The sequence below is a fragment of the Marinobacterium zhoushanense genome (genome assembly GCF_014641945.1).
In the GTDB taxonomy this organism is placed as follows: domain Bacteria; phylum Pseudomonadota; class Gammaproteobacteria; order Pseudomonadales; family Balneatricaceae; genus Marinobacterium_D; species Marinobacterium_D zhoushanense.
On record NZ_BMIJ01000001.1, the window covers coordinates 401579 to 453129 of the forward strand.

Here is a 51551-nt window from a genome sequence, read left to right on the forward strand (position 1 = left end):
AGGCGATATCGAAAAAGCTCCCCTGATAGGGGGTTTCCAAAGCCTGGAACGAATGCCCCCCATCAACAGAACGCATCACCAGACCAAATTCACCGGCGATAAAAACGGTTGCCCCCCGAGCATCCACCGCGTACAGGTGCGATTCCATCGGGTTGGGAAGAGCGTAGGAGAGGGGTTTCCAGGTCGTACCAGCGTCATCAGTGGCAAATGCGAGGTTGAACGCCCCCACGGCAATCAGGCGTTTACCTTCCGTTATGGCGATATCGAAAAAGGGTTTATCCGCACCGTCCTGCAAAGACAGTCGGGCCATCGTCAAACGCAGATCATCCAGTTCACCCTTGTCGGCCAACTGTTCGGCTTCGATCAGCAGCAGCTGCGCAGCGCTAACACCATCCAAGACCTGGTGCCAACTGGCGCCGCCATCTTCTGTCGACAGCACCACCCCTGCATGCCCGACCGCCCAGCCGTTTACTGCGTCCTGCATCGCGATCGCATTCAACCCGACCGATACCGGCACGTCAGCCTGCTGCCAATGAGCACCCCGGTCATCGCTCCAGACGATCGCCCCATACTCGCCCACGCCGATCAGGCGCCCGCCAACCAGGTCGATATCCTGCAGGATCAGCCGGGGCATGACGGATGGTGCAATGTCGGTCGCAGGGCGTGACATGGGCGGCGCTATCTCGCCGTGAGCAGCGACAGTCAATGTCAATAACAGCCCACTCAATGCAGACACGCCATAGCGCATCCCTGTGCGACTGAGATTAGTTTTTTTTCGCATAAATCGAGCCACTAGATGGAACCCCGGTGACAGCCGGACAAGCCGGGATTTTATTGTTCGATGAGTACCAGCCCTGTATGGGCCGGTACTCTCTATGCCGCATCCCATCGATTAGCGCAGGCTCGCTCCGATCAAACCCGCAGGTGTGAAGATGCCGTCCTTATGCTTCTCAACAACACGGATCTGCGACGGGCTTTCATTCATCAGACGGTTGATGAACGCGGTGCCGGAGGTCAGATCGTAGACACCCCAGACCAGGCCTACGCTGGCGGGCACTTCAGGCAGTGTGATCGGTACCATGAACGGCACCCTCCAAAGCGCACCGCTGGAATCCCAGCGGTCGGCCAGCGCCGCACGCCAGGTATCCTCATCCAGGTAGTAGCGGGTACGCGGCGAGGTGTGTCGCTCGCCCTCTTTCAAGGTTGCTTCCACCACCCACACACGGTGCAACTCCCAACGCACATAATCGGGATTGAGATAGTGATCGCCCAGTACTTCGTCGTCACTTGCCGGGGTCAGAATCCTGTTGCCGTTGTACGGAATGTACATCTCCTGCTTACCCACCAGCTTCCAGTCAAACCGATCCTTGCGCGAGCTGAATACATTGACCTCATCGAAGCTCACGTTACCCGCTGAAAACGGCGTGGGAGTATCGCAGCAGGAGTTCGGCAATTTGCGAACGCGACGCTGGCCGGTCAGATAAACCCAGGTGCCGGTTTTACTCTCATCCAGGTTAAGACGTCCGATGATCCCCTCACCTGCCCGGATCGGCGGCCCCGAGTTGATCGAACGCACCAGCCAGTACTCCGAGTCGAAGTCGGCACGTTCGTTCTGTTCGTAGTAAGGAGCCTGCTCTTCGTTGCTTGACTCCAACACCATCACCTTCTGGCCATCACTGGTCAGCGTGTAGCCATGAAAACGGTCTATATTCAGCGCTGCCGGACGCCAGCGCAGTTCATGGTTCCACACTGCTTCGATCCCGTTCTCGGGAATGGGGAAAGGGATACCACCGTAGGCGAGTTCGGGCTGAGCGCCTGCTCCACCCTCTGCCAGCTTGGCAACGGTGGCATTAGTGAAAGTGTTGTCGTAGACCCACTGAGGCGCCGCTGCAGTACGCCGAGTGGGATACACATCCATGCGGAAGTCTGGGTATTTCTGCAGCATCGCCTTCATACCGTCCGAAAGCTTATCGGCGTACTCAGCCATATTGGCGCCAGTAATCGAGAACAGCGGTTTGTCAGCGGCGAACGGATCGATCCGTCGACCGTCGGCACCAAGCCCCTCGTCCTGATTCTGATAGCCGCCATCCCAGGCGGGAATACTTCCGTCTGCATTTCCGGCACGCTCGGCACCAAAGGGAGTCAGTTCACCCTTGAGACGTTCCGCCTGTTCAGCGGTAGCGGCACCGGCGATCGTCGGCACGCCAAGCAGCATGGCGGCAAGCAGGGACAGGGTTCGAAAATGGGCCGTTATTATAGTTTTCATTGCAGCATCTCCTTAGAAGGTGCGATTGATCGAGAAGCTCACAAAGTCACGATCTTTCATGTATTGCTGGTAGCTGTAGTTACTGCTTGAGGTCAGGAATTCGTCACTATCACCGAAGTAGTGGGTGTAGTTCACGCCCAGGCGCCAACTGTCGAGGTAGACGGCATTCAATCCGACGGAGATATCGCCGCCACCGTCAGCAGGGAAGGCTCCCGGCCCAAGCGCCATGGAACGAGACCCCTTAGGCGCCCAGCCAACCACCACTGGCACACTCAGATCCAGACCCGAGGTTACCTGGCGGTATTTCGGCTCCACCTTGAAGCGCAGCGCCACCGCGTCGCGCGTGGCGTTGGGATCAAGCGCTCCCTCATTCTTGGTTACGTTCAGCACGCGGTTCCAGGCGATTTCACCGACGAAGTCACCTTCCCTGAACAGGGCGTTGGGGGGCAGAGACCAGAGTGCAGAAAGGTTGATATGCGCCGTGTTGCCGACGGCGTACGCGGGGTTGTCGCTATTATCGGTTGCCGGACCGCCCAAGCCGCTCAGATCGAGCGCATTGGTGCTTGCCAGATCCTGATTGTGGCGATAGGACACCTCGGCTGCCAGGTTCACGTCACCAAAGGTTCGGCTCGCGCTGGCACCCACAGCCGTGATCCCCTCGTGGTAGACCTGGCGATAGGAGACCGGTGCCGGCCCGACAAACGGCACAACCCCCAGGTTAACTACCTGCTGGAAGTTCTTGCTATGGAAACGGATCAGATAGAGGCCGTAGTCGGTCTCCTCGCCCATGATGCGCAGCTGAATACCACCCTGCCCCGAGTTTTTCGCTTCATCATGTGACAGCTGGTTCGCAGTCAACCCCGGTCCGAGTATGATCGACTCGCCATCCGGCACCGTATCGGAACCGCCAAAATAGCTTCCCGCCACCGGCAGCCGGTTACCCTCCCACTCGAACTGGTAGTAGGCGGACATCGAAATTTCCGGGGTCAGCAGAACCTGGCCAGAGAGCTGCTTAACAGGCCGAATCGCCTCCTTGAACTGCGTACCGGGAACCGAAGCGAGTTTGACCACGTCCACTGGCGCCATACCGCCGGCAATGGCGTTGGCGCCAAAGAACAGACTTTCACCCCACACCTGTCCAAATTGACCGAGGCGCACCAAACCCAGCGCATCCCCAGCTTCAAAGCGGGTGGACAGGAATGCGTCGAGCAGCTCGACATCGCCACCGTGAATCTTTTTCGCTTCATCACTGAATTCGTTGTAGTCAACGGAAGAGAGGTTTGATGTCCCGTCATTGGGATGATCGTTACTGCCCTGATAGACATCGTCATACCAACCTGCCGCACTGAGTCGCATGCCGAAATCGCCATATTGCAGGTCCAGCTCGGACAGCAGATCGGCACGATTCGAGATCAGACCGCGATCGAAGTTCAGGTTCGCATCGTTGGCGTTTACCTGATCCGTCAGGTTGTCGTCGCGTTCGCCGACACGCCAGGCCGAGCTGTACTTGAGGGTATTATCCCAGCGAATGTTCAGGTCTGGATTGGAGGTATCGATCTGGAAGGCGCACGCCGTTCCTGCCGTCAATATTCCTGAAATTACGCCACCAACCATCAGACTGAGTTTCGAGCGTCGGAAGCGCTTTGATGCAGTTTTCGTTACAGCACCTTTCATGTTTTACCTCGCTTGAGCTTCACGGATCCTTTCCGCTACCGCCAATTTATTGTTATTTGTGCGAGCCATCCGGGGGCCACACCAAGTTACAAGCCAGTTGAACCACTATCCGGTGGTGTTCTCTGCAGGCGAATCACTATTTTTATCGATAAATTCACCTAAAGACAATATTACTCGATTTTAGTCGCTTTTCAAGCAAACAATAGACAGAGAAACAGCGTTATTTCACTGTTTTTGACAAAAAACGGCTTGAATGAACCCGATAATGGACCATTAAGACGGGACCAATAGGCAGATAATGACCGATGTTCTAGTTTTATCGATATTTATTTAGAATGGAGATCGACAGGTGATGCGATCGGCATCACGCATGCGGGCATCAAGACCTGCATGCGTGTGCCTCTCGGTTAATGCTTGGGTAGTAGGGTCAAAGATCAGATCGGGAAGTGACCGGGTTCGGTTTCGACGGTGATCCAACGCAGTTCAGTAAAAGCGTCGATCCCCGCCCGGCCGCCGAATCGTCCGTAGCCGGACGCTTTCATACCGCCGAATGGCATCTGTGCCTCGTCATGTACAGTGGGACCGTTAACATGACAGATACCCGACTGGATCTGTCGCGCCACCCTGAGCCCACGTGCCGTGTCTAGGGTGAAGACAGCGGCAGACAAACCATATTCAGTGTCGTTGGCCAGCTCGATCGCGTGCGCCTCGTCGCGAGCGCGAACGATGCCGACAACTGGGCCGAAGCTCTCGTCACGAAACAGCTTCATCTCCGGCGTGACCCTGTCGACAACATGGGCCGGCATCAGCACGCTCTGGGAGGTCTCGCCGCCAGTGAGCAGCTGCGCCCCCTTGGCCAGGGCGTCGTCGATCAGACCAAGACAATGGGCGACCGTTTTGGCATCCACCACCGCACCCAGGGGCGTATTGCCCTCACGCGGATCGCCTACCGGCATGCCCGCAACCTTTTCGGCAAACTTTGCCGCGAAGGCATCGGCGACGGATTCAACCACAATGAGCCGCTCCGTCGACATGCAGATCTGCCCCTGGTTCATGAAGGCACCGAACGCCGCCGCTTTCACTGCTTCGTCAAGATCGGCATCTTCCAGCACCAGCATCGGTGCCTTTCCGCCCAACTCCAGCAACACCGGCTTCAGGTGTTCGGCCGCGCGCTTGGCGATGATCTTGCCGACTGCGGTCGAACCGGTGAAGTTGATCCGCTTGACCTCGGGTGCGTCGATTAGCGCACCGACCACCTCGCCCGCATCCTCGGGCGCATTAGTGACAACATTGACCACGCCTTCGGGGAACCCCGCCTCGGCAAACGCCTCGACGATCAGCGCATGGGTGCGCGGACACTGCTCGCTCGCTTTGAGGATGACGCTGTTGCCGCACGCCAGCGCCACGGCGATGGCACGCACACCCAGGATGATCGGCGCATTCCAGGGAGCAATGCCCAGGATCACGCCCACCGGCTCGCGCAACGCCATGGCCAGACAGCCCGGCTTGTCGGACGGGATCACATCGCCGGTGATCTGAGTGGTCATGGCCGCCGCCTCACGCACGACGCCGGCCGCCAGGCTTAGATTGAACATCGCCCAGCCGGCTGTGGCGCCGATCTCGCTCATCATTGCGGCAACGAAGTCGTCCCGCCGTGCTTCCAGCGCATCGGCGGCCCTCATCAGCACCGCGCGTCGGGCATTGGGGCCCTGCTTCGACCACTCGACAAAGCCTGCCTGTGCCTTGGCTGCAATCGCCGGGATATCCGACGCCTGCATCGCCTCGGCGCTCGAGGCGACCTCTCCGGTCATTGGATTGATGCGTTCAAATTTCATCGCCACTTCCTCTATAAAACGTGCTTAGGCCGGCTCTACGACCCGCATCGTGTTGGTGGAGATCGCGATACCGGGACCGGAGAAGCTGACCAGTTCAGCTTCTACCACCTCGAGGATGTCGAGATCGGCGATGGTATTCACGAACGGGAACTGCAGCGGCAGCTGCTCGAAGGTCGCCTTGTTCCACTGCACAGCACCTTTGCCGCTCCAGCGGCGATAGTCGAAATCGTCCATGACGATATTGGCTGTCGATGCGCCCTTGGGCGCACCGCAGCAGACATACTCTACATCGGCACCGTCGCGTCCGAACGGGCTGGTGCGCGGCATATATTTGTAATAGAGCTGCGGACCGCCATCGGAGCCGGGCAGCACCTTGGCCGGGTTCTGCTCCTCGACCAGGTCGGACAATTCGATATTGAAGAAGGTGAAGTCCATCCAGCTGGCCGAGCAGCTGGCACGGCCCGTGTCGCGGTCCCAGTCGATCTCGGGGAATTCGGCGAACATCTTCGGAAAGCCCAGCTCCTCTCGGCCGGTCAGGATCGCATCCGGACGGCCTTCCCAGATGATCGGGCAGAAGTTGCCGTCAATGGTCTCCTCCTTGCCGACATAGGTCACCGGGAAGTCCAGCGACAAGATCCCGTAGCCCCGACCCGCAATCCAGTAGAGATTGCGGAACCAGGCACAGGACACCGACAGAATCGGCTCGCCGCGCAGCTTGAACCCGGGCGGCAGCAGGCGTTCCAGTTTCGCCGGATCAGTGCGATAAGCGACCCGCATCCAGTCCGCATTCATCGTCCCGGTTTCTTCCGGTTTCCACATCCGGCCTTCAGGATGCTGGCGTGGACCAACGGCGGGTCCAAACACGACTGGCATACGGTAGCGTGACCCAGGGTTAATCTCGCAAGTCATAACAAAACCTCTCTATTGGTGGCTGTTGCCACTTACATAAGACTGATAAAGGGCAGCTTTCGGCGGTGCCCCAAAGCCTCGGTTGCAGTTACGTAGTCAAGGGCGCTGGCGCAGAAGCGGAGCGCCCTGTGGGAATTGATGCGTTAGAGGGTAAAGGGCTCAAGAACAATACTTTCCGCTTTGAGATCGCACTGGACAGTCTTCGCATCCCCCGGCGCAGCACTTATCTCCAGGCAGTACACACCACTGTTCGGCTCCAGCCCGTCGAAACGGAAATCACCGAACAGATCGCTCGTGGTCCTGGCCAGTTCCTGCCCCTCCTTGACCAGAGCGACCTCAACCTGAGCGGCACAATCGAGCAAACCGTCACGCTCAAGCTGCAGGCTGCCGCCGATGAACACCTGGGTTTCACGGTACAGATTCTTGAAGTAGACCCGCGGCTTGAGTTCCGCCCGCTCCACCTCCAGCCCCAGCTCCTGGACCAGCGCCTGCATCTTCTCGTCCGAGACTTTCACCGAGCTAATCGCACCGGTCGGACAGACCTGCTCACAGCGCGGCATATTCCAGCCCTGATCCAGCAGATGGGCGTCGAAGATCCAGTTCTGCGGTAACTCCAGCTCCTCGTTCCAGATCACCGCACCATGGGGGCAGACCTCCACCAGGTCTTTGCGCCCCTTCGCCTTGACCGGATCGAAAATGACGATGCCATCGGGACGCTTGCTCACCGCGCCCTGGCCTTTTGCCACACAGGGCGCGTTATCGCAGTGCTGGCACAGCTTCGGCCTGTGCGCCACGTCAACCATCGCGGAACTGCCGCGGTAGGTGCTGTCGATGGCGATCACGCCTCTCCCCTGTTTGGGATGGGACGCTGAATAGCCGGGAAACTCGTTTCCGACATACTCGTCCTTGGCCGCCAAAACACAGTTGTTGCAGTTATGGCACTGCGCCACGTCGACAATCAGATTCCACTTATCCATGGGCCGCCTCCTGAACGCCATCTGTTTTGCTGGTTGCATCGCCAGGCCGGCTGCCATCCCAGCGCATCACCTCGACCAGGCAGGAGTTCGGTGACATGCTGCTTGTGCCGCGCTGCTGCGAGCGTGACGGCGTCAGGATATTCATGCAGCCGCCCACCTCCAGCTGCTCGCCATCTAGTTCACGCAGGTCATACTCGGCACTGGCCTCGAACGATTTCACCACGCCGTTGGCCACGCCGGAGGTGACATGGGCCGCGCACAGAATCGCGCCACGGTCGTTGAACACCTTGACCAGATCACCGTGCGCAATTCCCCGCGCCTCGGCATCCCGGGCATTGAGTCGTACCAGCCAGTAGTAGTGGCCGCCGATGCAGACACGGTGATCGGTAATATCCTGGGTAAAGCCGTTCTTGCCATCCACATGGGTGTGGAAGCTGTAACGCGAGTGGGTGGCGATCATCTGCAGTGGATACTTGCCGAACAGCTCCTTGCTGTGCGGGCCCTCCCAGGCCGGGATGTAGCGGTTCAGCACCGGACGCTCCGGGTTGTTCGGGTCCGAGCGCTTGAGTGTTTCCGGCATGAATTCGAGCTTGCCGCTGGGCGTCTGCAGCCCCTTGCCGAAATCCTCGGCCCATTGTGACGGCAGTGGCATCGCTTCCTGGATATCCTTCATTCGCCCTTCGGCAAACCAGCGGAAGTTCACCGGCGAGCGCAACGCCGGTTTCTCCGCCGGCACCACGTAGTAGCCCTTTTTGCAGAACTCTTTCCAACTGATCCGTTTCGACACGTCGCTGGAGTTGAATACCCGCTTGCACCAGTCAAGCTCCGAGCAGCCCTCGTTAAAGATCGCCCCCAACCCCAGACGCTGCAGGATCAGGCTGAAGATCTCATAGTCCGATTTCGACTCGCCCCGTGGCTCGATGCATTTGTGCTGCAGCGCAACGATGCGGTGGTTGGTGCCGTTGAAGCCGTGCGGCAGATAGCCGCCACCGGCTGCCCACTCGCCGATGTCGTAACGCTCGAACGCGGTACAGGCGGGCAGAATGATGTCGGCGAACTGGGCCTCGCCCTCCATCCAGATCGACTGGTTGACCACGCAGTCGATACTGTCATGCCGGTAGGCTTCTACCATCCGACTGGATTCGGTGAGGGTGCTGAAGTAGGAACCGCCATACTTGTAGATCATATGGATCGGCGAGTAGCCGGGCATCGGGTACTGGAACGGCGCGAACTGTAGCTCGGTTGCCACGCCATCCCACAGATAGCCCTCGGCCTTGCCGTTGATGATCGCCTCGGGCAGCTGCTGCTTCGGAATCATCTGCCGCACCGGGTTCATGGTGATCACATGCGGCATCTTCTGGTAGTTGTTGACGGCGTTGCCGTTGAACACCAGTTCGCCGGATATGCCGCCATCGGCATAACCGGGGAAATAGAACTCGTGATCCAGTGGCGTGCCCGCCTGCAGGTTACCCATGTTCACCCCCGGTTTGCCGAGGCCCTGCATCGCCATCATCATCACCATGCAGCGCGCCCACTGGGCACCGGTTGCGCCGCGCCCGGCACCGCCAAATCCGCTGCCGTTGGCGCCGGCGGCCAGGTAGGTCTTCTTGCCGCCCCACTGTCGTGCCAGGGCGCGTACCACCCTTGCCGGAACGCCGGTTTCCGGCTCCTGCCACTCCGGCGTTTTCGGCGTGCCGTCCTCCTTACCGAGCAGGTAATCGCGCCACTCCTCGAAGCCGGTGGTACGTTGCGCCACATACTCCTGGTCGTAGAGTCCCTCCGTCACCCAGACATACATGATCGCCTGCGCCAGCGCCGGATCGGTGGTGGGCTTGATCGGAATCCAGCGCCCGCCCAGCAGCTGGGCGGTCGGGTTATAGTGGGGGTCGATATGCACGAACTCGATGCCGAGCTCCTTCGCCCAGAGCCGGCGCTGGGTGCCTTCGAAGCCCATGTAGCCACCGTTGGTGGACTCGGCGTCGCAGGACCAGAACACCATCATTTCCGCTTCCTGCAGGCAGTCCTCCACCGTGCCGTAGTTGCCCGCTATACCGACCCGCTGACTGTGACCCCAGTGGTGCTGGGCGCCCCAGTACCAGCCCTCCCAGCTATCCGGATTCAGCGACAGGCGGGTAAAGCCGATCAGGTTGCCAAAGCGCAGCAGCGAGGAGAGGTAGTAGCCCACATTGCCCCACTGATGGTGGGAGCCATGGGCGATGGTCATCGAGCCGGGACCGTATTTCTGCTTCTGACGCTTGATCTCGCTGGAGACGATATCCAGCGCCTCGTCCCAGCTGATCCTCTCGTAACCACTGATGCCACGGTTTTGCGGATTGCGCTCGCCATTCGGGTCGAAGTCGACGCGCTTCATCGGATACAGCACGCGCTTGTCGGAGTAAACCACCGACTTCATCGACATGGCGTGGGGTGCCACCGTGGCCTTGCGCTTGGGGGTAAAGCGCTTGCCGCGTGCGTCGATGCTCCAGCTGTCGGCATCCTTGGCATCAAATTCGATCGGAGTGACCCGCAGAATCTTGTCATCCTTCACATGGACGAACAGCGGGCCACCGTTGGTCAGCGTGGTAAAGCGGCGCGAGCCGTCGGGCATGAGCGTGCCCTTTTCGATCAGACACTGCTGCGAGGCATTGAGCAGTTGGCCGAACCAGACGCACAGCGGGTCGGGGCCGATGAACATCACCTTGAAGTTCTTCGCGGCATGGACCACCTCGCCCATATCCGGATTAGCGTTCATCAGCTCAAGCGCGGTTTCCACATCCTTGAACAGCAGGGAAACGTCCGGCTTGCCTGGCGCCTTGGACGACGCGGTGATCTTGCCGTCCCGGATCGCGTAAAAGCGGCTGATGCTGCCATCTTTCAAACCGATCTGGGCGATACAGTTATGCCGGGACAGGAATGTGCGGAACTCTTCGCTCTTCTTGGCGGAGCGGTTCACCACCGGACCAAGCGCGAACAGTATTGTTTTTAGAACCAACTCTTTCATCGAACACCTGCTCCTGCGCCGCGAACAGCTCACGGTCAGGCCATGTTTTTATTTTTTTGCACAGACGCACCCTGGTGAGGGGCTTTCCTTAGGGTGCGTCTGTTTGGGAACAAGCCCCGGATCACTCGTCGACGATGGTGTTCTCGATGTGACCCAGCTTGTCGATCTCCACCCGTACCACATCGCCCGGCTGCAGGAATTTGTCCAGCGCAATACCGACGTTGGCACAGGTACCGGTAGCGATCAGATCGCCCGGCTCCAGCGTCATCACCTGTGACAGGTGGCTGATCTGCTGCCAGATGTTGTAGATCATGCCACCGGTCGAGGATTTCTGGCGCGGCTCGCCATTGACGGAGAGTCGCATCTCCAGATCATGCGGATCCTCAATCTCATCGTCCGTGACGATCCAGGGTCCGATCGGGCCGTGGGTATCGAACGATTTGCCCAGCGTAAAGGTGGGGCTGGCCGCCTGCCAGTCGCGTGCCGTCATGTCGTTGGAGACGAAGTACCCTGCCACCACACTGCGCGCATCCGCTTCACTGACATAGCGACAACGCTTGCCAATGACGACACCCATCTCGGCCTCATAATCGAGGCGATCCGACACCTTTGGCTTGACCACCGGATGATACGGGCCGGTGATGCAGGACACCTGCTTGTTGAACCAGAGCTGAGTGGTCGGGATGGGGATACCGGCCGCCCGCGCCTCCTCCGCATGGTCATGATAGTTCATACCGATCGCCATATATTTCTGCGGATCGTTTATCGGCGCTTCCAGCCGCACCTCATCCAACGCCAGACCCTTGCGGGCACCCGGCAGCTCGCGAGCGATCTCGTCGAGCATGCCCCGGCCGGCAGCGAAGATTTCGCGGATATTCGCCGGCACATGAGGTAACGCTGCAGGAATATCGTAGATACGACCGTCGGCAACGAGACCAACGGAGGTACGGTTGTTGTAGGTATAACGTGCTAATTTCATGAACTCTCTCTCTTTTCAGGCCCGTCCTGACTGGCGCTTCAGTTACTTAAAAAATTCTGGCTTCAGCTCCGGAGCCCACTGACACAGCTCACCACCACTCAGCGCCGCAGAGTTGACCGGGGTGTGCCGATTCACCAAATCGCCATCGGTCCAGTGCTCGACCTTGTGACCGAAGGGATCGCGCCAGTAATCGAACAACTGACTGCCCTGCACGTGGCGACCCACACCCCAAGAGTGTTCATGCGCGTTCTTGGCCAGGTGCTCGTTGCCCCGCATCAGATCGTCCAGATCGATCACCTCGAACGCGGTGTGATCGAAACGTGCCACGCCATCCTGGGCACCGATCAGCGCCAGCGTGTGGTGATCGGTGAACTGATCGCCCAGGTCGCAGTGCATGAATGCCGCGACAACATTTTCCGGCGCGCCGGCATAGTAGGTATCGGAGGGCGCGAAACCGAAGATCTCGCGGTAGAACGCAAAACTGCGGCTGAAATCGGCCACCAGCAACGCAATATGGCCGCAACGCATGACATGGGAAGGCCCCGGCGGAATACGTACCACCTCACCGAAACGCTGGCGCCCCGAAGCCGGATTCATCAACACCGGCTCACGCACCGACACCCGCTCCACGGGTTCGAAGCCGTAGATCACATCAATCTGGTTACCGTCTGGATCCTGCACGCGCACCCGCTTGCCGCCGCCCGGCTCCGTCACACGCTCCACTTCGCTGCCGAGGTGCGCCGCCAGTTTCGCCAGATCCGCCTCGCTCTGTGCCAGTAGCCCGAAGCCGAGCGTCTTGCGCTCGCCTCTTTCCGTCACATGGACGAAGGGCTGCTCACCGCAACCGCGCATATACAGGGCGTCGTCGCTGCGATGGGCGACACTCATGCCGAAATCCTTAAGAAAGCTTTCCATCGCATCCAGATCGGGCGCCTGGTACCGCACATAGGCGATATCTTTAACGTTAATTACCGACATCTTCTTTTTATCCTCTGTTTGGGCGTCGCTAATGGGTCGCTTGGCAGTCATTCCCAGCCAGTTCGACTTGGATAATGGCAATTTTTATCGATAAAATCAACTTTAAGCAAATTAAATCGAGTTTAATACCATGATCTCAGCCATGGCAGCGTGTTTCGACAGCTCAACCACTGCACGTGAAACAGGCTTGGATGCTGAAAAAGGCCGTCAGACGACAAGGGGCAGAGATGATCACTTGACTTTGAACTTTTATCGATTTCAAATGTTTTAAAGCCAATTAATCGATAAATATAACAATATGACTCGAATCAGATCTCAGCACCCGACTCCCGCACAAGGAGAGTGTCCATGAACGAAGCTGTCATCCTTGCCTACTCACGGACCGCCTTGACCAAGGCGTTTCGCGGCGGGTTCAACGCCACGCACGGCGCCACACTGGCAGCGGCACCGATACAGGCAGTTATAGCAGCCGCGGGAATACCGGCAGACAGGATCGAAGACATCATCCTCGGCTGTGGCTTCCCTGAAGGCACCACCGGCTTCAACATCGCCCGCCAGGCAGCACATCTGAGCGGTTGTCCGGACAGCGTCAGCGGTATGACCATCAACCGCTTCTGCAGCAGCGGCCTGCAGGCGATCGCACTGGCGGCACAGCGTGTTGCCACCGGTGAAGGCGAGAGTTATGTCGCCGGTGGCGTCGAGTCGATCAGCGCTGTAGCCCCGCATATGAACCGTCATATGCTGGAAGATCCAGTGCTCAAGGAGGCGCGCCCTAGTGTCTACTGGGAGATGATTCGAACGGCGGAAGAGCTCGCCAGGCGCTTGGACATCAGCCGTGAACGACAGGATGAGTATGCGCTTCGCAGCCAGCAGCTGGCGGCGGCAGCCTCGCGCAACGGACTATTCGACGAAGAGATCGTACCGCTCAACACCCGGATGGATATCTTCGACCCGAAGACCCGCGAACGGATTGAAACTCGTGACGTGCTCGTAGACCGGGATGAGGGGATCCGCCCCAACACCACAACCGAGGGGCTGGCGAATCTGCTGCCGGTCATCGACGGCGGCGTCGTCACGGCAGGAAATGCCAGTCAGCTCTCCGACGGCGCCGTCGCTACGGTCGTCACCAGCGCCCCATATGCCGAGTATCTGGGGGTGAGGCCTCTAGGTCGCTTCGTCGGCTTTGCCGTCGCCGGCTGCGAACCCGATACCATGGGTGCAGGCCCGATCTATGCGATACCCAAGCTGCTGGCCAGGCACGGTCTGAGCATCAACGATATCGACCTCTGGGAACTCAACGAAGCGTTCGCCGTACAGACCCTCCACTGTGCCGACATACTCCGCATCCCCTTGGATCGTCTCAACGTCAACGGCGGCGCCATTGCCCTGGGTCACCCCTATGGCGTCTCCGGCGCCCGTCTGGTCGGTTCGGGCCTGCTGGAGCTGCGGCGGCGTGGCGGAAAATACCTGGTAGTCACCATGTGTATCGGTGGCGGCATGGGTGCAGCCGGTTTGTTTGAGGCGGTGTGAGGCGACTATGAATATGCAGAACAGGGATAAACAGACCGGGGATCAGCAGATAAGCGAATTCAGCGATCAGCCGATCTGGACCCCCGCCCCCGAGCGGATCCAGGCATCGAGGCTGACCGCTCTGCAGCGCTGGCTGGCCGACAACCGAGGGCTCGAGTTTGACAACTACGATGCGCTGTGGCGCTGGTCGATAGAGGATGCCGAAGGCTTCTGGGCGGCGCTATGGGAGTACTACGATATCCAGGCGACCACTCCGTACGCGCGCGTGCTAGCGGACGACCATATGCCGGGGGCGCGCTGGTTCGAAGGTGCGGAGTTGAACTTCGTCGAACAGGTTTTCCGTCATCGCGACCTCGCCACCCCCGCCATCGTCTATGACAGCGAGGTGTGCGGCAAGGGTGAGATCAGCTGGGCGGAGCTGGAACGACAAGTTGCCGCATTCGCCGCCACCCTGCGCATGCTGGGCGTCGGCAAAGGAGACCGGGTATGCGCCTACCTGCCCAACGTGCCGCATACCGTGGTGGGGTTTCTCGCTACGGCGAGCCTCGGCGCTATCTGGTCGATCGCCGCCCCGGAGATGGGCGTATCCAATATCGTCAACCGCTTCAGCCAGATCCAGCCCAAGATCCTGATCACCTGCGACGGCTACCGCAACCGTGGCAAGACGTTCGACAAACGTCAGGAGAGCATGCAGCTGATCGATGCCCTACCCAGCGTCGAGACGGTGGTCTGGACACCCCTGCTAGCGCCGGACGCTCAGGCTCCCGCAGGCTGCAATGCGCTGACCTGGACAAGCGCCATAACCGGTGACGCAACACTCGAACCGACACCGCTGCCGTTCGATCAACCGCTGTGGATACTTTATTCGTCGGGCACTACCGGCCTACCGAAGGCGATCGTACAGGGCCATGGCGGCATACTGCTGAATATGCTGCTGTCGCTGGATATCCACTGCGACCTCAACCCCGGCGAGCGCTACTTCTGGATCTCCAGCACCGGCTGGATGGTGTGGAACCTGCAGATCAGCGGCCTGCTGACCGGCTCCACCATATGCCTGTACGACGGCAATGTGGCCGGCCCCGGCCCCGAGGCTGACTGGTATCATCTGTGGCGCTTTGTGGCCGAGAATCGGATCAGCTTCTTTGGCGGTGGCGCCGCGTTTTTCGCCACTTGCCTCAAGCATCGGCTCGATCCGGCGCGACACTTCGATCTCAGCGCCCTGAAGTCGCTGGGTGCTACAGGCTCGCCGTTGGCACCCGATGCCTACCGGTGGATCTACAACCAGGTTAATCCGGATATCTGGCTATGCAGTGCGTCCGGTGGCACCGATATCGCCGGCACCTTCCTGAACGGTACCCCCGCCCTGCCGGTGTACGTCGGTGAGATGCAGTGCCGAACGCTGGGCGCATCGGTTTACGCCTTCGATGACGATGGGCAACCGGTATACGACAGCGTGGGCGAACTGGTTTGCACCCGCCCCCTGCCCTCGATGCCGCTCTATTTCTGGGGTGACGAGGGTAATCAGCGCTATATGGAAAGCTACTTCGACACCTTCACCAGTCGCGACGGCAACAAGCTCTGGCGCCACGGCGACTGGCTGAAACTGATACCGCGCCGGGAGTCGACCACCGCCATCATCTACGGCCGTTCCGACTCCACGATCAACCGCCAGGGTATCCGCATGGGCACAGCGGAGATCTATGCTGCCGTCGAAGCGGTCCCCGAAGTCGTCGACAGTCTGGTGGTGGATCTCGAGTATCTGGGTCGTGAGCCTCACCTGGCACTGTTTGTCTGCCTGCAGCAGGGGCTGACGTTGGATAGTGCGCTGATCGAGCGCATAAAAGATGCGATTCGTCAGAACGCCTCGGCCCGCATGGTGCCCGATGCACTGCTTCAAGTGCCAGAGGTTCCCCGCAATCTGACCGGCAAGAAGCTTGAGGTACCGATCAAGAAGCTATTGCTCGGCCACCCGGTGGAAAAGGTCGTAAGTCGCGACACCCTGGCAAATCCGCACGCCATCGATTGGTTTATCGATTTTGCTACTTCAAGAACCGGCTAACCCCTTCAGGTTTCAGCCCTCGGCCTCAGCTTGTCCAATACCGGCTACTGAGGTTTTTTAATGCAGCCTCGTGCGTTGTCCGGCAGCTTACCGAAAGGTACTGCCGGTTTTTTTGCTTTTTACTTGATTAATGATTTTAATAACCATATCTATTGGAATATCGATAAATTTGTTCATACGGGCGATAAATGGCGAAGCGAGCAATCAAAGAGTTCGAAGAACTCGGTCACAATACACTGACCACATCGGTCTTTGAGCGGTTACGCAGCGATATACTCGAAGGCGTGTTCTCGCCAAACGAGAAGCTGCGGGTCGAGGCTCTGCGCAGGCGCTACGACGTCGGAGCCAGCCCAATTCGGGAGGCCCTTAACCGTTTAGCCGCGCTGAGACTCGTAGAGCAGACGGATCAAAGGGGCTTTCGCGTTACCGAGCTCACCAAGGAAGATATTCAGGAGCTGGCCGTCACACGATGCTGGATCAGCGAGATCGCCATTCGCGAGGCGATTGCCCACGGTGATAAAGAGTGGGAGGAAGCGATCGCGCTGGCCTACTATCGACTCTGGCGTCATCCGGTCGATCCGGTGAAAGACGGCCCCGATCGTGATTGGGAGGTGCTACACCGGGAGTTCCATTCAGCCTTGATCTCCGCCTGCCCTTCACGCTGGATCCGTGATTTTCACGAGCAGCTTTTCGACTATGCGGATCGACATCGCCACCTTGCGAACAAGGCGGGACACCCACGTCAGGATCCGGCCGAGGAGCACAAAGCGATCATGGAAGCGGTAGTCACGCGAAATACCGAACTCGCCATCAAACTGCTGAACCAGCATTTCACGTTGACCAGCGAACTGGCAGAAGAGGCCTCACTGGCCTCATAGGGAGATACGGACAGATCCGCTCGGACAAGTCATCAGCCCTATATCGGAGAGATATTGTCCCTTCCAGCGCAAGCCCCTCAATTTCAAGACAGTCTGCGAAGAGCCCACAAAAAACCGCCGGGTGGAGTGCCCGGCGGCTTTGTCATTTGATCGGTCTATATGTCAGCTACCGCGATAGGTGGAGTAGCTGTAGGGCGAGATCAGCAGCGGCACATGGTAGTGCTCGGCTTCGTCGGCGATGCCGAAGCGCAGCACCACGTTATCCAGAAACGCAGGCTCCGGCAGCTCGACACCACGGCGGCGGTAGTAGTCGCCGACACTGAATTCCAGCTCGTACACGCCCTTTCTGAAATCCTCACCCTCCAGCACTGGCTGATCGCAGCGTCCGTCGTCGTTGGTCAGTGTGCGCTTGATCAGCTCACGGCTCTGATCGCTGCCAATACGGTAGAGCGCCACCGGTATGTTCTGGCCGGGACAGCCATGAGCCGAGTCCAGCACATGAGTCGTCAGATAGCCCATAGGTCAAAAATCCTCTGTTTCTTTTTCTGTTCAGCCAGAACTGCTCAAGCACTCTCCAGCCAGCTCGCTCCACTATAGAACAACCAACGCCAAAAAAACAAGAATAAAGAATTATTGTATACACTTTACGATATCACTCTGTGAAACCCGGTATATCAGGCGGTTTCGCCCCCAAGCATTGGCGTGAGAACTGCTATATTAGAAGCAGGCGTACAATTTTTTTGACCCAATAGACAGCTTCCTACTTGCAAGATTTAGAATTCATTGTATACAATCATTGCATACCAGTTTGAATTATCCCGTCTGAGCTGCCATACCATCAGTTCAGCCTAATAAGGAGTCGAGCCGTGAGTAACGACTATCCACGCGACCTGATCGGATACGGCCAGAACCCACCGCACCCACAGTGGCCGGGCCAGGCCCGTATCGCTGTCTCTTTTGTACTGAACTACGAAGAGGGCGGCGAGCGCTGCATCCTCCACGGTGACAAGGAGTCGGAAGCCTTCCTGTCCGAGATGCCGGGCGCCCAGGCCCTGCCGGGTGTGCGCCACATGAGCATGGAGTCCTGCTATGAATATGGCAGCCGCGCCGGTGTCTGGCGCCTGCTGCGCCTGTTCAAGAAACACGATATCCCGCTGACTATCTTTGCCGTCGCCATGGCGGTCGAGCGCCACCCCGAGGTCGCCAGGGCGATGGTCGAAGCCGGCCATGAGATCTGCAGCCACGGCTACCGCTGGATCGACTATCAGTACACCGATGAGTCGGAAGAGCGCGATCACCTGGTTCGCGCCATCGAGATCATCCAGCGCGTGACCGGTGAGCGCCCGCTGGGCTGGTACACCGGCCGCACCGGCCCCAACACCCGTAATCTGGTGATGGAGGAAGGCGGCTTCATGTACGACTCCGACGCCTATGACGATGACCTGCCCTACTGGGTAAACAACGAAGGCAAGGGCCACCTGGTGATCCCCTACACCCTCGATGTCAACGACATGCGCTTTGCCACGGCGCAGGGCTTCAACAGCGGCGAGCAGTTCTACCAGTACCTGAAGGACAGCTTCGACACCCTGTATGCCGAAGGCGCGGAAGCACCGAAGATGATGTCGATCGGTCTGCACTGCCGTCTGGTCGGTCGTCCGGGCCGCATCGCCGCGCTGGAGCGTTTCCTCGAGTACGCCCGCAGCCACGAGCAGGTCTGGTTCTGCCGCCGCATCGAGATCGCCAAACACTGGCACGAACACCACCCCTACAACCCGGAGAGCCAGTCAGGAGAGAGCCAGCAATGAGCGACGCGAAGTTTCAGAGCTGCACCCCCAGCCAGATGAGCCGAGAGCAGTTTGTCAGCCAGTTCGGCGATATCTACGAGCACTCCGCCTGGGTCGCCGAGCAGGCCTACGATCAGGCGTTCGCTGAGGGCACGGCCGAAGAGATCGACCAGATCGACGCGCTGCAGCAGCGCATGGCCGGCATCCTGCTGCGCGCCGATCAGCAGGCCCAGCTCGACCTGATCAACGCACACCCGGACTTGGCCGGCAAGGCCGCCATCGCCGGCGAGCTGACCGCCTCCTCCACCGCCGAACAGGCGGGTGCCGGTATCAGTGAGTGTACCGCCGAAGAGTTTGCCCGCTTTACCGAGCTGAACAACGCCTACAAAGCCAAGTTCGGTTTCCCGTTCATCATGGCGGTCAAGGGCAGCAACCGGCACCAGATCCTGGCCGCATTCGAAGAGCGAATTCATAACACGCCAGAGCAGGAGTTCGACCGCGCGCTACAGGAGATCAACAAGATCGCCCGCTTCCGCTTGGAAGCGATGTAGTGCTTGAAACTGTTCTGTCTGGATACCCCATAAACCGCATTGGCGAATTAAGCGCCAGGTAAGGTAGAAAATAATGAGCAACCCAACATTCCTGAAATATATCAACCTGGCCGACGCCCGCCTCGGCACCAAGTCGATCTTCGTTACCGACGACTGGTTCGCCGCCGTGGACCGCATGCTGCAGCCCGAAGCCCCGGTGTGGAAAGAGGGAGTGTTCGATGACAACGGCAAGTGGATGGACGGTTGGGAGTCGCGCCGCAAGCGTTTCGAAGGCTACGACTACACCATCATCCGTCTTGGCGTACCCGGCGTGATCAAGGGCGTCGATATCGACACCTCCTTCTTCACCGGTAACTTCCCGCCCTCCGCCTCGCTGGAAGCCTGCTACAGCCCGGACGGCGATCCGGCCGACAACGCCGAGTGGACCGAGCTGCTGGGTGCCGTCAGCCTGAAGGGCGACAGTCAGCACCTGCACGCGATCGACGACGACCGTCCCTGGACTCATATCCGCTTCAACATCTACCCGGATGGCGGTGTCGCGCGCCTGCGCGTGTACGGCATCCCCTACCTGGACTGGTCCAAGGTCGGCAGCGAGCAGGAGATCGACCTGGCCGCATCGCTCAACGGCGGTCGCGCCCTCTCCTGCAGCGACGAGCACTTCGGCAAGAAGGGCAACATCCTCAACCCGGGCCGCGCCATCAACATGGGTGATGGCTGGGAAACCGCCCGTCGCCGTACCCCGGGTAACGACTGGGTGATCGTCGCCCTGGGCCACCCGGGTGAGGTCAGCCGCATCGTCGTCGACACCCTGCACTTCAAGGGTAACTATCCGGACAGCTGCTCGATCCAGGCAGCCTACGTCAAGGGCGGCACCGACGAACAGATCGAGACCCAGAGCCTGTTCTGGAAAGAGATGCTGCCGGCGCAGAAGCTGGAGATGCACCAGGAGCATGAGTTCACCGAGCAGATCAACAGCATCGGCCCAATCACCCATGTCCGCATCAACATCTTCCCGGACGGAGGCATCAGCCGACTGCGCCTGTTCGGCAAGGTAACGGACTGATCGGAGCACGCCATGTTGATCATTCGACCGGAACCTCTGACCGCCGAGGCGTTCGCCCCCTTCGGCGATGTGATCGAGACCCGAGATCGTGATTTTTTCATGATCAATAACGGCTCGACCCAGCGCTTTCACCGCCTCGCCGAAGTGATGCTCGGCAAGGCGGGCGACCGCGGCATCATCAGCATCTTCAGGGCCAGGCATACGCCGATGCCACTGCAGGTGCGGATGCTGGAGCGCCACCCGCTGGGCAGCCAGGCGTTTATCCCGCTGAAGCAGAACCCATTTCTGGTGCTGGTCGCACCGGCAGGTGACGAGCCGGATCCGGCCGCGATCCGGGCGTTTATCACCGACGGCAGCCAGGGGGTCAACTACCACACCGGCGTCTGGCACCACCCGGTGCTCAGCTGCGTCGAGGAGGATGACTTCCTGGTCGTCGACCGTGAAGGCGAAGGCAACAACTGCGACGAATACTTTTTCAACAACGAAACCGAGATCCTGCTGCAGACCCCGTAAGGCTCAGGCGTAACACCACGCCCGCAAATCTAAGGCGCGTCGTAGGACTACATCCATAAAAATAAGCGTTGGCCTCAGGCGAGATCACCAAGGCCAACCCACTATGAGGAGTAGACAATGGATCCCCATATCACAGAATGGCTCAACCTGGCCGTACGCTGGGTACACATGATTACCGGTATCGCCTGGATTGGCGCATCGTTCTATTTTGTCTGGCTGGAAAACCACCTGGACCGCCGCAATCCGCGCGAGGGCCTGTCCGGTGACCTCTGGGCCATTCATGGTGGCGGTATCTACCACCTGGAGAAGTACAAGCTGGCGCCGCCGAAAATGCCGGAGACGCTGCACTGGTTCAAATGGGAGGCCTACGCCACCTTCCTGTCCGGCTTCGTGCTGCTGGCGGTGGTGTATTACCTCAACGCCCAGCTCTACCTGGTGGCGCCGGGTTCCGACCTCAGCTCAGCCGCCGCCATCGCCATCGGCGTGGGCAGCCTGGTGGTCGGCTGGCTGGTCTACACCGGCCTGTGCGAATCGCCGCTGGGTAAGACCCCTGCCCTGCTCGGTCTGGTGCTGTTCGCGCTGCTGGTGTTCGCCGCCTGGGGCCTGTCGCAGGTGTTCAGCGGTCGCGGTGCATTTATCCATGTCGGCGCCATCATCGGCACCATCATGGTCGGTAACGTGTTCCGCGTGATCATGCCCGCCCAGCGTGCACTGGTGAAAGCGATCGAAGAGGGGCGTGAGCCGGATCCGGTACTGCCGGCGAAGGGCCTGCTGCGCTCACGCCACAACAACTACTTCACGCTGCCGGTGCTGTTCATCATGATCAGCAACCACTTCCCGAGCACCTACGGCGCCGAGTTCAACTGGGCGGTACTGGCGGGCCTCGCGGCGCTGAGCGTACTGGTGCGCCACTACTTCAACACCCGCCACGAAAGCCAGAAGTTCGCCTGGACCCTGCCCGCCGCGGCACTGGGCATGGTCACCCTGGCCTTCGTCGTCGCACCGCAAAAAGCGGTACAGAGCGAGCATCAGCAGGTAAGTTTTGCAGAGGTATCCCAGGTGATCAGCGAGCGTTGCACCGTGTGCCACTCATCCAGCCCAAGCTATGCCGGTTTCAGCACCGCACCGGCCGGCGTGATGTTCGACGATGCGCAGCAGATCAAGACCCAGGCACCGAAGATTCTGTCCCAGGCGATCACCACCCAGAGCATGCCGCTGGGCAACATCACGCAGATGACCCAGGCCGAACGCGACCTGGTCGGTATGTGGATCGCCAACGGCGCCCGTATCGACTAACCTCCCCCTGGATTTAGCCCTGCCGTTCCCGCAGGGCTTTTTTTATTCGTACGGCCCCATCCCCCAACCTGTAACCTCCGCTTGAGGCGGGATTTCCTCGGGTGATACCATTGGCGGCATCTTAACTCCGCGGTCAACAATAACAGGAGTCTGCGAAATCGATGTCCAGAATCAGGGAGCACAACCGGGAGCTGATTATCCAGGCTGCCAGTGAAATCTTTGCCGACCAGGGCTACGCCGCCACCAAGATCATCGAGATCGCCAACCGCGCCGGCCTGCCCAAGCCCAACGTCTACTACTACTTCAAGAGCAAAGAGAACCTGTACCGCAGCGTCATCGAGAGCGTTATCGACCCCCTGCTGCAGGCCGCACAACCCTTCTACGAAGATGACGACCCGGCCACCGTGCTGGAGCAGTACATCATCGCCAAGATCAAGGTCTCCCAGCAGCACCCCCACGCCTCCAAGGTGTTCGCCAGCGAGATCATGCACGGCGCCCCGCACCTGCCGGAGGATATCGCCGAGAAGATGATGGAGCAGACCATCCAGAGCAGTAACAAGATCCAGTCCTGGGTCGATCGCGGCCTGATGGACAGGGTCGATCCCCACCACCTGCTGTTCACCATCTGGGCCGCCACCCAGACCTACGCCGACTTCGACTGGCAGATCTCCCGCGTCACCGGCAAGGACAACCTGTCACAGCAGGATTACGACACCGCCGCGCAGCAGTTGACCCAGCTGATACTGAAAGGCTGTGGGGTGCAGACGTCAAAGGCAGCGAAAGCCGGTTAACAACAGAAAACATCCCTAGTGATCCGTCAACCTGAAATCGGATCAGTTGCTGCTACCCTTAACTGACATACGAAGAACAAGAGAGACCTTCGGATGACAGCTAAATCGCCAGCAGACGCGTTCGATGTCATTGTGATCGGGTCCGGTATGGGCGGAATGACGACGGCCGCCGCACTTTCCCGCCTGGATCACAAAGTTTTGCTGCTTGAGCAAGCACCGACGATTGGTGGACTGACACATGCGTTCACCCGCAAGGGTTTCACCTGGGACGTCGGCCTGCATTATTGCGGTCTGTTCGGCCACGACCAATTTGGCGGCCGGATTCTGGACTGGCTCAGCGGCGGAACGATTGAGTTCCGTTCGGTCGGGACTATCTATGACACCCTGCACTTTCCCGATGGGTTCGAGATCTCCGTAGGACGCCCGGTCGAGGCCTACAAGATGGAACTCAAGGACCGCTTTCCCGACAATGCCGCCGAAATCGACGCCTACTTCGAGGCGTTGCTGTCGGCGGAGGAAGCTTGCCACATGGTGGGTGCCGAGCGTGCGATGCCCGAGTTGTTCCGTTCCGCGCATTACTGGTGGAACAAAAGGAAGATCCAGCGCTGGTGTGGTCGTACGACTGATGAAGTGATCACGGAACTGATCAGCGACCCAAAACTCGCCGCGGTGTTGTCGGCACAGTGGGGTACCTATGGCGGCAAACCGAAAGAAGCGAGTTTCGCCTTTCATGCCACAGTCATTAACCACTATCTCGAAGGCGCGGCCTACCCCGTGGGTGGCGCAGCAACCATCGCCAGGAGCCTTGTGCCCGTGATCGAGGCGGCGGGTGGCAGCGCTCAAGCCGCAACGCCGGTCAGCGAGATACTGCTTGAAGACGGCAGGGCCGTGGGCGTGCGCACCGGATCTGGCGACGAGTTCAAAGCCCCCTTCATCGTGTCAGCGATCGGCGCCGGCGAAACCGTGAAGCACCTGCTCCCAGAGGCAGTTCGCGAACAGCACTGGGCGCGCGAGATAGCCACGTTCAAGCCCTCTATCTGCCACTTCGCGCTCTTTATCGGCTTCGAGGGCGACATCGCCGGGTACGGCGCAACGCGCTCAAACCAATGGTTTTATGAAAGCTGGGATACCAGTGACGCCATATGGAAGGCGGCAGACAACGAGCAGATTCCGATGATGTTCGTCTCGTTTCCCTCCCTCAAGGATCCTGCTCATGAGCCCGGTCCATCGAACAAGCACACCGGCGAAATTCTGGTTTGGGCCGATTGGTCGTCGGTGGCGAAATTTGCGGCTGCTGGTAATGAGGAGCGTGCCGACGAGTGGGCAGCATTCAAACAGGGTATCGCGTCCAGGATATTGGCGTACTTTGAACAGAAGTTTCCGACATTGGCGCCGCTTATCGTCTATCACGAACTTGGCACTCCACTCGAAACCGTCGCTTTCACCGGCCACGAAAAGGGCGGAATCTATGGCGTTGAAACGACCCCGCGCCGCATCCTCTCAGATGCACTCAATGCCCATACACCGGTTCCCGGTCTGTTCCTATCGGGCCAGGACGTTATGAGCCCCGGAATCGCCGGAGCGCTTTCGGGCGGTATGTTCGGCGCTGCGGCGATCGATCCACGAATCTTCCAGAAACTTAGATAAGTAGAATGGCGCCTCTACCCAGACCTACGCCGACTTCGACTGGCAGATCTCCCGCGTCACCGGCTAGGAGAAGATGTCGCAGAGCGATTACGACACCGCCACCCAACAGTTAACCCAGCTGATCCTGACCTTTCCCCTCAATCAGCCTTTTGAATCTTGTGCCTTTGCGCAAAGCGTAGCAAACTGTCTCAAACGTCATACAGGCAGTAGACGTAGCGCTAGCTCGCATAGGATCCAAAGGGACTGATTGATGGATGTACGCACCTCACTTCGGCCGTTGGCGGCTCATCCAAATTTTACCGATAGTTTTTCACTTGGCGGATGGCTGAGTCTGCGGCCTCGTGGCTGTATCAGGCACCTTTTCTGCGGGATTGTGGAGGGGAAAATACCCTTTGAGGGGATGCTTTAAATTATGAGCCATAAATTATTATTTAGAATCAATAAATTACGAATAACTTATAGTTTTTATCAGGTACAAAAGGGGTTTACTCCCTAATAATTATTATGGGGCCGAAAGGCCCCATAAATAGGCTGTTAAATGTCTTATCCAAGTAAGGAGTGAAAATGAGTCAATTGGAAGAAACACAAGAATCGCTTTCTCGGATGCAGGCATTTGACCCAAAAAGTCTTGCTAGGGAGGAAGAGCTTGGCCGGAACTTTGATTTTTCCGCTATTGTAGCTCCTGCGGCAAAATTAATACGCCTCTATAACCAACTCGGATTATCAACACTTGATGACTTTCCTGACCCAATTCTCGTACAGATAAAGCAGCAAGCTGACGCAGACTTTAATAGATTTCAGCAGGTGATTGACTTTGATCCAACGACAGTTCAAAACCAGAACCCAACACAGCCTAGGGATCAGTTGATTCAGCAAGTTACGGCTGCCTACGATCCCGCGTTCCAAAAATTGTTTCCTTTTATTTCATATGGCACAAGTAAGGCTGTTGATTTCCAAAGAATGGAAAATGAAGCACGTGCAATGCTTCAAAATGTAAGGGATGAGGCTTCAGAAATAACAGAGCAACTAAATGAGCACCAAGAGCAGGCTCAAGGTGTCTTAGCCGATGTCAGAAGGGTAGCTGCCGAGCAAGGTGTTTCACAGCAGGCTATCTACTTCAAAGAAGAAGCAGAGGCGCATGAAGCTCTTGCCGAAACATGGCGTCAGAGAACCATTAAACTAGCTTGGAGCTTGGGTGGATACGCCTTCATCAGTATTTTCTTCCATAAATGGGCATGGCTACAGCCGGAAGATACAATTCAATCTGTCCAGCTTGTCACCAGTAAAATTCTTATATTTGGTGTTATATCTTACATGCTATTTCTGTCCGCGAAGAATTTCCTGTCACATAAACACAGCGCGATAATTAATAAGCACAGGCAAAATGCGTTAATGACGTATACGGCAATTACCGACTCCGCTTCAACAGAAGAAAGTAAGGACATCGTTCTTAATCATGCATCCGCGTGTATTTTTTCACCCCAAGATACAGGCTTTATTAAATCTGAGTCTTCGCAATCTACTAGCACAAGATCAATTGTTGAGCTTTTGCCAAAAACTTCGATGAAGCTGGATTCACAGTAGTCATTTAACAAGCAAAGCCAGCAGATGCTACGCACCGCTGCTTTGAGCGTTAGTGAAACAAAACATAATGGAGTAACTATGTACTTCCATGTCGTAATAAACTCAAAAACAAAAAAATCTGTTGAAATATATAAAAACGATTTATCAGAGGAGCAACTAATCCAAGGTTTCGTGGAACCATATGAAACTGATGAACATATCATGGTTCAAGGAAGAGCAGTACCGCCCTCTGACATTGAAAAGATATCAATTTACAAATCACAAAAGAGCTCAAAAGAGCTTATACAAGCGATAAAATATCGGGATAGCAGCAGTAGTGTACTGTTTTTAGGTGGTCCATCATATGGTCTACAAGCAGCAACAGAAGGAGAGAATGTTTCCGACGAATATATCAAGGGACCACCTGGATATAAAAAGCAGAAAAAACAGATTCAAACATCTAAACAGAAATCGAAAAATCAACTAAACAACGTTTTTGTTGTTCATGGACATGACGATGCTTTCAAAAACGATTGTGAGTCATTTTTACACGGGATCGGTATTAAACCCATAGTTCTTCATAGACAGACAGACGAAGGATTAACTGTAATCGAGAAATTTGAAAAGCATTCAGAAGTTGCATTCGCTATTGTATTATTGTCTCCAGACGACCTTTGTCTTCCAAAAGATGATTTGGAAAAAACTGATGATCAACGAGATTATAATTTCAGAGCAAGGCAAAATGTCATTTTTGAACTAGGATATTTTATTGGAAAGCTCGGCAGATCCAATGTTGTATGCCTATACAAAGAAGGTGTAGAAATACCTTCTGACCTTTCTGGTTTTATTTATAAAAAAGTGCAAGATGATATCGAGCAAGTAGGTTTCTCCCTAATCAAGGAACTAAAAGCAGCAGGTCTGAAAGTGAATTTATAATTACTAACAATTGCATACACCCAACTTTGCTCGCCGTTTCGTTCGTTACACTCTGGGCAAAGTGGGTGATGCAGGCGTTATACATTATTCGTAACGAGAGGAGAAGTCTAATGCCAGCGACAGAAATTAGCCTGATGTTGAGAGCGATTGACTACGCAATAGACTTGCTCCGAGAAAGATCAGCTCGCTCAGAGAAGGAACAATTGCTACAGCGTAAATTTGTCGAATCCTTCCGAGAGGCGCTAATACAAACGAAAGCATATATGGCAGATAGAAGAGACAATTTACCCAGCGCAACTAGGGATAGAGAGCTACAACTTTCGCAAGCTTGGAATCAGGTTGGGTTGTGTGGCCGCGATCTTGAACCCGACGGTGATTTCTACGAAGTGTATTTCAAAAAGTCTGATTTTTGGTCAGACCCTCGAGCTTGGGATCTTTCGAATGACAAGAACCTCGATATTAGCTTAGAAAAAGCTGAATTCGCTGCTAATAAGTATTTAGGAAGTTAAATAATGAATAATAGCCTGTTAGGCATCACAGCAACTTATTAAACCGGCGGCAATTTAGATCAGACGATCGTCGCCGCAGGCCGCATGAATGTTGAGCCTTTAGCCGACAGGAAATGCCGCCGGGTTAATAACCTAGAAGGAAACAATGAAAATATGACAGAATTTTTAATGGGCATTCTCTCTAGTATCGTAGCTACAGCTTTGATTACCGCTGTAGTTAAGTGGGGTTGGCCAAGTTTTAAAGACAAATGCCTTTATAACGGAGTTAGGATAGCAGGCACATGGGATATTACTGAAGTACGGAATAGCAAGAATGTCAAAGTAGGTAGAATCGAGTTAAAGCAGCAGGGGCGCATTATAACCGGCACTAGCACCCGAACAAAAACACGTGACGGGAAAAAGTCGGAACGAAATTTTCAATATCATGGTTCTATTAGTGGTCATCAGGTAACCTTAACTTTCGAGGACGCTAAAGGGGTTGGCTTTGATACTGGAACCTATGTTTTTATAGTTCAAAACGATAGTAAAACGATGGTGGGTATGGCTACCTTCCATGGCAAAACAGAAAATAAAATCGTCTCTGAGCCACGAACCTTGATCAAGGCGGTGTCTTAAAATGTCTAACAATAGCCTGATGTACGCCGCTATCGCGGCTGAGACCACCACTTCGCTGGCGCTACGTTCCGGCCCCATAGGCAAGCGTTTGCGTGTCAGAGAGTACCGATGAACTTACTATTCGTATGTAGCGAAAATAGATTAAGAAGCCCAACCGGAGAAGAGGTTTTCTCCGCTTATGAGGGCATTAATGCCATTGGGGCTGGTACCAACAATGACGCGGATACTCCGGTGAGCGGTGATCTTATTGAGTGGGCAGATATCATCTTCGTTATGGAGAATAAGCATCGCAATAAGATATCGAAAAAGTATAAGGATCTATTAAAGGGTAAAAAGCTAGTGTGCCTTGATATACCCGACAACTATGATCGCATGGACCCCGTATTGGTCCGCTTGTTGGAAAGCAAGGTTTCCAAGCATGTCCGCCTTACGTAAGCCACTGATAAAGTGGCCATCCCCTCCTTCAATATAATCAAGCCACCTTCCCGTAAATCCTAAATCAACTAATAAATAAGCCCCCATCTCTGGAGGCTTATTTTCTATCCGAGCCTTATTTCTTACAGACTCTATAGCTCCCCCGCATCCGCAACCAACCCCGCCGCCTCAATCCCAAACACAGCACACTGCTCATCAACATCCGACAGATCGCCGCTGATCCCTACCGCGCCGATAATCTCGTTGTCGCTGTTACGGATCAGTACACCACCGGGCACCGGCACGATCTTGCCCTGTGCCAGGGTATTTAACGCGGAGATAAATGCCGGGCGGTTTTGTGCGTCCTCGCCCAGGGCGCGGGAGGATTTGCCCATGGCGACAGCGCCCCAGGCTTTGCCGATGGCGACGTCCGGGCGGATAATGCTGGCGCCATCCTGGCGCTGCAGCGAGATCAGCGTGCCGCCGGCGTCCAGTATCGCCACGGTTAACGGTGCAGTGTTGAGTTCAAGGCTTTTGCCGAATGCGGCGCGGGTGATGGTGATCGAGCTTTCCAGATCGAGTTTGCCCATTTTCCACTCTCCTCTAAGAGATTAATTGTATTTATTTGAAGCTAGAGTTCGGTTTTAAACGGTAAAACGGAACGCGAATTCGTTTATTGGAGATGGCGCAATCAAGCTGGATCTAAGTAATCCGTACTCAAGGCGTTGAACTGCTGCTGACGGGCGAAACGTCCGATCAGTTGCTTGGCATTGTGATCGCAGTCGATATCGCTGCCGGTATGGAGCTGAAGCAGCGACCGGTAGACCGCCTTGACCCCTTCTTCGTAGGCGCGGTGGCCGTTGAAGTGGATCCGCACGCCCCGCTGGCTCAGTTCGTCGATGCTCAGCTCTGACTTGGCGTAGTCGATCAGCATCAGCGGCAGGTCGGTCACATTACTCAGCAGCTCCAGCAGCGCTTCGGATGTGTGGCCGAAGAGGCAGATACCGTCGACACCGGTGCGACTGTAGGCAGCCACACGCTTCACTATCTGCTCGTAGGGTTGCTGGGCGTGGGTGCGGGCGAATATTGCCATGCCGCTCTCTCGACGCGCGCTGAGCGCGGCGTGCAGTTTGCTGCACCCCTCTTCGATGCTGCTCAGGTTCAGCTCCGGCTGTTTGTAGCGCCTGGGGATAACTGTGTCTTCGATGGTGATGACGGCGGCACCGGCGTGTTCGAGTTCGGTGACCGTGCGCATCACGTTGAGGGCGTTGCCGTAGCCGTTATCGCCATCGACGATCACCGGCAGGTTGGAGGCCTGACACACGCGGCGCGCCTGGTCGGCCAGTTCGCTGAGGGTCAGCAGATAGATATCCGGCACGCCGAGGGCCATCAACGAGGTGACCGAGCCGCCGAGTATGCCGACCGAGAAGCCGATCTCCTGGGCCATGCGTGACGAGAGGGGATCGAAAACCGAGGCGCATCGTACGCACTGCCGAGTCTCCAGCAGTTCACGTAGACGCAGTCGTGCAGCAGAACTCATGATCGGTACCTGTTTTAATCGATGGTAAAGCGTCGGAAGTGCCCCCTCGCCAGGCGAGGGGGATGTGCGGTGTTACAGTGCGATCTGGGTGGCCAGACCTTGCTCGAGCGCCAGCTTGGCGGCAGCCGAAGCCACGGCGAGATCCTGCAGGCCCACGCCGGTGCCGTCGAACAGGGTGATCTCCTGGTCGTCACGACGGCCGGGATGGGTGCCGTTGATCACCTGGCCGATTGGCGTGATGTCGCTTTCGCTGATCAGCCCTGAGGCCACTGCATGCTGGGCTTCGCCGATGGAGATCGACTGAGCCACCTCATCGGTGAACACGCTCGCCGCCGCCAGCAGCTCAGGATCGACCTCCATCTTGCCCTTGGTGTCGGTGCCCATGCAGGCGATGTGAGTACCCGGCTTGATCCAATCCCTCATCTGCAGCGGTTCGAACGCCGAAGTGATGGTGATGATCACGTCCGCCTGCGCGCCCAACCGGTCCTGCTCGACCGCTTCGAACGGCACACGCAGTTCGTCGCACACCGCGGCCAGACGGCTCAGGTATTCCGGGTGCGGGTTCCACGCCACCACCTTTTCGAACTCACGCTGCTCAAGCGCGGCGCGCAGTTGGAAGGTGGACTGGTGCCCTGCTCCGACCATGCCCAGTACCTTGGCGTCCTTGCGGGCCAGGTAGGCGATGGACACGGCTGAGGCGGCGGCGGTGCGCACGGCGGTCAGGTAGTTGCCGCCAACCAGCGCTTTCAGGCGGCCGGTATCGGGGTCGAACAGGATCACCGTGGACTGGTGGTTGGTCAGGTTCTTTTGTACGTTGCCCGGCCAGTAACCGCCGGATTTGACGCCGAGGACCATGCCGGCGCGGTCGAAACCGGATTTGAAGCCGTACAGGGCATCGGCATGGCCGATCGCCTCACGCACCACCGGGAAGTTGTAGGCATCGCCGCGCGCCATGGCGCCGAATACGCTCTCGACCGCCTTGAACGCCTCGGGGCGGCCGACGATCTGTTCGCAGACCGCTTCGGATACGACCGAGACCAGGGTATCTCGCTCGGTTCCGTTTACACCTGCTGCATTAGCAAGAGTCGTCATTCAATCTCTCCTCTCGTGAAGGCCTGCTGCCCCTGAGGGCAGCAGGAGTGGGATCAGTACGCCTTACCGCGGGCGGATACCGGCCACAGGGTTTCGACCTTGCCGTTACGTACGCCGACGTAGTAGTCGTGTACGTTGCAGGTCGGGTCACAGTGGCCCGGCACCAGGCGCAGCTTGTCGTTCACCTTCAGCGCACCGTTCGGATCGGAGATCACGCCATGCTCGTCGGAGCACTTGATGTACTCCACATCGTCGCGGCCGAAGACAAACGGCAGACCGCTGTCCACTGACTGTGCCTTCAGACCGGCGTCGCAGATCGCCTTGTCGGTCTTGGCGTGGCTCATGACGCTGGTGAGGATAAACAGGGCGTTCTCCCACTCCCCCTGGTCGATACGCTTGCCGTCCCTGTCGAGAATGCGGCCGTAGTCGGCATCCATGAAGGCGTAGGAACCGCACTGCAGCTCGTTGTAGACCCCGGAGTTACTCTCGAAGTAGTAGGAGCCGGTGCCGCCGCCGGAGACCAGTTCCGGTTCCAGCCCCACCTCCTTGAGGCCATCCACGGCGGCCTTGACCTGGGCGATGGCGATATCCAGCTTCTCCTTGCGCGCCTCGTAGGTATCCAGGTGCTGCATGGCGCCCTGGTAGGCCTGGATGCCGGTGAACTTCAGGTTGGCGGCGGCGTCGATCGCCTGAGCGATCTGGACTACAGCCTCGGTGGTGGTGACGCCGCAACGGCCCGCGCCACAGTCGATCTCGACGAAGCACTCCAGCTCGGTACCGTGCTTCTGCGCGGCGGCCGACAGTTCGGCGACGTTGTCGATGTCATCGACGCAGACGATGGTGCGCGCACCCAGTTTCGGCAGTTGCGCCAGGCGGTCCAGTTTCAGCGGATCGCGGACCTGGTTGGAAACCAGGATGTCCTTGATGCCACCGCGGGCGAACACTTCTGCTTCGGAGACCTTCTGGCAGCAGACGCCGATGGCGCCGCCCAGTTCTTCCTGCAGCTTGGCCACATCCACCGACTTGTGCATCTTGCCGTGAACCCGGTGGCGCATGCCGTGGGCCTTGGCGTAGTCGCCCATCTTCTTGATGTTACGCTCCAGGGCATCCAGATCGAGGATCAGACAGGGGGTCTGGATATCGGCTTCATCCATGCCCGGTACGGCTGGAACGTCGTAGCCTACTTCGAGGTCGTGCAGATCAGTTTGTGCGTTCACTATTGTTCTCCTGTAGTTGGTCTACTTATCAGCCGTTCACTTGAGCCAGGGCAGTTTGTCGAGGTCCACGTTGCCGCCGGTGATGATCACGCCGACGCGCTTGCCGCGGAAAACCTCCGGGTTCTTCAGGATGGTCGCCAGCGGTACGGCGCTGCTCGGCTCCATCACGATCTTCATCCGCTTCCAGATCAGCTTCATGGCATCGACGATCTCCTCCTCGGTGGCGGTGAGGATGTCGGTGACATGGTTGCTGACGAAGTGCCAGGTCAGATCCTTCAGCGGCACCTTCAGGCCGTCGGCCACGGTCTCCGGCGCATCGTCGGCGATGATGTGGCCGGCACGGAAGGAGCGCGCGGCGTCATCCGCGTTGAGCGGCTCGGCAGCGTAGATCTTCACCTGCGGTGCGATGGTGGACAGGGTCAGGCAGGTGCCCGAGATCATGCCGCCACCGCCGATCGGTGCGATCACCGCGTCCAGGTTCTCCACCTGGGACAGCAGCTCCTTGGAGCAGGTCGCCTGGCCGGCGATAACGCGCGGATCGTTGTACGGGTGCACGAACTCGGCACCGGACTCGGCCACCACCTCGGCGAAGGTGGCTTCGCGTGAGCTGGTGGAGGGCTCGCACTCGACGATCTTGCCGCCGTAGCCGATCACCGCATCCTTCTTCGCCTGCGGCGCAGTACGCGGCATGACCACGGTGACCGGGATGCCGCGCTGGCCTGCCGCATAGGACAGGGACAGCGCGTGGTTACCGGAGGAGTGAGTGGCCACTCCGACCTTGGCCTGCTCTTCAGTCAGACCGAACACGGCGTTACAGGCGCCACGCACCTTGAACGCACCGGCCTTCTGGAAGTTCTCGCACTTGAAGAACAGCTCGGCGCCGGTCAGTTCGTTCAGGAACCGGGAGGTCAGCACCGGCGTTTCATGGATGTAGGGCTTGATCCGCTCATGGGCGATCAGTACATCGTCGTAAGTTGGAATCTTCATCGTTGTCTCGCTCACGGCATACCTCTGTGATCGCAGTTATTGATTGGCAGCGGCGGTGGCGCGGTAGTACTCCTGCGCCGCCCGTACACCCGAGCCCAGCTCGATCGGATAGTTCAGATCGGCCATCGCCATCTCGATGGTGGCAAGGCCCGACAGACACATAACGTCGGTCAGCATGCCCAGGTGGCCGATACGGAACGCCTTGCCGTTCATCTGGCCCAGGCCGATACCGAAGGAGACGCCGTAGGTGTTGAACGCGTGCTCAGTCAGCTTGTTGCTGTCGAACCCTTCCGGTACGTAGATGGCGCTAACGGTGTCGGAGTACAGCTCCGGCGACTTGGCGCACAGCTTCAGGCCCCAGGCGTCGACCGCCTTGCGTACACCCTCCGCCAGGCGGAAGTGACGGGCGTAAACATTCTCCAGCCCCTCTTCGAACAGCATCTTCAGGCTCTCGCGCATGCCGTAGATCAGCTGCAGCGGCGGCGTGTAGGGGAAGCCGCCGTTGGCGTTGGCCGCCATCATGTCGCGGAAGTCGAAGAAGGTACGCGGCAGCGTCGCGGTCTCCATCGCCGCCAGCGCCTTCTGGCTAACGCCGAGGATCGCCATACCGGTGCTCAGCATGAAACCCTTCTGCGAGCCGGAAACCGCGATATCGACGCCCCACTTGTCCATCTCGAACGGCATGGAAGCCAGCGAACTTACGCAGTCGACGAACAGCATGGCCGGGTGATTGGCGGCATCCATCGCACGGCGAACCGCCGCGATATCGCTCTTAACGCCGGTGGCGGTTTCGTTATGGGTCGCCAGCACTACCTTGATCTTCTTGTCCTTGTCGGCGCGCAGCGCCTGTTCGAACTTGTCAGCCGGTGCACCTGAACCCCACTCGCAGTCGATCACCTGAACTTCGAGGCCATGACGCTGGCACATGTCGATCCAGCGGTGGGAGAACATGCCGTAACGCGCCACCAGTACCGTGTCACCCGCGGACAGGGTGTTGGTGATGGAGGCTTCCCATCCGCCGGTACCGCTGGCCGGGAAGGTGATCACCTGCCCGTTTTCGGTACCGAATACACGCTTGCAGTCCTGCAGCACGGGCGCGAAGGTCTCGACGAAGTCCGGTGCGCGGTGGTCGCGGGTCTGCATATGCATCGCATTGAGCAACCGATCAGGAATGTTGGTCGGGCCTGGTATGAAAACGGGGTTCTGGTCTGACATGGTGATTCGCTCTTTTTGGTCTTCTGGTTTGGAGAGTGCAGCGTTAAACCTCAGCGACTCGCCGGGGCGTAATACTTAAGTCGATACCAACATATGAAGAACGAAATAAATCCGCAATACGCAACGTATTTCACATTATGAAAACCTGACCAAAAAGTCAGCAAAAAAATATAACCCATTGCTTTTAAAGCTATAAATAAACATAAAACGGCAAAAACGATTAATTTCACATTATGAAACATTGCGGTTTTTTGTCGCATCATGGTAATTTGGACAAAAATTACCCACAGTGGTCGTTAGCGTCATTCTCGAGAGGCAGATCAATGTCAGAATCAAAGCCGGAAGCCCGCATCCAAGTCATCGACCGGGCCGCCGTATTGCTGGATGTCATCTCCCGCTATTCCAAGCCGGTCAAGCTGAAGGTGTTGAGCGCCGATGCCGGACTGCACCCCTCTACCGCGTACCGGATCCTGCACTCGTTGATCGATAACCGCTTCGTCGAGCGCAGCGGTGCCGGCGAATACCGGCTGGGTCAGCGCCTGCTGCAACTCAGCAACCGGCTGCACACCGATATCGACCTGCGTGCGGTGGCGATGCCCTATATGGCGAAGCTGAGGGATAAATTGGGGGAGACGATCAACCTGACCATTCGCGAGGGCGATGTGGTGATCTATTTCGAGAAAGCCACCCCCAACCGTATGATGCATGTGCAGCAGATCGTCGGCAGCCGGGCACCGCTGCATGTGACCGGGGTCGGTAAGCTGATGCTGGGTAAGGGCGGCGCCCAGGAGATTGCCGGTTATGCCCAGCGCACCAACCTGCCCGCCTACACCCGCAATACCTTAAATTCGCTGGATGCGCTGACCGAGGAGTGCTTGATCTCCGCCGAGCGGGGCTATGCGCTGGATAACGAGGAAGCGGAGATCGGCGTCGGCTGTATCGGGGTGCTGATCTACGATCAGAGCAACCAGCCGGTGGCAGGTTTGTCCCTGTCGGCGCCGATCGAGCGGCGCAAGGATGAGTGGATTGCGGATGTGGTTGCGGCGGGCGAGGCGATATCGGAGCAGTTGGGTTATCGACCCGTCGCGTAAGTACTGAAAGGATCAACTTGTCGGCGCAGCGTCCTCGCTGACCACTGCGCTGTCGCTATCTCCGCCTGCCCGCATCACAACCTGGTTACGCCCCTGCTGCTTGGCGGTATAGAGCGCATCGTCGGCCTGGCTTATCCAGTCGTCCAGAGTCGCCCCCTTACCGATAAAGGCGATGCCGATAGACACCGTGTAATGGATCTGTTGCCCCTTATGCTCAACGGCATGCTCCTGTACTGAGCTGCGCAGTCGCTCGGCGAAGGCCTGAGCGCCCGTCTGGTCGACGCGCGGCAGCAGGATCAAGAACTCCTCCCCTCCCCAACGGGAGGCGGTGTCCTCCAGCCGGATCTCAGCACGCACTATCTCGGCGAAGCGTCGAATCACCTGATCGCCCGCCGCATGGCCGTAGCGATCGTTGACCTCCTTGAAGTGATCGAGATCGAGCATCAACAGTGCCCCCGGCTCCGCATGCCGCTCGAATCGGCTGAACTGCTTCTCCAGCACTTCCGACATAGCCCGCCGGTTGGGCAGATCGGTCAGATAGTCGGTCTGCGCCAGACGGCTAAGCTCGGCCATCAGCGCGTCTACCACGCTCTCCCAGCGGGTGAAGATACGGTAGTTGAACACCCCGATCGACAGCACGATCAAGGCCACGACCCAAAAGAAGATCCAGACTGTCGAGGTCAAGACGTCCGTCGCGTCCAGCAACGGTGAGCCCGGTACAGCCTCCAATGCCGACTCAACCCGGTCGACTCCCAGCTTGATGGTCAGATATCCATAGCCCAAGACGCCGAGGACCAGCACCAACACCAGCCGCAGGATACGCCGGCTTAGGTCTTCAACCTCAGGTGCTCGAAGCTCGGAGCGTGTCCTCTGCCAGAGCGCCACAAAGGGCTGGGTGAAAAAGAGAATCGGGCCGACGATCAGCACCGACTGGAGGAAACCGCCCAACCACCAGCCCTGCCAGATAGGCAACAACCCGATGGTGTCAATCTGGTTTGTATAACACCAAATCAGCGCACCGGCGGAGCTGAAGATAGCGCCGATGAAGGTAATGAGCACATAGAAAGCAATGGACTGAACGCTGCGAAGATCACGCGGAACGCGGATGGCGCGATAGCCTATGGAGATGGCCGCAAAACCCAGCGGGTTGGCGAAACTGAACAGCAGTGCCCATTGCAGTGGCATCCCGGAATAGAGCGCCAGCACAAAGGTGGCAAGATACGCGGGTATCGCCCCCCAGAGCCAACCGAAACAGAGCGTCCACCAGAGACAGATCAGGAAAGGCGGGTAGATGGTAATGAACACCTCGATACCGCCGAACGGTACGGGGAGACCAGACCAGCCCTCTACGACAACGAGCAGGCCAAAGCTGATGGAGGCCAGCAGGGAAAGCAGCCATCCACCCAATATGACCTTCTTTTCGGTGGGCGTCCCATATTGCCTCAGGCGCGCCAAGGTCACCGTTAGATAGGGCTCTTCACCCTTTACCAGACCTAGACGCGCAGCCAACTTCTTTGAAAGCATTCCAGACACCCTGCACTTGGAGCTTTTATACTTCTATCAAGAATAGGCGGGTAACGCCATATGTGTTATCTGGAAGAGACGGTATTTGAACGATCAGACGGCTGCAATCGCAGGGGTAACTACAAAATATTAGAAACGTTCCCCACAGAGAGGAACGATAGGAATCAAGATGCGATGTGGTAAATCACAGATTAGTGTGATCCTGATTGAGGCTGAAGCAGGCTTTGTTTGATTGTGCTAACGAGCCGGGCTGATGCTTCGTTAATATTTGCGGCGACGATGAGTCTGATCTCGGTTTGCGGCAATATGGGTAATTCCTCGCCAATAGTGATCATCCCGGATTCAAGCATCGTCTTTGGAACGACACCAATGCCAATACCTGCCCGTACGGCCGCGAGTATGCTGGTCCGACTGTGACTGGTGAAGGCAATGCGATGCGGTAGGTTATATTGTTTCAGTAGGCGAAGTGCCTCTTCCCTGTCAACGCTTCCCTCTGGAAATAGCGCCAGCGGTATGGGGGCGCTAAGCTGCAGTGGATGTGCTTCCGCCTTCACCCAGACCAATTGGTCGTGCCCAATGCGCAGACCAATGTCCGACAACGACGACATGTCGACGAGAGCTATATCTAGCTCTCCATCTGCGACCAGTGACGCTAGATAGTGGGGACGATGATCGCAGACGACCTCAAGCCTCACCTCTGGGTAAGAGAGCGCGTAAGTCTGAAGTAATGAAGTGAGCGACTGAGTTACATAATGGTCGTGAGTGCCAAGACGTACTTCGCCCTTAATGCCGGCATTCAGAAAGGTACCCAGAATCCGATCGTGCAGAGCGAGCAACTGATGAGCGTGAGACCGCAATTGCTCGCCCGCCGCCGTTAATTTGACACCGTGTTGACCACGCTCTAGCAGCGTTATCGTGACTAAAGCTTCAAGTCGGTTCAACTGCATGCTGACTGTAGATGGTGCTTTATGCAGCTGTTTGGCCGCTGCCGTGAGGTTGAGCGTATCAGATACTATAACGAAGGTGCGTAGTAGCGAGATGGGTAGGTCAGTCATAAACTGGCTTCAATATTTTGGAGTGAAATCGTCACTACTTATCCATTTGCAAAAAGCTCAACGGAGTAACTGTTGACCCAACAATTTAGGGGTCCCATTATCGAGTCGCAGATCGATGACCGATACGACATTTACTCCGAACCATAGCTCGATGGGAGATTCATTTCGCCCAACAACCAATCCCGAAACTCTCCGGCGATGGCTCGCTCCCTGTTCAACCCGGGGCTGACTACGTAATACGCCTGGGCGCATCGCATCGGACGGTCAACCAGCACCTCCAACTTGCCGGCCTCCAACTCAGTAGACAGCAGTTCTTTTGAGCCCAATACCACCCCCTGCCCGGAGATGGCCGCCTCCAGTGCCAGCAGTCCATTACCAAACTGCAGCACCTTACAGGCGTTCAGCTCCTCCTGGCCCTGCTGTCGGAACCACTCTCGCCAGCCGCAAAGATCCTCAAAGCGAGCCAGGGTGCGATCACATAACAGGGTGTCAGAATTTAACGCCATGAATGCGGCTTCGGAACTCAGCCCCGGTTTGCACATCGGCACAAGATCAAGATGCATCATGCGATGTAGTTCCAGATCCTCATAGTCGCCATAGCCCAGTCGAACCGACACATCGATCCCGGCTCGCTTGAGCTGCGATACACCAAATCCGCTGTCACGACACGAGTCAACCGAGTGCAAGCTCGCCTGCAGCCGCACTTCGGCATCAGGGAACTGGGCATAAAAACGGTGCAGACGCGGTACGATCCATTTGGTGGCGAACAGCGGTTCGGCACAGACGGTGATCACTTTGCGCTCTTCACTGTACAGGCGAATTTTATCGACGGCGTTGGCCAGAACCTGGAAGCCTTCATGCAGCTCGGGCAGGGCCGCACGCGCGGCGGGGGTAAGGCTGACGCGGCGGTGATGTCGAACAAACAGCTCAACCCCCAGATACTCCTCAAGCGCTTTGACCTGGTGACTGATCGCTGCCGGGGTGACATTCAGCTCCTTCGCAGCCTTGGCGAAGCTTTTGGTGCGGGCGGCAACCTCGAAATACGAGAGCGCGATGAGAGGGGGGAGTCGTGACATAACAAGTACTCTCCAGAGCCACGTCACGCATGCAGACACGCGCGGGGGCTATCCTAAGACCTACCTCTTAGCAGCACATCGACTGAATAGTTGGCTCTTCTTGCACAACTATCCAGCGATGCGCCTCCTGCACCGGTTCAGCTCGCTTGCGCTTGCGCTAGCTGCTGACGCAGGACGAACTTCTGGATCTTTCCGGTTGAGGTTGTGGGGATACGCTCGAAGATGATTTTCTTCGGCGCCTTGAATCGGCTCATGTTTTGCCGACAGAACTCGATCAGCTCCTGCTCGGTCAGTTCACTGCCTATGCACAGCTGCACGAAGGCCGCCGGTACTTCGCCCCACTTCTCATCTGGAAGTGGCACCACCGCCGCCAGCTCGACATCGGGGTGGCGTTGAATGACATCCTCAACCTCCAGCGAGGAGATGTTCTCTCCACCCGAAATGATCACATCTTTCGAACGGTCAGAGATCTTGAGGTAGCCGTCCTCATGTACGACCGCCAGATCACCGGTATGGAACCAACCACCGGCAAACGCCTCTTCGGTAGCAGCCTCGTTACGCAGATACCCCTTCATGACGATGTTGCCCCGGAACATGATCTCGCCAACCGTCTTGCCATCGGCAGGCACCGGCTGCATCGTGTTCGGGTCAAGCACCACAACCTCTTCCTGAAGCGGGTAGGTCACGCCCTGACGACCGTTGAGCCGAACCCTTTCCTCCAGGCTGCGATCCGCCCAGTCATCCTGCTTGACGCATACGGTGGCAGGGCCATAGGTTTCGGTCAGACCATAGACATGGGTGAGTTCGATCCCGATTCGCTCCATCTTCGCCAGTACCGCCGCGGGCGGCGCGGCACCGGCAATCAGCCCGGAAACCTTGTGCTCGATAGGCGAGGACTGGACCGAGGCGGCATCAGCGATCATCGAATGTACGATCGGTGCACCACAGTAGTGTGTGACGCCATGCTGCTTGATCAGCTGCAGAATCAGCTCCGGGTCGACCTTGCGCAAACAGATGTTGGTGCCGCCAATCGCGGCCAGCGTCCAGGGGAAGCACCAACCGTTGCAGTGAAACATCGGCAAGGTCCACAGGTAGACCACATTGGAGGCGATACCCCAGGACAGGACGTTACTGACCGCATTCAGATAGGCGCCACGATGGTGGGTGACTACCCCCTTCGGATTGCCTGTCGTACCCGAGGTATAGCCCAATGCGATTGCATCCCACTCATCGAGCGGCAGTGTGCACTCTGCCAATTCCGATTGCTCGGCCAGCAATGCCTCGTATTCGAGGTCACCGATAGAGGCTTCCAGGCCGCAGCTCGGATCGGCAACATTGATGACGATAGGCGCCGGGCTCTCAAGCATCGACAGTGCTTTCTCTACGACACCTGCATACTCCGGATCCACCAGCAGCAACCGGGTCCGGCTATGACTGAGGATAAAGGCTACGGCCTCGGCATCCAGGCGGATATTGATTGAGTTCAGGACCGCCCCCGTCATCGGCACCCCGAAATGCGCCTCATACATTGCAGGCACATTGGGCAGCATGACGGAGACGGTATCGCCCCTGGAGATACCGTAGCCTTTCAATACCGAGGCTAGCTGACGGCAACGTCGATAGGTTTCAGCCCAGGTATAGGATATATCGCCATATATCAAAGCGGTGCTGTCAGCATAAACAGATGCAGCCCGTTTGATAAAACTTAGCGGAGAGAGTGCCACGTAATTGGCTGGCGTCTTTTCGAGCGCCTGATTATAAGAACATAACCCGTTCATAATATTTGTACTCTTATTTTTAAACGAAAAAGTAGACCAGGATTAAATCAGGCTAGACCTCTATTACCCGCCAGCGGACAGAACAGGTTTTCGCCAGCGAACGTTGTGCAGCTGTTACCGAGTCGGCTGCTCCCAGGTCGGCTTACGCTTCTCCAGGAATGCATCAATGCCTTCCCCTGCATCGGGGCTCATCATGTTCTCAGCCATCACATTGCCTGCAAATTCATAGGCTTCAGACAAGGACATCTGCCGTTGAGGGTTGAACATGGACTTGCCATAGCGAACGGCAGAGGGACTCTTGCTCAGGATCTTCTCCACTTTCGCGGCAACTGCGTCGTCCAGCTCCTCGTCGGCCACGACGCTGCTGATCAGCCCCCAGTCCAATGCCGTTTCAGCATCGATGACATCACCGGTCACCAGCATATCGAAGGCGCGTTTGGCCGAGATGCTTCTTGAAAGTGCAACAGCGGGCGTTGAACAGAACAATCCAACGTTTATGCCCGGTACCGCGAAGCGCGCCGATCTGGCGGCGATAACCAGATCACAGCTGGCGACCAGCTGACAGCCCGCTGCCGCCGCTATACCACTAACTTTTGCGATCACCGGAACCGGCAGCGCTACGATACTCTGCATCATTTTGCCGCAGCGCTTGAACAATGCTTGGTAGTATTCCCGCTCCGGATGCGAGCGCATCTCCTGCAGATCGTGGCCTGCACAGAACCCGCGACCTTCAGCGCTGATCACCACACAGCGAACACTGGGGTCCGCGGCGATATCGTCCAGTTCGGTTTGCAAGGCGATCAACATCGCTTCAGACAGCGTATTCAATTTGTCCGGCCGGTTCAGGGAAAGAAAGACCGCACCATTACTATCGGTTCTAAGCAGAATGTCTTCATTTGATGAATTGATACGCATGCTTTCTCTCCTCTAAATATCAAGTTTACGAATGATTGATTTCGACACTGGCCGTTACTGAGTTCCTGATAAAGCAGTTTTTGTGTGCTCTTTCATGGATTTTTTTAATCGTTTCCTGGTCAGGAGACTTATCACCAACAAAAACGATTTTCGGTGTCAAAACTATACGTGTAACTTCCATTCCACCTTTTGAGCTTTTTTCCAGAAATCCCTGTGGATTATCCTGATAGGACTCAACCTTTAGCCCCTGAAACTCTGCAATCGCCAGGAAAAACAGCATATGGCAACTGGATACCGCACTAACAAGCATCTGCTCTGGATCTGCGCAATCAGGATCGCCCTTGAAATCGACGGACGCCGAAACATCAAGCTTCTGATTGCCGTTCAACGTTACAACGTGATTGCGAGAGTAAGTCTTTTCATCTGTGTCATGCGGTCTCTGGTACCAGCATATTTCTGCTTCATGTATAGACATCTGACAAAACCTTCTTATTCGTTTACCTGAGCAACTCCATACATGATATGAAGAACCTACCGAAGGCGGGGGCTAAATGTAGTCAAAAACATCTGTTATAGGACTATTTTTTCTTAATCCTTAGACCATTCAGACTAGGCATATCCCAGCTAAACCAGGCCGCGCTCACCCAAACTCTCTGGAGGCCTTATTCTGCCTGGCCTTGCGCCAGGACAATACCAGCCAGGACAGAGCCTCTGTGGACTCCCTCATCTCATCTGTTGCCCATGCCTGGATACGAATGACACAACAAAAACTTCCTTTGGGTTACGAATCCTAATCAATGCACTTAGAAAGGATCGTTTTACTCCCTAACCCCATCAAGGTAACGTGAAGCCCAGATCGACGTAATGAACCTTTTTAACAAAGTGCCTATACGTTCGTTTACTAACTTTTAAAAAGTATATTTGAATTTCAATTCAAGGCCTTTAGACGTAAAAAGTAAGCGACTTAATGCCTGTATCTCCTCCCAGCTGATATAAAACAACGGAGAAAGCCAAAGATGAAAATCATCGACGTCGAGTATGCAATTATTGGCGCTGGGACAGCCGGATTAGGCGCTTACTCTAAGATCAGTCGCAAAACGGACAGCCTGGTCATGATCCAGGATGGCCCCTACGGCACAACCTGCGCGCGAGTCGGGTGCATGCCCAGTAAGCTGCTGATTACCGCCGCCGATCATGCGCACGATATCGAAACCAGCGAGTTTTTCGGTATCGAAAGCACCGGGACAGTCAATGGCAGCAAAGTGCTGGAACGCATGCGCCGGGAGCGGGACCATCGCTTTGTTGCGCGTAACCTCCAGTATGTCGAGAAAATCCCCGCCCACCATAAGATCGAGGGGCGCGCTCGCTTTATCGCGCCAGGCCACCTGGTTGTTGGCGAAGAGATCGAAGTCAAGGCGAAGAAAATCATTCTTGCCTGTGGCTCAAGGCCGGAAGTCAATGACGTGTTCCAGCCTGTCATGTCGCGCGTGCTTACCAGCGATACGATATTCGAAATAACCGACCTGCCGCGCTCCGTTGCTGTCATTGGCCTGGGGGTCATTGCGCTGGAGCTGGGCCAGGCACTGCATCGGCTGGGTGTTGAAACCACGCTGTATGGCCGCTCCGGAAGAATCGGCGGCCTCACCCATCCAGATATGCAGCAGGAGACGCTTGAGGTCCTCAGCAAGGAACTGGAGATATATCCCAGCGGCACCGTGGAGAGAACCTGGGAGGATGAAGGCGCATGGATCCAGTACCGGCAGTCAAATGACGAGACGGTAACCAAGGTATTCGACCGTGTGCTGGTAGCAACCGGCAGAGTGTCCAATGTCGATCGTCTGAATCTTGAGGCCGCCGGCGTCGAGTCCGATCAGCACGGCAATCTGTCTTTCGATCCCGATACCCTGCGCTACCCCGGCCACCCCATTTTCATCGCCGGCGATGCAACCGACGTGCTACCGGTATGGCATGAAGCTTTCGATGAAGGCCGCATCGCAGCTGACAATGCCATGAACTACCCGAATACGGTGGACGCCAAACGCCGCACGCCGCTGATGATCTACTTTACCGACCCGCAGATGGCGATTGTTGGCAAAACCTACCAGGAGCTGCAAAACCAGGAGATTATCGTTGGTGAGCTGCCATTCTCCAGCCCTCGACATATCGTGTGGAACAAGGTTGATGGCCGCATTCAGGTGTACCTGGAGGCACAAACAGGCAAGATCCTGGGAGCAGAACTGCTTGGCTATCAGGCCGAACACCTGGCCCACATTCTGGCACTGGCCATCACCCACCAGATGACCGCCGAGCAGGTGCTGGAGATGCCGATATACCATCCGAGTGCCGAGGAGCTGCTGCGCGATGTGTTGGAAAACGCTCAGCGAAAAAGATAACCCACCCACTGGGGTGGCAACGATGCGACCTTTGGCAAGCCGGTTAAATTTAGCTGCACCCAACCGAACGTTTGGACAACCCTGTCCCTGAAACTCGGTGTGTGCGGTAAACGATGGCACTTCGCCGCCGAGGTACCCTCCGAAGCGGCATTTTTTAACTTTTTCAGAAGAGTTTGAATTCTTAATTCACGGACATGTCCACAGGCTCGTTCGCAAACTCTTCCTATAGACTCTTTGGTGAAGCCCTTGAAAGAGATGTTTACCTCCATTATTCGTACCATTGGCGAGAATCCTGATCGCGAAGGTCTGGTCGATACCCCGGCACGTGCAGCGAAGGCGTTGGAGTATCTGACCAGCGGCTACCGGACAAGTCTGGAAGAGGTTGTCAACGGTGCTCTGTTCGAGTCCGACAACAGCGAAATGGTGATCGTTAAAAATATCGAGCTCTATTCATTGTGCGAACACCACCTGCTGCCCTTTATTGGTAAGTGCCATGTCGCCTACATCCCGTCCGGAAAGGTGATCGGACTGTCCAAGATAGCGCGTATTGTTGACCTCTTTGCTCGCCGCCTGCAGATTCAGGAGAACCTCACCAAACAGATTGCGGACTGCATAATGGAGGTTACCGGCGCGGCCGGCGTCGGCGTCGTGGTCGAAGCACAACACATGTGCATGATGATGCGAGGTGTGGAAAAACAGAATGGCTTGATGACGACGTCGATGATGCTGGGGCAATTCCGCAAAAGCGGCGCCACACGCGCCGAATTCCTCTCTCTTATCAACTGATTTGCCACTATCACCTGGCGATAACCATGCGCACTCCCGAGCCGATATAGCATTCAAGCGCTCTATCGGCTCATTAGTCTTTGCTTCAGAAGCTCACCTCCAAAAATAATTCACAGCGTGATTATTCAGCACTAACGGTGCTAATCAACCTGCTTAGAAAACGTCGTTTTACAGTAAACGCCACTCTTTCTACGATCAGTTGTCGGATTTATTTCGGCACTGTGAGAATAAAAACAAACAGGATTTATATAATGAACCAAACCGCTCAACGCACCATATTGCCAACCGAACGCAATATGGGCCTCGACGAAGAAACGGGATACTACGATACGGACTATACCGTAGGGCAGGATAACGTTCAGGTTATGGGTATGGACATTCATAACCCTGTTTTTGGCGTAAGCGCCGGTCTGATTCTGCTTTTCATTATCGGAACGCTGCTGTTTCCCGCCGAAGCTAAGGTTGCCCTGACAGGCGCGCGCAGCTGGTCGATCGAAAACTTTGACTGGCTGTTCATGATTGGCGCTAACGCCTTCGTTATTTTCTGCCTGGCCATGATTGCGCTACCGATCGGCCGGATCCGCCTCGGCGGTACTTCCGCTCGTCCTGAGTTCTCCACAGTATCCTGGTTCTCGATGCTGTTTGCCGCTGGTATGGGTATTGGCCTGATGTTCTGGAGTGTTGCCGAACCGGTTGCCTATTACACCGATTGGTACGGCACGCCGCTGAATGCGGCAGCCAAGACGCCAGAGGGTGCTTCAATGGCGCTAGGTGCCACCATGTTCCACTGGGGTCTACACCCCTGGGCGATCTACGGTGTCGTCGCGCTGGCGCTGGCGTTCTTCGCCTATAACAAGGGTCTGCCGATGACACTGCGCTCGGCCTTCTACCCGCTGCTGGGGGAGCGCTGCTGGGGACCAATCGGGCACCTTATCGACATTCTGGCGGTACTGGCAACTATCTTCGGTCTGGCAACCTCTCTGGGACTTGGCGCGCAACAGGCGGCCGGAGGCCTGAACTACCTATTTGGCATTGAAAACAATATCACCACTCAAATCGTGGTTATCGCCGGTGTGACCAGCGTGGCACTGCTTTCCGTAGCACGTGGTCTCAATGGTGGCGTCAAGCTACTCAGCAACATCAACATGATCATCGCTGCCGGACTGGTCGCGCTGGTTATCGTGCTCGGCCCGACGCTGGACATTGTCCGTTCAATGGGCTCCATCCTGGGTAGCTATGCCGAAAACATCGTGCCGCTGAGTAACTGGGTCGGTCGTGAAGACGGCACCTGGTACCATGGCTGGACTGTATTCTACTGGGCCTGGTGGGTGTCCTGGTCGCCGTTCGTCGGCATGTTTATCGCCCGCGTTTCCAGAGGCCGTACCGTGCGCGAATTCATGACTGCCGTGCTGCTGGTTCCAACCCTGGTGACCCTGGTCTGGATGGGCGTGTTCGGCGGTACTGCGCTGGAGCAGGCTCAGGCTGGTGTCGGCGCTCTGGCGGGCGGCATCAGCGATGTTTCACTGGCTATGTTCCAGATGTTCGAGAACCTGCCGCTGACTATGCTGATGTCCTTCGTTGCCGTCATGCTGGTACTGGTGTTCTTCATTACCTCGGCGGACTCCGGCTCACTGGTCATCGACAGCATCACCTCCGGCGGCAAAACCGACGCCCCCATGCTGCAGCGCCTGTTCTGGGCGACTCTGGTGGGTATTATCGCGGCCGTGCTGCTGGTCGGTGGCGGCACCGAGGCGTTAACAGCACTGCAAGCCGGTGCGATCACGACCGGGCTGCCATTTACTCTGGTGCTAACACTGATGTGTTTGAGCCTTTATAAAGGTCTCAAAACGGAAATACGTTAGTGCGTCTTTAGAAAAAAGCCGGCTTTGTGCCGGCTTTTTTAATGGCGTCGATCCGAAATACTTATCGCTTCGGCTTGAACCAAACAGCGATAGGACGTAATACTTATTCGCTCGTACGATTCTTAATTTCCATCAGCTTCGACAAACTAAGCGAGGTTGATTTAACATCCTTGGTTACCATATAAATATAATAGCGATCGATTCCGATATCTTCGTCAAGTAACTGCTCTATTAACGCCTGAAAATTGAACAGGCTGGTTGTTATGACCTTGAGCACATAGTCACAACCACCACCAGTCGCGCAGCATTCAACTATTTCGTCAATGCTCTGAATACGTTTTTCGAACCGATCAAAATCTGACTTTTTATGCGCCTTTAGTGAAACAGTTACAAAAACCTTGGTTATGTCGATAATTTTATCAACAGCGACCTGTCCTCTATAACCCGTTATAAGACCCGCATTTTTGAGTTTGGTAAGTCGTAGCCAGCAGGGTGTTGGCGAAAGATTAACCAATTCAGCAAGCTGATTCTTACTTATTTGTCCATGCTGCTGAACAGCACTCAAAATTCGGACATCCATAGCATCTAGCGCGACTTTTTTCATATTTTTAACGCTACAAATAGCATCCTATAGGCAGGAGTTTAGTTGCCCAGATGAAGATCTTCAATTTTCAAACGGCTAACGCAAACGGGTGAACTGCAGCCATGGTGAGTTTGTTAGTAACAGAAGGCCAGCATCTTGCCTAATCTCCAAGTACAACCCGCCTGTTTTGTAGGTTTAGCACCAACCAAGCGTTCGCACGAGCGGCGATAAGCGAGTATAGCGTCAGAGGAAGCGGCCGAACAGAAAAATGGTCGTCGGCGTCGCCTGTTATGTCGATTCGTAATTATACCCACCAGCGCTTGAGTTATCGGCCATTCCGCTGCAATGCTGAGGGGTAGCTATCCACACGACATGGCGCCCTGGGGCTCAGTATCGTCCAGATCCAGGCATCTGTGGAGGTAAGGGCGGGCGGATAGCCAGCCAGTGTGGGACGGGAGCGTTAGGCTGCAGCCTAATTAAGCCTCCTGCAATCCCGGGGCGATCATCGGTCCAGCCAGGATGGTCCTGACCTGAGGTTATTTCACACTACAGGATGATAGGCAGGACTCTAATGATCGGGTTTAGAGTGCCTGCATATCTCGTTTATCCATCAATTAGATGGTCAGACGTTTAGGTTCGGGAAGGGAATGCGCGCGACAGCATGCGGTAACTGTGTTCGCCAGCAGACAAGCAATGGTCATCGGCCCCACGCCGCCGGGTACCGGGGTGATCGCGCCAGCAACCTCTTTGGCGGTGTCGTAGTCCACATCGCCGACCAGTCGCGTGGTACCGTCTGCCTGGTCAATGCGATTAATGCCCACGTCAATCACGGTTGCCCCCTCCTTGAGCCAGTAGGATTGGACGAAAAGAGGCCTGCCGACCGCAGCAACGACAATATCGGCTTCTCGCAGGATCTCCGGCAGATTTTTCGTGCGCGAATGGGCCACGGTTACTGTGCAGCTTTCCCGCAGCAGCAACTGCGCCATGGGTTTACCGACGATGTTGGATCGTCCGATCACCACCGCATTCAACCCTGACAGGTTGCCGCAATACTCGCGCAGCATCATGAGACATCCCAAAGGGGTGCAAGGCACCATAGCCTTCTGTCCGGTGGCTAGCAGGCCTGCATTAGAGATATGAAAGCCATCCACATCCTTGGCTGGATCAATCGCATTGATCACCAACGCTTCGTCAATATGCTTCGGCAAGGGAAGCTGGACGAGGATGCCGTGTACCGACAGATCGTAATTGAGCTGTTCAATCAGCGCCAATAGGTCGTATTCGGAGGTATCGGCAGGCAACTTGTATTCGTAGGAGTGCATGCCGACCTCAACGGTCTGCTTTCCTTTCGAGCGGACATAGACCTGGGATGCGGGATCATCTCCTACCAGCACAACGGCAAGGCCGGGAGTAATCCCTTTTGTCTGTTTGAGGTGCGCAACATGCTCAGCAACACTCTCACGTAGTATTGCTGCGAACGCCTTACCGTCGATAATCCGAGCAGTCATGTCTGTCTCCTTCTCAATTCGCGTACCACCTGACAAAGGTTAACAACCTGCACGGTCGGCGCGCTTATATTCGTTGTTGTTTTAGTTATACAGCTCTTCAAAAACTGCGATTGCCCAGCCAAGAAAAAACAAACAGGTGTCTGGTAAGGGGTTCCGGTACCGTTTGTCTTTACTGGCGTTACGCTGCCGAAGCGGGCCGGCCTGAAGCCCCGCCATGCTCGGTTATCCAATTTGCATTGGCGGTAATTCCCCCCAGCGGGAAGAAATGCACCTGCTCAACGCCGAAGTGCGGGTGGCGCTCTTTATGAGCCGCGAGTTCAAGTAATATATCGGTCGGCTCGTAGGGCATAATCAGCTTGGATACATCCTTGGCCCGGCGTTGTAGTACCCGCATGCTGGGTCCCACACCGCAAGACAACGCATATTTCATCAGCGTCTGCAGCTTGGCCGGTCCGGCCAGGCCCATATGGATGGGCAGATCTATCCCCTCCTCTGCCAGCCGGTCGGCCCAAGCGATCACCGGTGCAGCCTCGAAACAGAACTGGGTCGTGATCGCCAACTTCGCATCGGTGCGCTCGGAAAACGCCCGCTTCCATTTCAGCGCTTGCATGACCAGCCTGTCAGAGCCATCGGGATCGATATCGCGGTTTCCCTCAGGATGGCCGGCAACGTGCAGATGCTCGAAGTCGTTAAACAGCCCGGTCTCGATCAGCTGAATAGAGCTTTCGAATTCGCCAGCCGGAGTGCTGAGCCCTCCCCCCAGGAGCAGCGCCTGTTTTACGCCCGCCTCGCCCTGATATAGCTCGATCCAGTTTGCCAGTTCAGCACGGTCCTTGATCCCACGGGCAGGAAAATGCGGCATTACGGGGAAGCCTTCGTCGGCCAAGCGACGAGCGGTCCGCACCATATCCTCAATCGGCGTGCCGTCGATATGGGCTATATAGACACGGGTTCCTGCAGGCAGGATGTCACGAAAACTCTCCACCTTCTCAGCAGTCCGCGGCATGACCTCGATCGAGTAACCGCGAAGGATGTTTTCCAGTAGAAGGGGACCCTGCCCCTCTTTGCTGGCATCCGGGGATTTACGAAGAAAAGAGAACAGCCCCATACAATATCTCCTGTCTGCTGGCGCTCGGCCAGGCTCTGTTTTTATAGTTGCGATGAGCGTCCCTTGGCACAGGAGGTGTCCGTTTGCCCTTTGGGCATCACGGCACCCGTAAAATCTGTCTCAGCCGCCTGTATTGGCGGCGCTGGCCAGATCCTGTGCACCTGGAAGAGCCTGCGGTGATAGCCTGCTATCACCGTGCTTTTTGCTGGCGACTATCAAGCCGCCGCGATTTTCTTGTTGGGATCAAAGAACGGTCTTTCCACGACAGTGGCGGTCCGCTTCCCGTTCGGCATATCCACTTCCAGGGTCATGCCAACTTCCGCACACTCCGCGCTCACCATCGCCAGCGCGATATTCTTCTCCAGACGCGGAGAAAAGATGGCCGAGGTGACCTTGCCCACGGAATGACCCTCTTTTTCCACGGACCAGAACCGGGTGTTCGGCCCCGACAGCGCCGCACCGTCGATCACCAGACCAACCTGCTTGCGGGATACACCCTGTTCACGGATACGCTTGAGAGCCGCCTTGCCGATGAACTCGGCTTCCATATCCAGTTCAACCAGTCGATCCAGGCCCAGCTCGTAGGGGTTGGTGTTGATGTCCATATCGGCATGGTAGGACAGCATGCCGCCTTCGATACGGCGAATGGACGATGTATGCCCCGGCTTGAGTCCAAAGGGCGCACCCGCCGCCATGATCTTTTCCCACAGCTCGTCACCCTTGGAGGAGTCCTGCAGATAGAGCTCATAACCCAGCTCGCTGGACCAGCCGGTGCGGGAGACGATCAGCGGAATGCCGTCGAGGTCATATTCGCGCAGCCAGTAGTAGCGAAGATCGGTGATGCTGTCACCGAACAGCGCCTTCATGATCTCGCCGGACTTCGGACCCTGCAGCTGAAGCGGAGACACGTCCGGCTCGCGGATCTGTACATCCAGACCAGAATTGACCGCCACGCCCTGCGCCCAGAGCAGAATGTCGCTGTCCGCCAGGGAGATCCAGAAGCGGTTTTCTTCCAGACGCAGCAGGATCGGGTCGTTCAGGATGCCGCCTTCG

45 protein-coding genes and 1 pseudogene (1 of these 46 cut by a window edge) are annotated in these 51551 nt (G+C 56.7%); 20 read left to right on the forward strand and 26 right to left on the reverse strand.

Annotated features, from left to right (window positions below; genetic code table 11):
- The 9 genes from IEX40_RS01915 to IEX40_RS01955 all read right to left on the reverse strand — a co-directional run.
- On the reverse strand, positions 1–670 hold the 5' portion of the coding sequence (locus IEX40_RS01915) for a WD40/YVTN/BNR-like repeat-containing protein (RefSeq protein ID WP_188745411.1). 347 nt of this gene lie to the left of the window's left edge; 670 of the gene's 1017 nt are visible here — the first part of the coding sequence; the start codon lies at positions 668–670; its stop codon lies beyond the left edge, outside the window.
- A gap of 222 nt (positions 671–892) precedes the next feature.
- Positions 893–2266: a DUF1329 domain-containing protein gene (locus tag IEX40_RS01920; protein WP_188745412.1), complete on the reverse strand. Its 1374-nt coding sequence runs from the start codon at positions 2264–2266 to the stop codon at positions 893–895.
- Positions 2267–2278: 12 nt separating this feature from the next.
- Positions 2279–3940 carry a DUF1302 domain-containing protein gene (locus IEX40_RS01925; RefSeq protein ID WP_188745413.1) on the reverse strand — a complete coding sequence of 554 codons (1662 nt, stop codon included), beginning with the start codon at positions 3938–3940 and terminating at the stop codon, positions 2279–2281.
- A 434-nt stretch (positions 3941–4374) separates the two neighbouring features.
- Entirely contained in the window at positions 4375–5775 is a 1401-nt protein-coding gene (locus IEX40_RS01930; protein ID WP_188745414.1) for an aldehyde dehydrogenase, read from the reverse strand.
- Between the two features lie 24 nt (positions 5776–5799).
- Positions 5800–6684: an acetoacetate decarboxylase family protein gene (locus IEX40_RS01935; RefSeq protein WP_188745415.1), complete on the reverse strand. Its 885-nt coding sequence runs from the start codon at positions 6682–6684 to the stop codon at positions 5800–5802.
- Positions 6685–6827: 143 nt separating this feature from the next.
- Positions 6828–7661: a 4Fe-4S dicluster domain-containing protein gene (locus tag IEX40_RS01940; RefSeq protein ID WP_188745416.1), complete on the reverse strand. Its 834-nt coding sequence runs from the start codon at positions 7659–7661 to the stop codon at positions 6828–6830.
- Positions 7654–10662 (reverse strand): molybdopterin-dependent oxidoreductase, encoded by a 3009-nt coding sequence (locus IEX40_RS01945; RefSeq protein WP_188745417.1) that lies wholly within the window; start codon positions 10660–10662, stop codon positions 7654–7656. The genes IEX40_RS01940 and IEX40_RS01945 overlap by 8 nt, the downstream gene beginning before the upstream one ends.
- A gap of 121 nt (positions 10663–10783) precedes the next feature.
- Positions 10784–11641, reverse strand: a complete 858-nt coding sequence (locus tag IEX40_RS01950; RefSeq protein WP_188745418.1) for a fumarylacetoacetate hydrolase family protein — start codon at positions 11639–11641, stop codon at positions 10784–10786.
- Positions 11642–11683: 42 nt separating this feature from the next.
- Positions 11684–12619, reverse strand: coding sequence for a VOC family protein (locus tag IEX40_RS01955; protein ID WP_188745419.1), 936 nt, complete (start codon positions 12617–12619; stop codon positions 11684–11686).
- A 348-nt stretch (positions 12620–12967) separates the two neighbouring features.
- Here IEX40_RS01955 and IEX40_RS01960 point away from each other — a divergent pair, with 348 nt between their 5' ends.
- The 3 genes from IEX40_RS01960 (at position 12968) to IEX40_RS01970 (ending at position 17086) form a co-directional block, all read left to right on the forward strand.
- The gene (locus tag IEX40_RS01960) at positions 12968–14149 is read left to right on the forward strand and encodes an acetyl-CoA C-acyltransferase (protein WP_188745420.1); all 1182 of its coding nucleotides are present in this window, start codon (positions 12968–12970) and stop codon (positions 14147–14149) included.
- A 13-nt stretch (positions 14150–14162) separates the two neighbouring features.
- Positions 14163–16208 (forward strand): acetoacetate--CoA ligase, encoded by a 2046-nt coding sequence (locus IEX40_RS01965; protein ID WP_188745847.1) that lies wholly within the window; start codon positions 14163–14165, stop codon positions 16206–16208.
- Between the two features lie 188 nt (positions 16209–16396).
- Positions 16397–17086, forward strand: coding sequence for a GntR family transcriptional regulator (locus tag IEX40_RS01970; protein ID WP_188745421.1), 690 nt, complete (start codon positions 16397–16399; stop codon positions 17084–17086).
- A 162-nt stretch (positions 17087–17248) separates the two neighbouring features.
- Here IEX40_RS01970 and uraH read toward each other — a convergent pair whose 3' ends face one another.
- Positions 17249–17605, reverse strand: a complete 357-nt coding sequence (gene uraH / locus IEX40_RS01975; protein ID WP_188745422.1) for a hydroxyisourate hydrolase — start codon at positions 17603–17605, stop codon at positions 17249–17251.
- 347 nt (positions 17606–17952) lie between these two features.
- Between uraH and puuE the strand changes: the two genes are divergently transcribed.
- From puuE to IEX40_RS02040, 13 genes and pseudogenes are all read left to right on the forward strand, one after another.
- Complete coding sequence (gene puuE, locus IEX40_RS01980; RefSeq protein WP_188745423.1) at positions 17953–18891, forward strand: allantoinase PuuE; 939 nt, start codon at positions 17953–17955, stop codon at positions 18889–18891.
- Positions 18888–19421 (forward strand): 2-oxo-4-hydroxy-4-carboxy-5-ureidoimidazoline decarboxylase, encoded by a 534-nt coding sequence (uraD, locus tag IEX40_RS01985; RefSeq protein WP_188745424.1) that lies wholly within the window; start codon positions 18888–18890, stop codon positions 19419–19421. The genes puuE and uraD overlap by 4 nt, the downstream gene beginning before the upstream one ends.
- A gap of 73 nt (positions 19422–19494) precedes the next feature.
- Positions 19495–20484, forward strand: a complete 990-nt coding sequence (gene alc, locus IEX40_RS01990; protein ID WP_188745425.1) for an allantoicase — start codon at positions 19495–19497, stop codon at positions 20482–20484.
- Between the two features lie 12 nt (positions 20485–20496).
- Positions 20497–20997: an ureidoglycolate lyase gene (locus tag IEX40_RS01995; protein ID WP_188745426.1), complete on the forward strand. Its 501-nt coding sequence runs from the start codon at positions 20497–20499 to the stop codon at positions 20995–20997.
- Positions 20998–21114: 117 nt separating this feature from the next.
- Positions 21115–22293: a urate hydroxylase PuuD gene (locus IEX40_RS02000; protein WP_188745427.1), complete on the forward strand. Its 1179-nt coding sequence runs from the start codon at positions 21115–21117 to the stop codon at positions 22291–22293.
- Positions 22294–22454: 161 nt separating this feature from the next.
- Positions 22455–23084, forward strand: coding sequence for a TetR/AcrR family transcriptional regulator (locus tag IEX40_RS02005; protein WP_188745428.1), 630 nt, complete (start codon positions 22455–22457; stop codon positions 23082–23084).
- Positions 23085–23177: 93 nt separating this feature from the next.
- Positions 23178–24731, forward strand: a complete 1554-nt coding sequence (locus IEX40_RS02010; protein WP_188745429.1) for a phytoene desaturase family protein — start codon at positions 23178–23180, stop codon at positions 24729–24731.
- A 10-nt stretch (positions 24732–24741) separates the two neighbouring features.
- Positions 24742–24798 (forward strand): annotated as a pseudogene (locus tag IEX40_RS22230) (TetR family transcriptional regulator C-terminal domain-containing protein); the annotation flags it as partial.
- 497 nt (positions 24799–25295) lie between these two features.
- Entirely contained in the window at positions 25296–26315 is a 1020-nt protein-coding gene (locus tag IEX40_RS02020) for a DUF6161 domain-containing protein (protein ID WP_188745430.1), read from the forward strand.
- A 24-nt stretch (positions 26316–26339) separates the two neighbouring features.
- Positions 26340–27230 (forward strand): TIR domain-containing protein, encoded by an 891-nt coding sequence (locus IEX40_RS02025; protein WP_188745431.1) that lies wholly within the window; start codon positions 26340–26342, stop codon positions 27228–27230.
- Positions 27231–27340: 110 nt separating this feature from the next.
- Complete coding sequence (locus IEX40_RS02030) at positions 27341–27739, forward strand: hypothetical protein (protein ID WP_188745432.1); 399 nt, start codon at positions 27341–27343, stop codon at positions 27737–27739.
- Positions 27740–27823: 84 nt separating this feature from the next.
- Positions 27824–28354: a hypothetical protein gene (locus IEX40_RS02035; RefSeq protein ID WP_229680481.1), complete on the forward strand. Its 531-nt coding sequence runs from the start codon at positions 27824–27826 to the stop codon at positions 28352–28354.
- Positions 28355–28462: 108 nt separating this feature from the next.
- Positions 28463–28789 (forward strand): low molecular weight protein tyrosine phosphatase family protein, encoded by a 327-nt coding sequence (locus IEX40_RS02040; protein WP_188745433.1) that lies wholly within the window; start codon positions 28463–28465, stop codon positions 28787–28789.
- Between the two features lie 131 nt (positions 28790–28920).
- Here IEX40_RS02040 and IEX40_RS02045 read toward each other — a convergent pair whose 3' ends face one another.
- From IEX40_RS02045 to bhcA, 6 genes are all read right to left on the reverse strand, one after another.
- Complete coding sequence (locus IEX40_RS02045) at positions 28921–29358, reverse strand: GlcG/HbpS family heme-binding protein (protein WP_188745434.1); 438 nt, start codon at positions 29356–29358, stop codon at positions 28921–28923.
- Positions 29359–29459: 101 nt separating this feature from the next.
- Complete coding sequence (locus tag IEX40_RS02050) at positions 29460–30308, reverse strand: isocitrate lyase/PEP mutase family protein (protein ID WP_188745435.1); 849 nt, start codon at positions 30306–30308, stop codon at positions 29460–29462.
- Positions 30309–30380: 72 nt separating this feature from the next.
- Positions 30381–31400, reverse strand: a complete 1020-nt coding sequence (gene bhcD / locus IEX40_RS02055) for an iminosuccinate reductase BhcD (RefSeq protein ID WP_188745436.1) — start codon at positions 31398–31400, stop codon at positions 30381–30383.
- A 53-nt stretch (positions 31401–31453) separates the two neighbouring features.
- The gene (bhcC, locus tag IEX40_RS02060; protein WP_229680482.1) at positions 31454–32617 is read right to left on the reverse strand and encodes a 3-hydroxy-D-aspartate aldolase BhcC; all 1164 of its coding nucleotides are present in this window, start codon (positions 32615–32617) and stop codon (positions 31454–31456) included.
- A gap of 36 nt (positions 32618–32653) precedes the next feature.
- Positions 32654–33604 (reverse strand): beta-hydroxyaspartate dehydratase BhcB, encoded by a 951-nt coding sequence (gene bhcB, locus IEX40_RS02065; protein WP_229680484.1) that lies wholly within the window; start codon positions 33602–33604, stop codon positions 32654–32656.
- 36 nt (positions 33605–33640) lie between these two features.
- Positions 33641–34819: an L-aspartate--glyoxylate aminotransferase BhcA gene (bhcA, locus tag IEX40_RS02070; protein ID WP_188745438.1), complete on the reverse strand. Its 1179-nt coding sequence runs from the start codon at positions 34817–34819 to the stop codon at positions 33641–33643.
- A gap of 323 nt (positions 34820–35142) precedes the next feature.
- On the opposite strand from bhcA, the gene IEX40_RS02075 reads away from it, so the two are divergent.
- Positions 35143–35910 carry an IclR family transcriptional regulator gene (locus tag IEX40_RS02075; RefSeq protein WP_188745439.1) on the forward strand — a complete coding sequence of 256 codons (768 nt, stop codon included), beginning with the start codon at positions 35143–35145 and terminating at the stop codon, positions 35908–35910.
- A 12-nt stretch (positions 35911–35922) separates the two neighbouring features.
- Here the strand turns inward: IEX40_RS02075 and IEX40_RS02080 are convergent, their stop codons facing one another.
- From IEX40_RS02080 to IEX40_RS02105, 6 genes are all read right to left on the reverse strand, one after another.
- Positions 35923–37434: a sensor domain-containing diguanylate cyclase gene (locus tag IEX40_RS02080; RefSeq protein WP_188745440.1), complete on the reverse strand. Its 1512-nt coding sequence runs from the start codon at positions 37432–37434 to the stop codon at positions 35923–35925.
- 191 nt (positions 37435–37625) lie between these two features.
- Positions 37626–38489 (reverse strand): LysR family transcriptional regulator, encoded by an 864-nt coding sequence (locus IEX40_RS02085; RefSeq protein WP_188745441.1) that lies wholly within the window; start codon positions 38487–38489, stop codon positions 37626–37628.
- 131 nt (positions 38490–38620) lie between these two features.
- Complete coding sequence (locus IEX40_RS02090; protein WP_188745442.1) at positions 38621–39565, reverse strand: LysR family transcriptional regulator; 945 nt, start codon at positions 39563–39565, stop codon at positions 38621–38623.
- Positions 39566–39702: 137 nt separating this feature from the next.
- Complete coding sequence (locus IEX40_RS02095; RefSeq protein ID WP_188745443.1) at positions 39703–41343, reverse strand: acyl-CoA synthetase; 1641 nt, start codon at positions 41341–41343, stop codon at positions 39703–39705.
- 114 nt (positions 41344–41457) lie between these two features.
- Positions 41458–42258 (reverse strand): enoyl-CoA hydratase, encoded by an 801-nt coding sequence (locus IEX40_RS02100; protein ID WP_188745444.1) that lies wholly within the window; start codon positions 42256–42258, stop codon positions 41458–41460.
- Between the two features lie 25 nt (positions 42259–42283).
- A complete protein-coding gene (locus tag IEX40_RS02105) occupies positions 42284–42733 on the reverse strand; it encodes an OsmC family protein (RefSeq protein WP_188745445.1) in 450 nt (149 codons plus the stop codon).
- 541 nt (positions 42734–43274) lie between these two features.
- Between IEX40_RS02105 and IEX40_RS02110 the strand changes: the two genes are divergently transcribed.
- The 3 genes from IEX40_RS02110 to IEX40_RS02120 all read left to right on the forward strand — a co-directional run bounded on the left by IEX40_RS02110 (position 43275) and on the right by IEX40_RS02120 (position 47299).
- Positions 43275–44651 (forward strand): dihydrolipoyl dehydrogenase, encoded by a 1377-nt coding sequence (locus IEX40_RS02110; protein ID WP_188745446.1) that lies wholly within the window; start codon positions 43275–43277, stop codon positions 44649–44651.
- Between the two features lie 255 nt (positions 44652–44906).
- The gene (folE, locus tag IEX40_RS02115; protein ID WP_188745850.1) at positions 44907–45437 is read left to right on the forward strand and encodes a GTP cyclohydrolase I FolE; all 531 of its coding nucleotides are present in this window, start codon (positions 44907–44909) and stop codon (positions 45435–45437) included.
- 296 nt (positions 45438–45733) lie between these two features.
- Positions 45734–47299, forward strand: a complete 1566-nt coding sequence (locus tag IEX40_RS02120) for a BCCT family transporter (RefSeq protein ID WP_229680559.1) — start codon at positions 45734–45736, stop codon at positions 47297–47299.
- A gap of 103 nt (positions 47300–47402) precedes the next feature.
- Here IEX40_RS02120 and IEX40_RS02125 read toward each other — a convergent pair whose 3' ends face one another.
- The 4 genes from IEX40_RS02125 to IEX40_RS02140 all read right to left on the reverse strand — a co-directional run.
- Complete coding sequence (locus tag IEX40_RS02125) at positions 47403–47903, reverse strand: Lrp/AsnC family transcriptional regulator (RefSeq protein WP_188745448.1); 501 nt, start codon at positions 47901–47903, stop codon at positions 47403–47405.
- Positions 47904–48496: 593 nt separating this feature from the next.
- Positions 48497–49390 carry a bifunctional methylenetetrahydrofolate dehydrogenase/methenyltetrahydrofolate cyclohydrolase FolD gene (gene folD / locus IEX40_RS02130; protein WP_188745449.1) on the reverse strand — a complete coding sequence of 298 codons (894 nt, stop codon included), beginning with the start codon at positions 49388–49390 and terminating at the stop codon, positions 48497–48499.
- Between the two features lie 178 nt (positions 49391–49568).
- Positions 49569–50498 carry a methylenetetrahydrofolate reductase gene (locus tag IEX40_RS02135; RefSeq protein ID WP_229680486.1) on the reverse strand — a complete coding sequence of 310 codons (930 nt, stop codon included), beginning with the start codon at positions 50496–50498 and terminating at the stop codon, positions 49569–49571.
- 215 nt (positions 50499–50713) lie between these two features.
- Positions 50714–51551 (reverse strand): glycine cleavage T C-terminal barrel domain-containing protein (locus IEX40_RS02140; protein WP_188745450.1); only part of this gene is annotated, 838 nt, incomplete at its 5' end.

Coding starts and splice junctions, on each gene's coding strand:
- IEX40_RS01920 (WP_188745412.1), bottom strand. CDS start 2,266: ATGAAAACTATAATAACGGCCCATTTTCGAACCCTGTCCCTGCTTGCC.
- IEX40_RS01925 (WP_188745413.1), bottom strand. CDS start 3,940: ATGAAAGGTGCTGTAACGAAAACTGCATCAAAGCGCTTCCGACGCTCG.
- IEX40_RS01930 (WP_188745414.1), bottom strand. CDS start 5,775: ATGAAATTTGAACGCATCAATCCAATGACCGGAGAGGTCGCCTCGAGC.
- IEX40_RS01935 (WP_188745415.1), bottom strand. CDS start 6,684: ATGACTTGCGAGATTAACCCTGGGTCACGCTACCGTATGCCAGTCGTG.
- IEX40_RS01940 (WP_188745416.1), bottom strand. CDS start 7,661: ATGGATAAGTGGAATCTGATTGTCGACGTGGCGCAGTGCCATAACTGC.
- IEX40_RS01945 (WP_188745417.1), bottom strand. CDS start 10,662: ATGAAAGAGTTGGTTCTAAAAACAATACTGTTCGCGCTTGGTCCGGTG.
- IEX40_RS01950 (WP_188745418.1), bottom strand. CDS start 11,641: ATGAAATTAGCACGTTATACCTACAACAACCGTACCTCCGTTGGTCTC.
- IEX40_RS01955 (WP_188745419.1), bottom strand. CDS start 12,619: ATGTCGGTAATTAACGTTAAAGATATCGCCTATGTGCGGTACCAGGCG.
- IEX40_RS01960 (WP_188745420.1), top strand. CDS start 12,968: ATGAACGAAGCTGTCATCCTTGCCTACTCACGGACCGCCTTGACCAAG.
- IEX40_RS01965 (WP_188745847.1), top strand. CDS start 14,163: ATGCAGAACAGGGATAAACAGACCGGGGATCAGCAGATAAGCGAATTC.
- IEX40_RS01970 (WP_188745421.1), top strand. CDS start 16,397: ATGGCGAAGCGAGCAATCAAAGAGTTCGAAGAACTCGGTCACAATACA.
- uraH (WP_188745422.1), bottom strand. CDS start 17,605: ATGGGCTATCTGACGACTCATGTGCTGGACTCGGCTCATGGCTGTCCC.
- uraD (WP_188745424.1), top strand. CDS start 18,888: ATGAGCGACGCGAAGTTTCAGAGCTGCACCCCCAGCCAGATGAGCCGA.
- alc (WP_188745425.1), top strand. CDS start 19,495: ATGAGCAACCCAACATTCCTGAAATATATCAACCTGGCCGACGCCCGC.
- IEX40_RS01995 (WP_188745426.1), top strand. CDS start 20,497: ATGTTGATCATTCGACCGGAACCTCTGACCGCCGAGGCGTTCGCCCCC.
- IEX40_RS02000 (WP_188745427.1), top strand. CDS start 21,115: ATGGATCCCCATATCACAGAATGGCTCAACCTGGCCGTACGCTGGGTA.
- IEX40_RS02005 (WP_188745428.1), top strand. CDS start 22,455: ATGTCCAGAATCAGGGAGCACAACCGGGAGCTGATTATCCAGGCTGCC.
- IEX40_RS02010 (WP_188745429.1), top strand. CDS start 23,178: ATGACAGCTAAATCGCCAGCAGACGCGTTCGATGTCATTGTGATCGGG.
- IEX40_RS02020 (WP_188745430.1), top strand. CDS start 25,296: ATGAGTCAATTGGAAGAAACACAAGAATCGCTTTCTCGGATGCAGGCA.
- IEX40_RS02025 (WP_188745431.1), top strand. CDS start 26,340: ATGCTACGCACCGCTGCTTTGAGCGTTAGTGAAACAAAACATAATGGA.
- IEX40_RS02030 (WP_188745432.1), top strand. CDS start 27,341: ATGCCAGCGACAGAAATTAGCCTGATGTTGAGAGCGATTGACTACGCA.
- IEX40_RS02035 (WP_229680481.1), top strand. CDS start 27,824: ATGAATGTTGAGCCTTTAGCCGACAGGAAATGCCGCCGGGTTAATAAC.
- IEX40_RS02040 (WP_188745433.1), top strand. CDS start 28,463: ATGAACTTACTATTCGTATGTAGCGAAAATAGATTAAGAAGCCCAACC.
- IEX40_RS02045 (WP_188745434.1), bottom strand. CDS start 29,358: ATGGGCAAACTCGATCTGGAAAGCTCGATCACCATCACCCGCGCCGCA.
- IEX40_RS02050 (WP_188745435.1), bottom strand. CDS start 30,308: ATGAGTTCTGCTGCACGACTGCGTCTACGTGAACTGCTGGAGACTCGG.
- bhcD (WP_188745436.1), bottom strand. CDS start 31,400: ATGACGACTCTTGCTAATGCAGCAGGTGTAAACGGAACCGAGCGAGAT.
- bhcB (WP_229680484.1), bottom strand. CDS start 33,604: ATGAAGATTCCAACTTACGACGATGTACTGATCGCCCATGAGCGGATC.
- bhcA (WP_188745438.1), bottom strand. CDS start 34,819: ATGTCAGACCAGAACCCCGTTTTCATACCAGGCCCGACCAACATTCCT.
- IEX40_RS02075 (WP_188745439.1), top strand. CDS start 35,143: ATGTCAGAATCAAAGCCGGAAGCCCGCATCCAAGTCATCGACCGGGCC.
- IEX40_RS02080 (WP_188745440.1), bottom strand. CDS start 37,434: ATGCTTTCAAAGAAGTTGGCTGCGCGTCTAGGTCTGGTAAAGGGTGAA.
- IEX40_RS02085 (WP_188745441.1), bottom strand. CDS start 38,489: ATGACTGACCTACCCATCTCGCTACTACGCACCTTCGTTATAGTATCT.
- IEX40_RS02090 (WP_188745442.1), bottom strand. CDS start 39,565: ATGTCACGACTCCCCCCTCTCATCGCGCTCTCGTATTTCGAGGTTGCC.
- IEX40_RS02095 (WP_188745443.1), bottom strand. CDS start 41,343: ATGAACGGGTTATGTTCTTATAATCAGGCGCTCGAAAAGACGCCAGCC.
- IEX40_RS02100 (WP_188745444.1), bottom strand. CDS start 42,258: ATGCGTATCAATTCATCAAATGAAGACATTCTGCTTAGAACCGATAGT.
- IEX40_RS02105 (WP_188745445.1), bottom strand. CDS start 42,733: ATGTCTATACATGAAGCAGAAATATGCTGGTACCAGAGACCGCATGAC.
- IEX40_RS02110 (WP_188745446.1), top strand. CDS start 43,275: ATGAAAATCATCGACGTCGAGTATGCAATTATTGGCGCTGGGACAGCC.
- folE (WP_188745850.1), top strand. CDS start 44,907: ATGTTTACCTCCATTATTCGTACCATTGGCGAGAATCCTGATCGCGAA.
- IEX40_RS02120 (WP_229680559.1), top strand. CDS start 45,734: ATGGGCCTCGACGAAGAAACGGGATACTACGATACGGACTATACCGTA.
- IEX40_RS02125 (WP_188745448.1), bottom strand. CDS start 47,903: ATGAAAAAAGTCGCGCTAGATGCTATGGATGTCCGAATTTTGAGTGCT.
- folD (WP_188745449.1), bottom strand. CDS start 49,390: ATGACTGCTCGGATTATCGACGGTAAGGCGTTCGCAGCAATACTACGT.
- IEX40_RS02135 (WP_229680486.1), bottom strand. CDS start 50,498: ATGGGGCTGTTCTCTTTTCTTCGTAAATCCCCGGATGCCAGCAAAGAG.